The 44,816-nt window shown below is 39.0% G+C and carries 37 protein-coding genes, 1 tRNA gene and 1 pseudogene; 18 read left to right on the forward strand and 21 right to left on the reverse strand.

Annotated features, from left to right (window positions below; all coding sequences use genetic code 11):
• From G466_RS23940 to metG, 4 genes are all read right to left on the reverse strand, one after another.
• On the reverse strand, positions 1 to 205 hold a 205-nt coding region (locus tag G466_RS23940), incomplete at its 3' end, for a hypothetical protein (protein WP_157373812.1).
• A 242-nt stretch (positions 206 to 447) separates the two neighbouring features.
• Positions 448 to 675, reverse strand: a complete 228-nt coding sequence (locus G466_RS0115960) for a hypothetical protein (protein WP_229797245.1) — start codon at positions 673 to 675, stop codon at positions 448 to 450.
• 178 nt (positions 676 to 853) lie between these two features.
• Positions 854 to 2,980 (reverse strand): Tex family protein, encoded by a 2,127-nt coding sequence (locus tag G466_RS0115965; protein ID WP_026814556.1) that lies wholly within the window; start codon positions 2,978 to 2,980, stop codon positions 854 to 856.
• A gap of 138 nt (positions 2,981 to 3,118) precedes the next feature.
• The gene (metG, locus tag G466_RS0115970; protein ID WP_026814557.1) at positions 3,119 to 5,197 is read right to left on the reverse strand and encodes a methionine--tRNA ligase; all 2,079 of its coding nucleotides are present in this window, start codon (positions 5,195 to 5,197) and stop codon (positions 3,119 to 3,121) included.
• Positions 5,198 to 5,438: 241 nt separating this feature from the next.
• On the opposite strand from metG, the gene G466_RS0115975 reads away from it, so the two are divergent.
• Positions 5,439 to 5,798, forward strand: coding sequence for a YraN family protein (locus G466_RS0115975; protein ID WP_026814558.1), 360 nt, complete (start codon positions 5,439 to 5,441; stop codon positions 5,796 to 5,798).
• Between the two features lie 51 nt (positions 5,799 to 5,849).
• A complete protein-coding gene (locus G466_RS0115980; RefSeq protein WP_026814559.1) occupies positions 5,850 to 6,509 on the forward strand; it encodes an aspartate kinase in 660 nt (219 codons plus the stop codon).
• Between the two features lie 99 nt (positions 6,510 to 6,608).
• Here the strand turns inward: G466_RS0115980 and G466_RS0115985 are convergent, their stop codons facing one another.
• The 7 genes from G466_RS0115985 to G466_RS0116015 form a co-directional block, all read right to left on the reverse strand.
• Positions 6,609 to 7,940: a TlpA family protein disulfide reductase gene (locus G466_RS0115985; protein ID WP_034235962.1), complete on the reverse strand. Its 1,332-nt coding sequence runs from the start codon at positions 7,938 to 7,940 to the stop codon at positions 6,609 to 6,611.
• A gap of 16 nt (positions 7,941 to 7,956) precedes the next feature.
• Positions 7,957 to 11,352: a transcription-repair coupling factor gene (gene mfd, locus G466_RS0115990; RefSeq protein ID WP_026814561.1), complete on the reverse strand. Its 3,396-nt coding sequence runs from the start codon at positions 11,350 to 11,352 to the stop codon at positions 7,957 to 7,959.
• Positions 11,353 to 11,529: 177 nt separating this feature from the next.
• Entirely contained in the window at positions 11,530 to 12,234 is a 705-nt protein-coding gene (locus tag G466_RS0115995) for an SCO family protein (RefSeq protein WP_026814562.1), read from the reverse strand.
• Position 12,235: 1 nt separating this feature from the next.
• On the reverse strand, positions 12,236 to 13,015 hold the full coding sequence (locus G466_RS0116000; protein ID WP_026814563.1) for a formylglycine-generating enzyme family protein: 780 nt from the start codon (positions 13,013 to 13,015) through the stop codon (positions 12,236 to 12,238).
• Between the two features lie 35 nt (positions 13,016 to 13,050).
• Complete coding sequence (nirK, locus tag G466_RS0116005) at positions 13,051 to 14,517, reverse strand: copper-containing nitrite reductase (RefSeq protein WP_051315723.1); 1,467 nt, start codon at positions 14,515 to 14,517, stop codon at positions 13,051 to 13,053.
• 441 nt (positions 14,518 to 14,958) lie between these two features.
• A complete protein-coding gene (locus G466_RS0116010) occupies positions 14,959 to 16,221 on the reverse strand; it encodes an alginate export family protein (protein ID WP_026814565.1) in 1,263 nt (420 codons plus the stop codon).
• Between the two features lie 256 nt (positions 16,222 to 16,477).
• Positions 16,478 to 16,558, reverse strand: a tRNA-Leu gene (locus G466_RS0116015).
• A 202-nt stretch (positions 16,559 to 16,760) separates the two neighbouring features.
• Here G466_RS0116015 and G466_RS0116020 point away from each other — a divergent pair.
• The 3 genes from G466_RS0116020 to pth all read left to right on the forward strand — a co-directional run bounded on the left by G466_RS0116020 (position 16,761) and on the right by pth (position 19,083).
• Complete coding sequence (locus G466_RS0116020; protein ID WP_026814566.1) at positions 16,761 to 17,702, forward strand: ribose-phosphate pyrophosphokinase; 942 nt, start codon at positions 16,761 to 16,763, stop codon at positions 17,700 to 17,702.
• A 46-nt stretch (positions 17,703 to 17,748) separates the two neighbouring features.
• Positions 17,749 to 18,375: a 50S ribosomal protein L25/general stress protein Ctc gene (locus G466_RS0116025; RefSeq protein WP_026814567.1), complete on the forward strand. Its 627-nt coding sequence runs from the start codon at positions 17,749 to 17,751 to the stop codon at positions 18,373 to 18,375.
• 141 nt (positions 18,376 to 18,516) lie between these two features.
• The gene (gene pth / locus G466_RS0116030) at positions 18,517 to 19,083 is read left to right on the forward strand and encodes an aminoacyl-tRNA hydrolase (RefSeq protein ID WP_373296638.1); all 567 of its coding nucleotides are present in this window, start codon (positions 18,517 to 18,519) and stop codon (positions 19,081 to 19,083) included.
• A gap of 9 nt (positions 19,084 to 19,092) precedes the next feature.
• Here pth and G466_RS0116035 read toward each other — a convergent pair whose 3' ends face one another.
• Complete coding sequence (locus G466_RS0116035) at positions 19,093 to 19,776, reverse strand: hypothetical protein (protein ID WP_026814569.1); 684 nt, start codon at positions 19,774 to 19,776, stop codon at positions 19,093 to 19,095.
• 4 nt (positions 19,777 to 19,780) lie between these two features.
• Positions 19,781 to 23,554, reverse strand: a complete 3,774-nt coding sequence (locus G466_RS0116040; RefSeq protein ID WP_026814570.1) for a reprolysin-like metallopeptidase — start codon at positions 23,552 to 23,554, stop codon at positions 19,781 to 19,783.
• Between the two features lie 52 nt (positions 23,555 to 23,606).
• Here G466_RS0116040 and G466_RS0116045 point away from each other — a divergent pair, with 52 nt between their 5' ends.
• The 11 genes and pseudogenes from G466_RS0116045 to G466_RS0116095 all read left to right on the forward strand — a co-directional run bounded on the left by G466_RS0116045 (position 23,607) and on the right by G466_RS0116095 (position 34,611).
• Positions 23,607 to 24,530: a bifunctional riboflavin kinase/FAD synthetase gene (locus G466_RS0116045; RefSeq protein ID WP_026814571.1), complete on the forward strand. Its 924-nt coding sequence runs from the start codon at positions 23,607 to 23,609 to the stop codon at positions 24,528 to 24,530.
• A 2-nt stretch (positions 24,531 to 24,532) separates the two neighbouring features.
• A complete protein-coding gene (locus G466_RS0116050) occupies positions 24,533 to 25,867 on the forward strand; it encodes an HTTM domain-containing protein (protein WP_026814572.1) in 1,335 nt (444 codons plus the stop codon).
• A gap of 125 nt (positions 25,868 to 25,992) precedes the next feature.
• Complete coding sequence (gene serS / locus G466_RS0116055; protein WP_026814573.1) at positions 25,993 to 27,264, forward strand: serine--tRNA ligase; 1,272 nt, start codon at positions 25,993 to 25,995, stop codon at positions 27,262 to 27,264.
• 319 nt (positions 27,265 to 27,583) lie between these two features.
• On the forward strand, positions 27,584 to 29,368 hold the full coding sequence (locus G466_RS0116060) for a tetratricopeptide repeat protein (protein ID WP_026814574.1): 1,785 nt from the start codon (positions 27,584 to 27,586) through the stop codon (positions 29,366 to 29,368).
• 72 nt (positions 29,369 to 29,440) lie between these two features.
• The gene (locus G466_RS0116065) at positions 29,441 to 29,752 is read left to right on the forward strand and encodes a DUF4286 family protein (protein WP_026814575.1); all 312 of its coding nucleotides are present in this window, start codon (positions 29,441 to 29,443) and stop codon (positions 29,750 to 29,752) included.
• A 20-nt stretch (positions 29,753 to 29,772) separates the two neighbouring features.
• Positions 29,773 to 30,645 (forward strand): 16S rRNA (adenine(1518)-N(6)/adenine(1519)-N(6))-dimethyltransferase RsmA, encoded by an 873-nt coding sequence (rsmA, locus tag G466_RS0116070; RefSeq protein ID WP_026814576.1) that lies wholly within the window; start codon positions 29,773 to 29,775, stop codon positions 30,643 to 30,645.
• Positions 30,632 to 31,990, forward strand: a complete 1,359-nt coding sequence (mgtE, locus tag G466_RS0116075) for a magnesium transporter (RefSeq protein WP_026814577.1) — start codon at positions 30,632 to 30,634, stop codon at positions 31,988 to 31,990. Before rsmA ends, mgtE begins: the two co-directional genes overlap by 14 nt.
• A gap of 185 nt (positions 31,991 to 32,175) precedes the next feature.
• Positions 32,176 to 33,114: a 2-hydroxyacid dehydrogenase gene (locus G466_RS0116080; protein ID WP_026814578.1), complete on the forward strand. Its 939-nt coding sequence runs from the start codon at positions 32,176 to 32,178 to the stop codon at positions 33,112 to 33,114.
• Positions 33,115 to 33,142: 28 nt separating this feature from the next.
• Positions 33,143 to 33,604: pseudogene (locus G466_RS24520) on the forward strand (DUF1801 domain-containing protein).
• A gap of 125 nt (positions 33,605 to 33,729) precedes the next feature.
• Positions 33,730 to 34,116 (forward strand): VOC family protein, encoded by a 387-nt coding sequence (locus G466_RS0116090; protein WP_026814579.1) that lies wholly within the window; start codon positions 33,730 to 33,732, stop codon positions 34,114 to 34,116.
• A gap of 60 nt (positions 34,117 to 34,176) precedes the next feature.
• Positions 34,177 to 34,611 carry a TM2 domain-containing protein gene (locus tag G466_RS0116095; RefSeq protein ID WP_026814580.1) on the forward strand — a complete coding sequence of 145 codons (435 nt, stop codon included), beginning with the start codon at positions 34,177 to 34,179 and terminating at the stop codon, positions 34,609 to 34,611.
• A 163-nt stretch (positions 34,612 to 34,774) separates the two neighbouring features.
• Here the strand turns inward: G466_RS0116095 and G466_RS0116100 are convergent, their stop codons facing one another.
• From G466_RS0116100 to G466_RS0116110, 3 genes are all read right to left on the reverse strand, one after another.
• Positions 34,775 to 36,607, reverse strand: coding sequence for a GNAT family N-acyltransferase (locus tag G466_RS0116100; RefSeq protein WP_026814581.1), 1,833 nt, complete (start codon positions 36,605 to 36,607; stop codon positions 34,775 to 34,777).
• Between the two features lie 85 nt (positions 36,608 to 36,692).
• Positions 36,693 to 37,943, reverse strand: coding sequence for an aspartate kinase (locus G466_RS0116105; protein ID WP_026814582.1), 1,251 nt, complete (start codon positions 37,941 to 37,943; stop codon positions 36,693 to 36,695).
• Entirely contained in the window at positions 37,940 to 38,419 is a 480-nt protein-coding gene (locus tag G466_RS0116110) for a GNAT family N-acetyltransferase (RefSeq protein WP_026814583.1), read from the reverse strand. The genes G466_RS0116105 and G466_RS0116110 overlap by 4 nt, the downstream gene beginning before the upstream one ends.
• A 111-nt stretch (positions 38,420 to 38,530) precedes the next feature.
• On the opposite strand from G466_RS0116110, the gene fbp reads away from it, so the two are divergent.
• Positions 38,531 to 39,535 (forward strand): class 1 fructose-bisphosphatase, encoded by a 1,005-nt coding sequence (gene fbp, locus G466_RS0116115; RefSeq protein WP_026814584.1) that lies wholly within the window; start codon positions 38,531 to 38,533, stop codon positions 39,533 to 39,535.
• 52 nt (positions 39,536 to 39,587) lie between these two features.
• Here fbp and G466_RS0116120 read toward each other — a convergent pair whose 3' ends face one another.
• The 5 genes from G466_RS0116120 to G466_RS0116140 all read right to left on the reverse strand — a co-directional run bounded on the left by G466_RS0116120 (position 39,588) and on the right by G466_RS0116140 (position 44,412).
• Positions 39,588 to 40,010 carry a tellurite resistance TerB family protein gene (locus G466_RS0116120; RefSeq protein ID WP_026814585.1) on the reverse strand — a complete coding sequence of 141 codons (423 nt, stop codon included), beginning with the start codon at positions 40,008 to 40,010 and terminating at the stop codon, positions 39,588 to 39,590.
• A 246-nt stretch (positions 40,011 to 40,256) separates the two neighbouring features.
• A complete protein-coding gene (locus G466_RS0116125; protein ID WP_026814586.1) occupies positions 40,257 to 41,435 on the reverse strand; it encodes an acyl-CoA dehydrogenase family protein in 1,179 nt (392 codons plus the stop codon).
• A gap of 69 nt (positions 41,436 to 41,504) precedes the next feature.
• Positions 41,505 to 42,218 (reverse strand): tRNA1(Val) (adenine(37)-N6)-methyltransferase, encoded by a 714-nt coding sequence (locus G466_RS0116130; RefSeq protein WP_026814587.1) that lies wholly within the window; start codon positions 42,216 to 42,218, stop codon positions 41,505 to 41,507.
• Between the two features lie 72 nt (positions 42,219 to 42,290).
• The gene (locus tag G466_RS0116135) at positions 42,291 to 43,718 is read right to left on the reverse strand and encodes a sulfatase family protein (RefSeq protein ID WP_026814588.1); all 1,428 of its coding nucleotides are present in this window, start codon (positions 43,716 to 43,718) and stop codon (positions 42,291 to 42,293) included.
• A 106-nt stretch (positions 43,719 to 43,824) separates the two neighbouring features.
• The gene (locus tag G466_RS0116140) at positions 43,825 to 44,412 is read right to left on the reverse strand and encodes an SET domain-containing protein (protein WP_026814589.1); all 588 of its coding nucleotides are present in this window, start codon (positions 44,410 to 44,412) and stop codon (positions 43,825 to 43,827) included.
• 112 nt (positions 44,413 to 44,524) lie between these two features.
• Here G466_RS0116140 and G466_RS0116145 point away from each other — a divergent pair.
• Positions 44,525 to 44,816 (forward strand): ISAon1 family transposase N-terminal region protein (locus tag G466_RS0116145; RefSeq protein ID WP_026814590.1); only part of this gene is annotated, 292 nt, incomplete at its 3' end.

The raw sequence follows: 44,816 nt of genomic DNA on the forward strand, positions 1-44,816 counted from the left end.
TGCCCTTGGCGCAGAAGATGCACCTTGGGCCCTTTTTGGCTTCCTTCAGACCAAGGGCCGCTACCAGTTCGTCCCAAGGGATGGCGATATAGATCTTGCCAAGATCGCTTTCGAGAAACCGGGCGTAAAACGCATCGAACTCTTCGGTCTGGGAGGAAAATGTAAAACTGTGCTGGAAATCGTGGATTCTTCGTATCTTGGACATAGACATTAAGATAAAAACCCCGTTTTTTGAGCTAGAGACTCGTTTTCGGGGTTTTATTATATCTAAATATACGAATTAAATACCTGATAAACAAGCAGTTGCGTCAATTCTGAATGCGCCTAAATGAGTTGTTGATGTTGGGAAAGTAAACTAGGCGTTAACAATTAAGAAAGGTCTGGGTTATCGTGCGGCAGACCTTTTTTTATTCCCTTATGTGAGTATCCCGAAAAAGATCCAGAAATCTAAGCGACTTTCACCATCAAATCAAAACAAGGACAGCGTTTACAACGTTTGGACGCCGATTTTAGATACTTCTCACAACATTTGGTCTTACAACCAGGAGGAGCGAGGGCTTTAAGAAGCTTTTGCTGCTCCTTTTTCTCAGCCTTCATTAGCTTCTTATCCTTTTTCTTTTCCTCTTTTTTCTTTTTGCCCACAGTAGAGTAGATAGATACGTATTGACTGAGCAAAAGTATTTATTTTTAATGAATCTAAATAAGATATAATGTTAAAGTTAATTCCCTTGTATTTTTACTCGGTATATACACTAATTTATTGATCGCCAAAGCAAAAGTACTATGGTGAATCCTTCACTGGACACGCTAATATACGCGCTAATAATTGTCTGGGATTGGTAGTATTATGCTTCTACTGTTTATGCAAGGATAATTGAATACGTTTTCTGGGGATGTCTACCTCTAGAACTTTAACAATAATCTGTTGGTGAAGGTGAACATGTTCATTTACATCTTTTACAAAACTATCCGATAAATTAGAGATATGGATTAGACCGCTTTCTTTGATACCTATATCTACAAAACAGCCAAAATTGGTAATATTGTTTACAATTCCGGGTAGTAACTGCCCTTCTTTAAGATCAGAGATACTGCGTATATTTTGATTGAAGGTAAATACTTTCGCCTTTTCACGAACGTCCAACCCAGGTTTTTCCAACTCCTTTACAATATCTTCCAAAGTAGGTATACCCACAGTATCCGTACAATATTGTTGCAGGTTTATTTTTTTGATGACCTCTTTATTGCCAATGATTTCTGAAAGAGCAATACCTTGGTCTTTTACCATTTGCTTTACTATGGAATAACTTTCTGGGTGCACAGCAGAATCATCCAAGGGATTTTTTGCCTTTTTTATCCGTAAAAAGGCAGCCCCTTGTTCAAAGGCTTTTGGTCCTAAACGAGGGACTTTTTTTATTTCTGCTCGACTTGTAAATGCACCATTTTCATTTCTATAGGCCACAATATTTTCCGCTAATTTAGGCCCAATCCCCGAAACGTAACTCAATAGGGGAACACTAGCTGTATTAATGTTTACCCCAACAGTGTTTACACAACTTTCTACGACAGTATCTAAGGAATTTTTTAAAAGTGTTTGGTCCACATCGTGTTGGTACTGCCCTACACCTATAGATTTTGCGTCTATTTTCACCAATTCTGCCAATGGATCAGCCAAGCGTCTACCGATTGAAACAGCCCCACGAACAGTAACATCATAATTAGGAAATTCATCACGTGCTATTTTAGAAGCGGAATATATGGAAGCTCCTGCTTCGCTAACTACAAAAACCTCTATATTATTTTTAAACTGAATACGTTTTATAAGTTGTTCGGTTTCTCGGGAGGCGGTCCCATTACCAATGGCAATGGCCTCTATTTTATAAGCGTCTGCTAGCGAGCTTATTTTTTTAATTGCTCCTGTACTATCATTTTGGGGAGCATGTGGATAAATGGTCTCATTATGTTGCAATTCTCCTTGTGCACTAAGGCAAACCACTTTACATCCAGTCCTAAAACCAGGGTCTATAGCTAAGATTCTTTTTTCTCCCAAAGGAGACCCTAAAAGTAATTGCTTTAAGTTTTTAGAGAATACTGTTATAGCCGATTCATCTGCTTTTACTTTTGCCGCTTTTAAAGCCTCATTGGAAAGGGAAGGGAATAACAATCTTTTGTATGCGTCTTCTATTGCCAGTTGCAAATGTGGTGTGCAAGAATTGTTCGCTTTTATAATTCGGTAGGCTAAATTGGAAATGGCCTTATCATCATCTATAGCTATTTTCACACGAACATAACCCTCGTTTTCCGCACGGAGAATAGCTAATAATCTATGAGAAGGACATCGATTTAACGATTCGCTCCAATCAAAATAATCTCGATATTTCTGCGCTTTCTCATCATCTTTCTTAGCGGTGATGACCTTAGTAGTAACCTGCGCAAACTTTTCTAGTTGTAGCCTCAACTGATTTCTGATATCGGTACGTTCGTTAATCCATTCAGAAATAATATGGCGTGCCCCCTCTAAGGCATCATCTTCATTTGCTACATTTTCTGAAAGGTATTTAGACGCCTCAAACGCTATATCATTGGATTTCTGTGTCAGAATGATTTTTGCTAGGGGCTCCAATCCATTTTTTATGGCCGTTTCTGCTTTAGTCTTTCGCTTTTTCTTAAACGGTAAGTAAAGGTCTTCTAAAGTGGTAAGGTCTTCGGCTTTGGTTATCTTTTGTTCCAATTCCGGAGTTAGGGAATCTTGTTCCTCAATTGATTTTAGAATGGCCGCTTTTCGTTTTTCCAATGCATCATATTGCGCTTTATATTGCACAATATTACCTATTTGTACTTCATCCAAATTCCCTGTTCTTTCTTTCCGGTATCTGGAAATAAAAGGCACTGTACAATCTTCATTTAATAATTCAACTGTATTTTCTACACTTTTTATGGGTAATTGAGTGTATTTGGTAATGTAGGAAATCAGATTCATTGGTAATTGCAGTTTTTATGGTTAACGGTGGAAACTTTGTATTGGTTTATTTAATTAATTCAAGCTTTATGTCGGATGATACAGTCGAGGTTTGTTAGGTCGAGCGCAGTCGAGACCTCCACCCCTTATCTTATACACTTAATTAATAGTTTCCCCGTTGCCTACACCCTCTACGTCTGGGTTTATAAATACTAATTTGCCATCCCCATTTTCGGTCATTAAAATCATTCCTTCACTTTCAACGCCACGCAAAGCTCTAGGTGCCAAATTCACTAAAACGGTAACTTTTTTGCCAACGATTTCTTCTGGCTTAAAGTGCTCTGCAATTCCGGAAACAATGGTTCTTACATCTAGTCCTGTATCCACTTTTAAAACCAATAGCTTTTTGGCTTTTGGCATTTTTTCAGCTTCTATAATGGTACCTACCCTCATATCTAATTTAGAAAAATCCTCGAAAGTGATTAACTCCTTTTGAAGGGTAACTTCTTTGTTCATATTTTCATTTGCTTTTTTAGTAGCTTCCAATTTCTTTAATTGCTCTTCTATGGTCTTGTCCTCTATTTTGCTAAATAACAGTTCAGCCGGATTTATCTGATGTCCAGTAGGTAACAATATGGTGTTCTGTGAAACGACATCCCAGGTTAGCCCTGACTCCAGTTTCTGGGTGCCCAACATTGTATTTAGTTTTTCAGAGGTAAAGGGTAAGAAAGGTTCACTTAAAACTGCTAAGGCCGAAGAAATTTGTAATGCGACAAACATGATGGTCTTTACCCGATCCTCATCTTGCTTTATTACTTTCCATGGCTCTTCATCAGCTAGGTATTTATTACCTAAGCGTGCCAAATTCATAACTTCTTGACCAGCTTCACGGAATCGATATCTTTCTATGGAACTTGCTATGATCGCTGGATACTTCTTTAGCTCTTCCAAAGTGTTCAAATCCACCTCACTAAATTCTCCTGGGCTTGGAACAATACCGTTGTAGTATTTATTGGTAAGTACAACTACGCGGTTGATGAAATTTCCAAAAATGGCCACCAGTTCGTTGTTGTTCCTAGCTTGGAAATCTTTCCAAGTAAAATCATTATCCTTAGTTTCTGGGGCGTTTGCCGTTAAGCTGTATCTAAGAACATCTTGCATATTGGGGAAATCTTCCAAGTATTCATGAAGCCAAACTGCCCAGTTCTTGGAAGTGGATAACTTGTGACCTTCCAAATTGAGGAATTCATTTGCTGGCACGTTTTCAGGTAGTATAAAATCGCCATGCGCTTTTAACATGCTGGGGAATATAATACAGTGAAATACAATATTGTCCTTCCCTATAAAATGTACCATTTTCGTATCCTTGTCTTTCCAATACGGTTCCCAGTCTTTTCCTTCCCTTGCGGCCCATTCTTTGGTAGAGGAGATATATCCTATTGGCGCATCAAACCATACGTAAAGTACTTTACCTTCTCCGCCGGCAGCTGGAACAGGTATTCCCCAATCTAAATCCCTAGTAACTGCCCTTGGTTTAAGACCTTCATCTATCCATGACTTACACTGCCCATAAACATTAGGTTTCCAATCGTTTTTATGTCCTTTTAGGATCCATTCCCTTAGAAATTCTTCATACCTATCTAAAGGTAAGAACCAGTGTTTTGTTTTCCTGAGGGTAGGAACGGCACCGGAAATGGTGGATTTAGGGTTTATTAAATCGGTTGCATTTAAGGAAGATCCACAGTTTTCGCATTGGTCACCATAAGCTTCCTCATGTCCACATTTTGGGCAGGTACCCGTTACAAATCGGTCGGCCAAAAATTGTTTCGCCTCTTCATCGTATAATTGATCGGTAGCTTCTTCTATAAAATCACCTTTTTCATAGAGCTTTATGAAGAAGTCGGAGGCCGTTTCATGGTGTATTTTTGCCGATGTTCTTGAATAGTTGTCAAATGTAATTCCGAAATCGATGAAGGACTGTTTTATAATACCGTGGTATTTATCGATGATATTTTGCGGTGTTACCCCTTCTTTTTTTGCCTTCATGGAAATAGCTACTCCATGTTCATCACTACCACATACAAAAGCCACATCGTTTCCTGTGGATCTTAGGTATCTGGTATAGATGTCGGCAGGTACATAAACCCCAGCCAAATGCCCTATATGTATTGGACCATTCGTGTAGGGGAGTGCAGCGGTAATCGTATATCTTGCTGGCTTTTGTTGGTTTCGTGACATTACTGTAGAATTAGGGTGCAAAAATAAAGATTTTTGCGGGGAGGTAGGTCATTCTTCAGAAAAATAAGCCTCTGTTTATGCAAAGGAATTGAGGACAAGGGAGGTCAATGTTTTATTTCTCATTATTTCAACATGATAGACTTACTCACTAAGTGAGATTTGAATATCACAACACTTACCTGAGTTCTAAATGGGTAATTCGATAAGATGCGCACTATTTTTTAAGTATCTTTAGAATGGGATGGGAAAACACAACGAATTTGGGAAACAGGGAGAGAAATTGGCGGAGGCTTACCTTATAAAGAAGGGGTATCGAATTGTCCATAAAAATTACCGTTATCTAAAAGCGGAAATTGATATTATTGCACGAAAGAACGATATTTTGGCGGTGGTAGAAGTAAAGTCTAGAAGTTCTGATTATTGGCAGGACATCGCCGATAGTATTACCGAAAAAAAAATAAAATTATTGGTAAATGCAGCTAATCAATATGTGGTGAGTAGGGATTTGGACATTGAAGTTAGGTTTGATATCGTTACTGTTCTTAAAGACGGCACTAAATTTAAGATAGAACACTGGGAAAATGCATTTTATCATTTCTAAATATTTGTTTTATTTATAACAAATTGTTATTTTTACCAAAACTTTAAAATAATGAGAACTATTTCAGCGGTTGTAGAAGACTATATTAAGAAGAAGCCGTTTTTGCAAAGTGCACTAGCTCAAGGGATTATTAATCTTACATCCTTGTCTAGGATTGTAAAGCCCGAGATAGAAATGGAGTTGGGAAAGGACATAAGAAATGGTGCAATAGTAATGGCATTAAAGCGTCTTTCAGATGATTTGGAATTTCGTGCTACCCATAAGATTATTAAGGTTTTAAAAAATATTGGAGAGATAACCGTTCGCTCTTCCCTGACCGATTTTACCTTTTTAGTTTCCGATACCATATTGGAGAATCAGACTATTTTATTGAAAGAAATCAATAAGAACAAAGATGTTTTCTATACTTCTTCAAGAGGGGTAAACGAAATGAATATAGTGGTGAGCAACAGCCTGGATACAGCAGTGGAAGAGTTGTTTAAAAATGAAAAGTGTACTCAAAAAGCCGAACATCTTTCCTCCATTACAGTAAAGTTGCCTGCCGAAAATGTTTCCGTTCCCGGAATTTATTATTTCATTTTTCAGCGTTTGGCTTGGGAAGGTATTGTACTGTATGAAGTAATCTCTACCACTAATGAATTTACGATTATTGTGAATGATGAGCAGGTAGATATTGCCTTTAGAACAATTAAGGATTTAAAGACACTGTAAAACAGCAATTTGGGACTGAGATATTGCACCAATGCGTTAACTAGGTATTTTAATTTCTAGATGCTGGGCTTAATTTATTAGATTTCTGACAGTCATGAATTATTGCTTTCCATTTAAGAACGCTACAACCTCTTCGTAACTGTCTGGTTTGGCAACAAATCGTTTTTCCGAATCCAAAACAAAATAGGTTGGTGTATGTGTTACATGGTATGTTATTACGTAGGGGCTATTCCATTTCCCCAAAGAAATACCATGAATAAAGTTGGGTAATTTGGCAGCTTCCTTTTTCCAATTTTCCTTATCATCCTCTAGTCCTATAGCTACTACCTTGGTATTGGCAAATGCCTCTGTCGCTAGCTGAAGTTTTGGGAGTTGGTTTAGACAATGGGAACATTCACTGCTCCAAAATACCAATACATAATATTGATGTCCCGCAAAGTCACTTAGCTTTTGGGTAGTTCCTTCTGTTTCCCATGTTACTTCTGGGGCAACAGCTCCTATTTTCAATCGGTTGTGGGTATCTATTTTATGGATTAAATCGGTATTATTGGTGCTTAGAGCCAAATTGCGGAGATAATTTTCATAGATGAAAGTAGCTGTGCTGTGAAGGTTGCTTTTTATAGCCGCGTTCCATAAATCTTCCATTATGCGTGTTTTATACACGGCATTTAGAGGTTCATAGATTTCCGAAACAAATTTTATGTTTTCAATTAATTCCAAATCCACCATATCTCCAGCTAGTGATTTGGCAGGGAAGGAGTTAAATACAAAATTAATTATTTTCTTTGAAAGAAATCCGGACTCTTGTAAAATGGGGTCTTTGAAATCTACAGCATCAAAAAAGTGCTTCTTATGGTTAATCTGGTAGTTTTCAACATTCTCTTTGCTAGTAGGGATATATGACCTGCTTGCTTTAATGAAACGTTCGCTTATGAGGTCTTTGGCCTGTGACTCAAAGGATTTTTGCACTTCACTAAGTTGTTTGAATAGCTCGTTAATTATTTTAACGTCGGGGCTGTTGTTGGCGTATTGTTGTCTAATTTCCTGCTCTATTTCTTCTGTCTGCTTAAAGTAATTATGGTAAATTATATTTTCTTTCGAACTATGAATTTGCAACCCTTCTTCCATATCAAAGGAAAGCACTATATTTTCCTTCCCATTGTAAATAACATCAAAATAAAATTCCTCTTGGGGAATGGCATAAACTATGCGATACATTCCGGTAGGAGCGCTATTAGGGATTGTTAATTTAAAAGCCCCGTTTTTAATGGCGGCATCCGCAATGTAACTTTGATCGGTTGAGTTTAGTTTATACGCAATTAGCCATTTCAGGTCTTCTGCTGGTGTCATATTCCCTGAAATGCTGTGTTGGGCATTAAGGCTATGGACCAAAATTATTCCTATTAAGAGGAGTAAATTTTTAAGCGTCATAATAAATCTGCTATATTTAGGTAGATTCAATTTTAGCATTTAATAGCTCCGGACTAAGGTGTTGCATGGCTTTATAGGCCTTATCCAATGATTTAACATTGTCGAATACCAATAACAGTCGAAGTCCTTTTCGGGTTTCTTTCTCTTTCAGTTTTGCCAATTTAGGGTTGCTTTGGATAAATCGTAGAACAGTTGTGAACTGATTGCTTTGATAGAAATCTGACTGTTGATCGGCAATAAAATACCCTATCATTTTGCCTTTTTTCATCACTATTTTCTCTAAGCCGATACTATTGGCAATCCATTTAATACGAACAGAGTTTAAGAGATCTTCTGCTTGGGTAGGTAGTTCTCCAAACCGGTCTATTAATTGTGACTCGTATTTTTGCAAGGCTTCCTCGTCCTTTATTTGGTTAAGTTCGGTATACTGATTTAGGCGTTCCGTTATATTATTAATATAATCATCAGGGAATAGCAATTCAAAATCAGAATCAATTTGGGTTTCTTTTACATAAACTTTGGGTTTACCATCTGCCTCTTGATAGAGATCTTTAAATTCATTCTCTTTAAGTTCCTCAATAGCCTCGGATAATATCTTTTGGTAAGTATCAAATCCAATGTCATTGATAAATCCGCTCTGTTCTCCTCCTAAGAGGTCGCCAGCACCGCGTATTTCCAAATCTTTCATAGCGATATTAAAGCCACTTCCCAAATCTGTAAATTGCTCTAGGGCCTCAATTCTCTTTCGTGCGTCGTTGGTCATTACTTCATAAGGAGGGGTTATAAAGTAACAAAACGCTTTTTTATTGCTGCGTCCTACACGTCCTCGCATTTGATGCAAATCGCTCAACCCAAAATTATTGGCATTGTTTATAAAAATAGTATTGGCATTGGTTACGTCCAGGCCGCTTTCTACTATAGTGGTGGAAACAAGCACATCAAACTCCCCATTCATAAATGCCAACATAAGGGTTTCTAATTTTTTGCCATCCATTTGGCCATGGCCAATGCCTATTTTGGCGTCTGGAACCAATCGTTGGATCATTCCGGCTACCTCTTTTATGTTCTCCACTCTATTGTGGATAAAATAAATTTGTCCCCCTCGTTGTATCTCATAGGAAACGGCATCCCTTATAGTCTCCTCGTTAAAACGGATTACCTCGCTTTGGATGGGGTATCTATTTGGCGGTGCAGTATTGATAACAGAAAGATCTCTTGCCGCCATCAGGCTAAATTGAAGGGTCCTTGGAATAGGGGTTGCAGTTAGGGTGAGGACGTCTACATTCTCTTTGATGGATTTTAGTTTGTCCTTTACCGATACTCCAAATTTTTGCTCCTCATCTACAATCAACAGCCCTAAATCCTTAAACTTTACATTTTTGTTTACCAATTGATGGGTGCCAATGATAATATCAACCTTGCCGGCTTCCAAGTCTGCAAGGGTTTCCTTTTTTTCCTTTGCAGTCCTAAAACGGTTGAGATAGTTTATGGTTACTGGCATATCTTTCAATCGTTCAGTAAAAGTGCGGTGATGCTGGAATGCCAGTATAGTGGTGGGTACTAATACAGCCACTTGTTTGCCATTGTCCACTGCTTTGAAAGCAGCACGTATAGCCACCTCTGTTTTTCCAAAGCCCACATCCCCACAAACAAGTCGGTCCATAGGACGCTCACTCTCCATATCTTTTTTTATGTCTTCGGTAGATGTACTTTGGTCCGGAGTATCCTCATAGATAAAGGAAGCTTCCAGTTCGTGTTGTAGGTAGCTGTCCGGGCCGTATTGAAATCCTTTTTGAGATCGGCGTTTTGCATAGAGTTGTATAAGGTCAAAAGCAATTTTCTTTACTCGCGACTTGGCTTTGTCCTTAATTTTTTTCCATGCTCCTGAACCTAACTTGTATATTTTTGGAGGAGTGCCGTCCTTACCATTAAATTTGGATATTTTATGGAGGGAATGGATGCTTACATAGAGAATATCGCGTTCGCCATACATTAGTTTAATCGCCTCCTGCTTTTTACCTTCAACATCTATTTTCTGGAGTCCCCCAAATTTTCCTATGCCGTGGTCTATATGGGTGACATAATCCCCAATTTCCAGTTTGTTAAGATCCTTTATGGTAATCGCCTGTTTTTTGGCGTATCCGTTCTTTAGGTGGAACTTTAGATATCGATCAAAAATTTGATGATCGGTATAACAGGCAATTTTTAGATCGTTATCTACAAACCCCTGATAGATAGGGTAAACGATAGTTTTGTAATGTACTTGCTTGTCTACTTCTTCAAAAATATCATGAAATCGCTGGGCCTGTTGGTCCGTAGCGCAGAAAATATAATTTACATATCCCTTCTTGTGGTTATGGTTGAGGTTGTCTATTAAAAGATCAAACTTCTTATTAAATGAAGGCTGTGGTTGGGTATTAAAAAGGATGGTTTCGCCAGCGTTGGATTTTTGGTTTCCATCTATTTCCAATACCAAAAAATCCTCGAGCTGTGATTTAATTATCTCAGAATTGGCAAAAAGCTCTAAAGGTTGGGCGCGTTTTATTTCGTTAGATAGCTTACTAAATGCTTCTTCGGCCTTTTTAAAAAAATCATCTAGCCGATTATATAGATGATCCAAGTTCTTGCTAAACACAATGGTGTTAGGAGAAATATATTTGAAAATACTTTCCCTATTTTCATCAAGAAATTTATGCTCCACATTGGGGATAATGGTAATCTTTTTAATCTTTTGGTTGGAAAGTTGCGTTTCCACATCAAAGGTTCTGATACTGTCTACCTCGTCACCAAAAAACTCGATTCGATATGGTTCATCATTCGAAAATGAAAATACATCCATTATTCCCCCCCGAACGGAAAATTCCCCGGGTTCAGTAACAAAATCGACCCGTTTAAACTTGTATTCGAACAGCACCTCATTTAAAAAATCGAGAGAAAGAGTGTCTTCCAATTTGATTTTTAAAGTGTTTTTTTCCAATTCCCTCCTTGTGACAACTTTTTCAAATAGGGCATCCGGATAAGTCACAATAACGGCCGGTTTCTTCCTAGAGTTAATGCGGTTAAGGACTTCGGCACGTAAAAGTACATTGGCGTTGTCTGTTTCCTCAATTTGATAAGGCCTCCTATAACTTCCAGGATAAAATAGAACATCCTTGTCACCTATGAGTTGCTCTAGGTCGTTTAAATAATAGGCCGCTTCTTCTTTATCGGATAGTACAAAGAGAAAGGGCGCCGATGCCTTACTGAAAGCTTCAGAGATAACAAAGGACAAAGAGGACCCAGTTAGTCCTTTTATATTTGTTATAGATAATGCTTCTGAAGTAGAATTATTTTGATAATCGGCAATGATTGCCTGCAGTTTTCGCAGTTGCGGAGACTGTGCAAACAGTTGTGGCAAGATAGATTTTGTCAACTGAATTTTTTTTTACAAATATAACCCCAGATTTGGCTTTCCCCAAAAGATGAGGAAAGTTTTAATAAAGAGGCCCATTTTGAGATCTTTATGCTAAGCCTTTAGTAAATAGCGCATTACTGGTTTTTTATATAATATAGATGTCGAAGGCTGGGTTGTAAGTCAACGTATATGCGATTATTGTACCAACTCCAATAGTTTGGCAATAGTTTCTTTGTTATTGACGCCTAGACCTTCCTGTTGATGTGCTAGTTCGCCTCCTTGGTCAAAAACACTTATGATATTGCTATGGGAAAAATCTAATGGAGATATTTTTTTGTAGTTTACGGCTAGCACAGCTGCAAATTCTCGTGTATTTGCTTCGGAGCCTCTTAGCAATACCCATTTATCAGATTCCATTTTATTCTCTTTAGCAAAAGCGGTCAGGCGCTCAGGGGTATCTGTTTCAGGGTCGATGCTTACAAGGACTAGGGTTACGTTATCCTTTTTGTCTGCAGGAATCTGCTTTTCAATATTTCGCATGTCGGCGGCCAGTCTAGGACATGCCGATTGGCAAGAAGTGTATATCATCACCATAACCACAACGTCTCCATGTAATTCCTTTAGTTCTATTTCCTCATTGTTTTGAGTCGTCCACACGGAGGGTAAGTTGTAGATGGAAAGATCGGAGATTTCACCATTTAATTTTTCTTTTTCTGCCATTGTGGTTAATTCCATTTTACATACTGCGCAAGTTCCTGGTTTGTCATAGGTCTTTTCTCCTTCACAATGCATAGGACATTCATAAATAGCAGTAGCTATCTTATCCTTCTTAGTGAAATCACAGCTAGTAAGTGTGCCAATTAATATAAGGAGTAAGCTAATTTTAAAGGTGTTTTTCATCTTATCGACTTAGGTGTTTATTATTTTTATTAAGAGGTTCTACACATCTGAATCCTAGATTTCTCATAGAATAATTAGCTTTTAAACTACCTCTTAAAGCGTAGCGCATAAATGCAGCATAGTTCATTAGGTCTGTGGCTCCTACAGCGGCACTACCACAAAATAGATTACTGTCCTTATCTACATCCTTACGTGATTCGCCAGATATTAAAACAGAATTAAAATCTAAGGTCCATTCCCAGACCAAACCGTGAAGGTCATATATCCCCCAGTAATTTTTAAAGGTTGAACCAATCTCCTTTTTAAAAGTTTTTGGAGACTCATACCAATCCAGAATCTTCTGGTTATAGCTTTCTTTTCTTCGGGCGTCTGCCGTGGTTTCATCGGCCATGGCGGCGTATTCCCACTCATCCACAGTGGGCAAGCGTTTACCTTGGCATTCGCAATAATTTTTGGCGGCAAACCAAGAGATATTTGTTATTGGGGCATTTGGCTGTATGAGATCTCCAAATGAGGTGTCTCCTTCCCAGTTCGCAAGATAACTGCCGTCCGAAAACAAGCGTTTTATATTGCTGCGTTGCCATTGAGGGTGTTTTATGACGAAGTTGAGAAATTCTTTATTGGTTACCGGAAATACGTCCATTTTAAAGGAGGTAACGGTGACTGTAGAAGAATCAATTCCGTAAAGTGGAATATAAGTCCCTCCTTTTACTCCGGCCATTGCATTCTGTTGTGCAGAAGTAGTAAACACAATTATGTTAGATAAAAGGAAAAATGCCATTTTTAAAGAGGGACACATATTATTAATTGGTTAAATTATTTAATTGATTCATTTCTTCTGCTTTTCACCATAGCTGGAGTAACTTCCTTTTTAGAATTTCCCCAACTATTATAAACGTAGGTCAAAACATTGGCAACCTCTTCATCAGATAGGGTTTGAGCGGTCATTACACTGTTGTAATTCTTTCCATTCACGGTTATTTCCCCCGTTAACCCGTATAATACGATATCTATGGCGCGGTCAACATCGTCATTTAAATAATCCGAATTTGCTAGAGGAGGGAATGCCTCGGCAATACCTTGTCCTTCTCCTAAGTGACAGGCAAAACAGGTCTGCATATAAGTGGCTTTCCCGAATTCCATTTTCTCTGCCATTGATTTGGCTGGGATTTCGGACTCCGCTACTTCAGTTGTGCTTGGCATGGTTTGGATTCCTGGCCCTTCAGGCAAATAGATGCCTTCTCTTATTTCCCCGGAATAGATCTTTTTATTTTCTTCTCCTTCTACTTTTAACATTCCAAGAGCTCCTTTGTTAAAAGCCCTGAAAATAGAGTGATCCACAAGAATTAGCGTACCGGGGACATCAACTTTAAATTCTACTATGGCAGCCCCACCTGCTGGGATTAGGGTGGTTTGGATATTTTTATTGATCAGGTCGCCGCCTTCTACATATACCTTATCAAAAATCTCACCGATTACATGGAATGAAGAAACTAGATTTGGACCACCGTTACCTACGAATAAGCGTACGGTTTCGCCAACATTTGCAGTTATGGCTTTGTCTCCTGTAAGGGCTCCTACACTTCCATTGAATACCACATAATCTGCGTGTTCGTCTACCGCTTTTTGCATATCAAACGGTTGTAACCCACGCTGTCCATTGGCTCCTTTGGTATAGAAATCGCCCTGCATAATGTAATACTCTTTATCTACCTTAGGTAAGCCACCTTCTGGCTCCACTAATATAAGGCCGTACATTCCGTTGGCAATATGCATACCTACGGGTGCTGTAGCGCAATGGTATACGTACAAGCCAGGATTTAAGGTTTTAAAGGAAAACACCTTTTCCCGGCCAGGAGCCACAAAAGAGGACTCTGCACCTCCACCGGGTCCGGTAACTGCATGTAAATCTATATTATGTGGTAATTTATTATCTGGGTGATTTTTTAAACGGAATTCTACCTCATCACCAACCCGAGTTCTAATAAAACTACCAGGAACTGTTCCTCCAAAAGTCCAATATATATAGCGGACACCATTGGTTATTTCACCTTCTTGTTCTAAAATCTCCATATCTACGATCAGCTTTTTTGCTTTTCTTTTTCCTACTGGTGTGGGAACATATGGAGGAGAAGTTAATTCCGCGGTCATTTCCTGTATAGCAGGGATTTCGGATGTATTGGAATATGCTTTTTTATCCTTTTCTGCACAAGAAAAAAGGAGGGTGGCCATGCTGCTAAAAAGCACTGTTCTAAGTACTGCGGTATAGGTGATTTTTAACATCATAAGATATAGTTTTAAGGTTGTTTTATATTGGTGGTAATTGAATGCTACGCGTCATAATTCGAGGTAAAAGTAGTTGAGCAAGGTGTTTTAAAATATGAGCGTTATCATATATCGCGTTTTTTTAAAACAGGGATAAGTGGAAGTTGTTAATTATGAAGATTTGTAATTTTTAAATGAAATAGTATGCCGTTTTAATAGGGTAGATGCATAATGGAAGGTAGGATTTTGGTCGGTTTTGTATGCAAATTATTATTTTCCTGATAATTGTGCTTAAAACAAAGTGCGGGGTAAAGCGGTGATACTTTACTGTTCTATTTCTAGGTTTTAGGCCAGCGGTACTGTAACAACTATTGGCTTTTTTTTTGTTGAATTTATTACCTGCTCCTTTGAGGAATTAACATTAGAGGTTACGAAGTATCAAATTGGGTATCTAGCCATTTATTCTTTAGTGGTGAATAAGGTCGGATTGATAGTAAGCATTACCCACCCCCAATTATTGGTGTTGCCATCGTAATTTCCTTTTAATGCTTCCATTCCTTCAGAAGGGAATAAATGGGAATAACCGGCGTCCAAGGTAACATATTCCTGAATTTTATAGCTATATGTCAAGTCTAGCTCGTTTCCTAATCGTTTTCTGTTCGTGCCGGAAACAGGGGCTTCTGCGGAGAAACTATGTATTGCAATGCTGAGGTTGTCATTTGCGCCAAGCGCTAATTTTGATTTTAGGTAGATGTCTACCAAGCCGACATTGTTGATGTGGTTGCCCACATAAAAGTAATCCATATGGCCGTTAAATTTATGGTTGGTACCATAAAGGGGGGTAAAGGCCTTGTTTTTTCCATTCGCCCGAAGACCATTTTTGTTTCCGCTCAGTACTTCGCCACCAAGACCTACCTGCCACTTATTGGTTATATAATAATTGCCTTCTAAGGCGATAAGAAATGCGTTTAAGTTATTATTGGTGTTATCCTTCCCCATTTGGTAGAAAAGATTGGAGCTAACACTCCATCCTTCCTCTTGAAATTTTAGGTGGGTGCCCACGGTCTGACTATATCGTGTTTCATTGTTGTTGCTATTTATTGGGTCTATAAATTGCTCTCCGTTGTTCGAAAATAAAAGGCTGGCAGAAAACTGTTTCCACGTTTTATTTCCCCAGAGAAACTGTAGGCTCTTATAAGTGCCGGGGGTTGTTAAGGTGGTCCCGTTAAGGTTTTCTGAATCTTGATTGTATGCGAAGCCCAGATTCATTTTAAAGCCGGTGTTTTGGTATTTTAAAAGTAATGCATCGTGACTACGAGCTTGTTGTGCCCATCCTACATTTCCAAATATCCTATGGTCATCATAGCTAATTTCCTGTCTACCTACCCTAAAAGAAATTGCGTTATTCAAAGATACTTCTCCCCAAGCCTGGTGGATGCCAATTCCGTTTTTATCGGAAATGTTAAGTTGAGGGACATCTCCCCAAACCCTAACATCCTGCAGGCTTAGGTATAATGTTAAGCCCTCCATTTTATAATCTGCATTTAACCTAGTCCGTTGAGATACAAATAAGGCAGCATCTGCATTATCAGGGAAAAGTGTTTTAAACCCATGTCTATACTCGGTCCGCGGGCGCAACTGCGTGTCTAAGGTGAATTGTGCATGCCCATTAGAAAATATAAAAAAACACAGGAAGACTTTAATAAAATGGTGCGGTTTCATAATCGATACGTAATTAATTGGGTTAAGTTGAGCTAAAAAGCAACCTTTATCTAGCGCTATTTTTGATACGTGACTTGATTTGAAATGCAAAAATTTAACTTTTTAGATGATAAAACTATGACAATTGTCAGGTAGGTGGTTTGGGATGCAAAGCTATTTCATGTATAAAAATGTAAATAGTTAACTCCTTTTTTAATGGGAAAGTGTGTTTAAAATGAAAACCCTGAAAATCAGATGATTTTCAGGGTTTTTCTAGTACTCGAGGTGGGAATCGAACCCACACTCCAAAGGAACTGGATTTTGAATCCAGCGCGTCTACCAATTCCGCCACTCGAGCGTACTATTTATTAGGATTGTCAAGTGCTTTTTACGACTTCTGATCAATACTAATTTCAATTGCGACTGCAAAAGTAGAAAATATTTTCTTTAATACCACAAAAAAATATCAACATTTATACTTTAGCAACCCAAATAAATTTCTAAATTTGCACCTGCTTACAGAGATGTACTCCAATAATCTAAAAAACAATACGTTAACAATGCCATACCAAGTGCCGGATCCAAAAATTTTCACTTGTACTCAAAGTACAGAACTGTCCGAAAAAATAGCTAGATTTTTTGGAACAGAATTGGGGATTGTTGTTTTTTCCAGATATAGCGATGGAGAGTTTCAGCCTTCCTTTGAAGAGTCTGTAAGAGGAAGACGTGTCTTTATTATAGGGTCTACCAATCCGAGTTCTGAAAATTTAATGGAACTTTTGCTTATGTTAGATGCTGCCAAGCGCGCATCGGCTAGGCATATTACAGCGGTAATACCTTATTTTGGGTGGGCAAGGCAGGATAGAAAGGATAAGCCACGAGTGCCTATAGCGGCAAAATTGGTAGCGAAAATGTTGGAGGCTGCAGGAGCAACACGTATTATAACGATGGATTTGCACGCAGATCAGATTCAAGGATTCTTCGAAAAACCAGTAGATCATTTATTTGCCTCGACTTTATTTTTGCCCTACTTGGAAAGCCTAAAGCTACCCAACCTTACAATTGCATCCCCGGATATGGGGGGGTCTAAAAGAGCCTATGCATATTCAAAAGCATTGGATTGTGACGTGGTTATTTGTTACAAGCAAAGGGGAGGGGCCAACACTATCTCTCACATGGAGCTTATTGGCGATGTAAAAGGCAAGAACGTTGTTTTGGCAGATGACATGGTGGATACCGCAGGAACTTTGACCACAGCGGCTGATCTCATGATGGAAAGAGGAGCAGCAAGTGTAAGGGCTATAACAACCCATGCATTGCTATCTGGCAATGCCTATGAAAGAATAGAAAAATCCAAGTTGTCTGAGCTAATCGTGACAGATTCTATTCCTTTGCAAAAAGAAAGTAAAAAAATTAGAGTGATCAGTTGTGCAGAACTATTTGCAGATGTTATGCATAGAGTGCACCATAATACATCCATTAGTTCTAAGTTTTTAATGTAGGTATCTATAAAAAATAGAAAGTAAATTAATTAATATTTAATATATAATGAAGTCAATTACAATTAAAGGATCAGAAAGAGAAAGCGTGGGCAAAAAAGCAACAAAAGCCTTGCGTAATGCTGGAAAGGTACCTTGCGTTATTTACGGAGGGGAAAAACCATTACACTTTTCAGCAGATGAACTATCGTTCAAAGATTTAGTGTACACTCCTAACGCACATACTGTTGTGATTGATTTGGGGAATGGAAAGAAATTTGATGCGATTAAACAAGACATCCAATTTCACCCTGTAACCGACAGTATTCTTCATGTCGATTTTTACCAATTGTTCGCAGACAAAGAAGTTTCTATGGATATTCCAGTGAAATTAGTAGGAAATTCTCCTGGTGTGCGTAACGGTGGTAGATTGTTATTTAGAAAGAGAAAACTTAGTATTAAGGCGCTTCCAGGTGACTTGCCAGATTTCTTCGAAGTAGATATCTCTAAACTGAAGATAGGACAGCATATTTCTGTGGATTCTCTTAAAAAGGATGAATTTACTATTCTTCACCCAGATGCTACTGCAGTTGTACAGGTTATGTCTGCACGTAACGTAGTTATTGCGGATGAAGAAGATGAAGAAGGAGTAGAAGGAGAAGCTACTGAGGAAGGGGCTGAAGAGGCTGCTAACTAAAAGAGCTTATTGAATTATTATAAAAGCATCTGCGAAAGTAGATGCTTTTGTATTTTTATGAATTCCATACATAAGTCTATGTTCCACTATTTAAGAACGCTTTTTAAGGTGAACGGACTACAACTTGATGAAACTGACGCAATGAAAAAATTTTTAATAGTTGGTCTTGGTAATATTGGTGACGAATATGCAGCAACCAGACATAATATAGGTTTTAAAATATTAGATGCTTTGGCGGAAAAGGAGGATTTCTCCTTTGAAACCAAAAAATTAGGAGATGTTGGTGTATTTAAAGTAAAGGGGAGGAGTATCATCTGCTTAAAACCGTCTACCTATATGAACCGTAGCGGTAAGTCAGTAAAATATTGGATGGAGAAAGAAAATATCCCCTTGGAGAATGTGCTTGTATTGACCGATGATATTCATCTTTCCTTTGGTACATTAAGGTTGAAGACAAAAGGCAGTGATGGTGGTCATAATGGACTAAAAGATATCCAGACTTATTTAAACACGACCAATTATAATAGGATGAGATTTGGAGTTGGGGCTAATTTTGGTCAAGGTAGTCAAGTGAATTATGTGCTTGGAGAATGGAGCGAAGAGGAAAAAGAAGCACTCAAAGAGCGGTATGTGAGAACTACAGAATTAGTGCGTTCCTTTGTTCTTGCCGGGGTAAACAGGACTATGAACCTGTTTAATAATACCTAATTCTGCCTGCTAGCGAACTTTAAATTCTGAAATTGCATTGGCTGCACTATTGCCTTCCAAGTCAAATGTGACAACGCGCCAGTAGTACGTATTGTTAGTGATTACGGTTACCTTTAAATCCGTTTGACCTGCAGATAATGTTCCAATTAGGGTGGTAGGCGGATTGGTCGTAGAAAAGTACACTTCATAACCGGCCAAATCATTGTCTAGGTCTGCACTTTCCCAATTCAATAGCACTTCGTTATTGATATCCTTTGATACGGTACTTCCCATTCTTGGTGCAATTAACCCTGCAGGAAATGGTGCGTAAGAGGTTTGCGAACCCGAATTGTAAAAGAACCAAGTCTCGCTTTTTGTCGTTTCCACAACTTTATTGTTTTTAGAGATAACAACCCATGAGTAGGGGCTTCCTTTTTCTAAGGGTAATTTCGCCGAAGTGCCTTTTACCTCTACGGATTGAGTAGTATTGGTATTTAAATTGGTGGTTCTTAGTTGATACGATTCGGTATCATTAGAAGCAATCCAATTAAATTCTACTATTGAGGTGTTGGTGCCATTTACATTCTGGCCTGTAGTGCATTCAGAGTTTTTTTCTGGGAATGCCAATTGCGCGGAACCAGGTGCTTTTGGGGAATCTTTTCCTCCGCATGCCATGAGGGTTAAAAAAAATAAAAGTAGTGAAAGGGGTCTCATGGGGTTATTTTTTTATTACTCGAATTGTAGTATTTATATTTTCACCCTTTAATTTTAAAATATAAGTTCCGGAGGGTAAACCAGAAAAACTGACGGTAAGCTTATCACTATTGGGGCGGTACGTTTTTTCAACAATAAACTGCCCTGTAAAAGCATATATCGCCACGTTTACGGATTCCACTATCTCATCTAGATTTATATGTACTTCTTCCCAAAATGGGTTGGGAAACGCCTGTGGTTCATCTAACCACAAATATTGCTCCTCATATACTCCTTGGCAAGGGGTTTGGGTCAGTACCTTTAGATGGTTAATTCCTTTATTTAGTGCTAGTAATACTTCTGGCGAGATAGTTGTAGTTAAGATCCCGTTTAGCTCAATGATATATTCCTCGGCGCCTTCAAGAGACAATAAAACCTGATTTCTATCAGCGGTCAGCTTAGTACTCACATTTAAGGGGTGGGGCTCATTTACTATAGCTTCAAAGCAATATTCCTCGTAGGTTTTGTCGCCGTCCGTGCCCAAAATACATATTTCATAAGTGCCCGCAAGTAGGTCCTGTAAAAGATAAGAGTTGGTGAAATCTGTATTGATATTAACCTCTGGGCCAGTAATATTGATCTGGTAAGCTAAGTTCATGGCAGCATTGATGGCAATAGAGCCATTATTTTTTCCACGGCAAGACGAACTGTTTATTTCTACTTCAAAGTTGTCTGTTGGGAATAGATAGACTGGACAGCCCTTTAAATCCACTAAAGTGCCTGGGGGAGTGCCCAAGCAGAGGTCATCCCCATCATCAAAGACGCCGTCATTGTCGTTATCTATCCGTAGGGTACCCTCTACACAGAAGTTAATGGAGAATGCATTTAAAGAGCCGCCATCAGAGGGAGCTATATCTTTTATTTCCAACGTCCAATCCCCAAAGCTAGATTCTCCGTTAAACGCACTAAGAGAGCCCAATGGTTTCACGGATCCTTGTATTGCAGGAATCGTTCCGCAGATAAATCGTTCTGCATTGTCATCAAAGGTAGCTTGGATATTCTGACTTCCACCACAAGAATTGGAAAGCAGGGTAACTCTAGTGCCAGATGGGGAGATAAGATTAATTTCCAAATCGGCGAGGAACGTATGTGTGAGATTTATATTCACGTTCATATCTGCAATGGTAAGGTCATTTTGAATTGTGATTGTAGATGTTGTGGTAGAAGATCTGGATGGTGGTATTGTTATAGGTAGTCCTGTAGCATTCTTGTTGCCGCAATCCAAATCAATTGTGGAAAAGCTAAAAGGAGCGCTAAAACTACCTTCTCCACAATTGTTTTTAGGTTTTACACGCCAAAAATAGGTTTTCCCTTCGGTTAGATTGTCGGTGAGGTAGGAGTTGAAAATAGTACTGTCGGTTTTAATTATAGTGCTAAATCCTGGGTCTTCGGCAATTTGAAGGTCATAAGAGGTGTGCATCGGATCAGCTGCCCATTCTAGCTTTGCTCCTATACTGGTATTTGTAGCACCATTAACCGGTAGTTGGAGTGCAACATCTGAAAAATTAGTATCTAGAATCTTTAAATCTATCTCAATGGACTTCGTAAGACTGGGGGTCGTGGCCAAAATAGTGATAGGGTAGATGCCTGGACTTACTGTTTCGGTGTTAGAAAATGTCACGCTAACTGGCGTATCGTTCATAGCAGTGGACACAGGGGAAAACTCGACGCCTAATCCCGTTGGTATTCCAGTGGCCGAAAAAGTAGCTTCCTCAGAAAATCCCTCAAAAGTACTATAGGTAAATGAGGTGATTAGGTCGTTTTCTTGGCATACCTCATATTGCAATTTCGGGAAATCCAAAACTATTTCAGAAGAGGTAATATTAAAGTCGGAGTTGTTTACCGCTAAAAATATGTTATCGTGAGCACGTACCATTATTCTAGCGGTAGAAGTGGCAAATCCAGGGATTAGTATATCATGCTTGCCATTATTTGGTACGCCGTCCGCTAACTTTAGTGGGAAGGAAACACCTCCGTTGGCGGAGAAATAAATATCCACCTTTTGTGCATTTACGGGGAGTTGATCGGTATTGGCCACATCCCAAGTGATCTCTTGTCTAGTGCCAGCATTATAGGTTTCATTGGAGGCTTGTGAGGTGATAATAAATGGGCCAGCCTTCTCGGTGACCTGTACTGTTATTATATCGGAGTCCAATTGTCCCCCACCTAGGGCATTGTCCCTTACGGTTAGTGCAAAATGAAGATCTCGCTCTACGTCGGATATGGTTTCCCAAGTACTATTAGTGTTCGGGTTGGTCTGGGTGAGGTTGCCACTTACAATACTGCTTAGGCGTGGGAAGTATCTGGAGGAGGTTACCGTGGGCTTTATAGATCTAAAATTGGCTCCGCTAATATTGGTCGGTCCAAAGCTCTTATAGGTGACAATACCATCATTAATTTGTTCCCAATTATAGGTGAGAATATCGGTGGTGTCCATATCCATAGCATTTCCTGTTAAGATAAAGGGTGTGGATTTTGGAATGGTATAATCGCCAGAAGGTGTAATTTGAGGCGGATTATTAAGAATAGGTATAACTTGTCCACAACTGGCAGACTTTACGTAATCCATTATTTGTAGGATGCTAAGATAGTGGAAGTAATCATCTCCGTTTAGCGCCACATTGTTTAAGCCCGAAATGCCTGCGTATCCCATAATAGTACTTCCACTGCCTGGTTCGGCCTGCACCATGGTCCCTTCAGATTCATAGGACCAAGTGTGATTTGCTCCAAACTGATGCCCCAATTCGTGGGCAACAAAATCCAAGTCAAAAACATCCCCTTGAGGAGTGATGGCCGATGAATAGGCACTTCCTTTTTGTGAATCTATGCAGGCGGATCCTATAAATCCGGCATTGCCCCCATTATAATCTTTATGGAAAAGATGACCTACATCGTAATTCTCTGGATTTACTTCTGTATTTAACGTATTCTGCACTTCGGAATTTAAATTAATACCATAAGGGTCGGTATCCTTATTCGTATAGATTACCTGCTCCGATTCCGCTACCACTTCTAGGGTAATTCCCAGATCGCGCTCAAAGACTTCGTTAATGCGTGTGACCGTAGCATTTATTGCCGCTAAGGCATCCGCTACTGTTCCCCCATGAAAGGCGGTGTATTCCCCCGTAGCAGAAATGGCGAGTCTATATTTCCGCAGTACTTGTTCGTCTACCAATTTATAGATAGGCATCCCTTTTTGCGTATCTATAGCTGATTTGGTTTCGCAGATAAAATTGGTGTTCATTCTATATGCATCCTCCCGATTGTACACCATATACTCATTATTGGAACGAGGCGTTTTTTGCATAAAAGTAGGGCTCTGGCCATTGGCATGAACTATCATGCTTTGAATGCCGTTATGGGATACGCTAAAGCGGATTCGGTCTCCCGACCCGTTAATGCTTCGGCCTACGTATGATTTTATGTTAGGGTATTTTTGTGAAAGTGTAGGGGAAAGTACGGTAGCCTCTTTTATTTCAAAAGAGGTAAGCTTGCCCTCCGAATCAGGGAAAACTAAGGTTCTTCTACCTTTATTAGATACGCTGCTCCTCAATTCATTATTAAAAATGCTCGGTTCCAATGTAAATACCTTGGCATTTTTTATTTCTAATTGAGATAAATGTTGTTGGGTGCTAAGGCCATAAGAGTCCCTCTTTTTCCAGTAGGAAGATTGTGCCGCTCCGTAAAAGCTTAGAAAAAATATGGATATTGTTAAAACAAGGCGTAATTTTACAACCATCAGCAAGATATTAGTGCATTCTCAAAGATAAGTTTTTTTATTATTTCAATTTGTGATAACAGTTCAAAGCATCTCTAGATACGATAAAGTTCATTCCACGGCCATTACTATTGGTACTTTTGATGGTATTCATGTTGGTCATCGAAAAATCTTGGAGCGATTAATTAATAATGCCAAAGTTTTAGGGTTAAAATCCACTGTCCTTACTTTCTTTCCGCATCCAAGAATGGTTTTGCAACAAGATGTGTCTATACAGCTTTTAAATACCATTGAGGAAAAGGTTCAAATAATGAAATCTTTAGGATTGGACTACCTCATAATTCACCCCTTCACAAAAGATTTTTCCCGACTGTCCGCCACGGAATTTGTTAGGGATATTTTAGTGAATGAATTAAAGGTTAAGAAAATAATCATCGGATATGACCATCGCTTTGGGAGAAATAGGAATGCTGATATTAATGATTTAATTGCTTTTGGAAGTACCTTGGATTTTCAGGTAGAGGAAATATCTGCCCAAGAGATTAATGAGGTTTCCGTTAGTTCTACCAAAATAAGAAAAGCTTTGGAAAAAGGAGATGTCCGCAAGGCCAATAAATACTTGGGATATCGTTATATGCTTACCGGTGCAGTGGTAAAAGGGAAAGGCCTAGGGCGAAAGCTAGATTTCCCTACCGCAAATCTGTCGATAGTGGAAGATTATAAGTTGATTCCAAAAAACGGCGTGTATGTGGTGAGTAGTAATATAGATGGAAATACAGTGTATGGAATGATGAATATTGGAATGAATCCTACCGTAGCAGGAACAAAGCAGACCATAGAAATAAATTTCTTCGATTTTAACCAAGATCTTTACGGGAAGAAACTTCAAATAGATATCATAGATCGTATTAGGGACGAATACAAATTTGATTCCTTGGAGGCCCTTAAGGAACAGTTGGGAAAGGATAGGGAGACCTCCCTCTCGCTAATTCCTTAATAATGCTAGATCGATTTCTTTTTACGAAGATCGATAATAGTGCGCTGCTGGTTTTTCGCATGTTTTTTGGAGTGCTCATTAGCCTCGAATGCTATGGGGCAATCCTCACTGGATGGGTAAAGCGCAATTTAATAAATCCACAGTTTACCTTTTCTTTTATTGGTTTTGAATGGTTGCAGCCCTTGCCAGGAGCGGGTATGTATTACTATTTTTTCCTTATGGGTACCTTAGGTGTCTGTATTGCGCTAGGGTATAAATACAGATTTAGCATGCTTGCTTTTACTGTCCTGTGGGCGGGCGTGTATCTAATGCAAAAAACGGCCTATAACAACCATTACTATCTGTTGCTGTTATTGTCTGGGATGATGTTCTTCTTACCAGCGAACAAAAATTACGCCATAGATGCAAGGCTAGATCCCCGTATTAGAGAGAATACTATGTTCGCTTATGTAAAGTGGGTAATTGTACTGCAACTACTAATTGTGTATACCTACGCAGCTATAGCAAAAATGTATGGGGACTGGTTAGATTTTAGTTTTTTAAAGATTCTCTTTCAAGGAAAGGCCCATTACCCCTTGGTAGGCGATCTTTTGCAGTATACTACCTTACACAAGTTTATTGGATTGTCGGGTATTTTGTTCGATTTACTGATAGTACCCGCCCTACTTTGGAAGCCTACTAGGAAGTGGGCGTTTCTAGCATCAATCTTTTTTCATCTTTTTAATTCTATTGTTTTTCAAATTGGAATCTTCCCATATCTAGCTTTAGCATTTACCATATTTTTCTATCCGCCAGAATTGATACGGAGGATATTTCTAAAGAATAAATCGACATTCATAGAAGTCGACTTTCAATCCCCGTCCAATAAAAAGTGGATTATTGGGCTTATAACGCTCTATTTTTCCGTACAATTAGTGCTTCCTATCAGGCATTATTTTATTGAAGATGATGTGCTATGGACTGAAGAAGGACATAGGATGAGCTGGAGAATGATGTTGCGCAGTAGGCAGGGAATAGCAACCTATAAGGTGGTAAGTAAAACCACGGGAGATGTTTATATGGTAGATCTAGACTCCTATATGACGAAAGCTCAACAGAGGAAAGCGGCGTGTTATCCGGATTTTATTTGGCAATTTGCCCAGCATTTAAAGCGAGAATATAAAGCAAACGGGGAAGAAGTGTCCGTCTTTGTAGATTCTAGAGTAGGGGTCAATGGAAAACCCTTCCGACCTTTTATAGATCCAAATGTAGATCTAGCCAATGAACGATGGAATTATTTTTGGCACAACCCATGGATATTGCCTTCTAAAATGAAAGATTTTCCCCTTGAAAAATAGGAGAGCGCAGAGCTCATTTTAGGCTGATTTTTGTGTTGGGTGTGGGGAAGTGGAAATTGTTCCAGTAATAAAATTGATTCCTTCTCCAATTAACCTTAAATTTGACCTCCAAAAAAATAGAATACATGCTACAGTTACAGGCGATACGTGAAGATAAAGAACAGGTGATAGCGGCGCTGGCAAAGCGAAATATAGACGCGCTTCCACTTTTGGATAAGGTGCTTCAGTTAGATGAAGAAAGAAGGGCAACACAAGCCCGTCTAGATAGCACCTTAGCAGAGTCTAATAAATTATCCAAAGAGATTGGAATTCTTTATAAAAGTGGTAAAGCCCAAGAGGCTAATGCCTTAAAGGAGCGTACCGGAAATTTAAAGGAAGAGTCCAAGACCTTGCAGGAAGCCCTAACGGCTACAGCCCAAGAATTACAGAACATCCTGTACCAAATTCCCAATGTACCCCATTTTTCCGTGCCAGCGGGCAGTAGCGAGGAGGATAATGAGGAGATATTTAAAGAGGGAGAAGTTCCTGATCTGGTGGAGAATGCACTTCCTCACTGGGAACTTGCAAAAAAATACGACATTATAGATTTTGAGCTGGGCGTTAAAATTGCCGGAGCAGGCTTCCCAGTTTATAAAGGTAAGGGCGCTAAGCTTCAAAGAGCATTGATCTCTTACTTTTTAGATAAAAATACCGAAGCGGGTTATTCAGAAATTCAGGTTCCACACTTAGTAAACGAATCTTCAGGTTTCGGAACCGGTCAATTGCCAGACAAGGAAGGTCAAATGTATCACATAGGGGCAGATGATCTTTATTTGATCCCTACAGCAGAAGTTCCTGTAACTAATATCTTCCGAGATGAGATTGTATCGGAATCCGATCTGCCATATCGCTTTACTGCATATACCCCTTGTTTTAGGAGGGAGGCAGGTAGTTACGGTGCCCATGTTAGGGGATTAAACAGATTGCATCAATTTGATAAGGTAGAATTGGTACGTGTAGAGCACCCAGACAAATCTTATGAAGCTTTGGATGGAATGGTAGAGCACGTAAAAGGTATTCTTAGAGAGCTGAAACTTCCCTATAGAATATTACGACTTTGTGGAGGAGACCTCGGTTTTACTTCTGCATTGACTTATGATTTTGAAGTGTTCTCCACAGCACAGGATCGCTGGTTGGAAATTAGTTCGGTATCCAATTTTGAAACCTTCCAGTCTAATCGTTTAAAACTTCGATTTAGGGACGAAAGTGGTAAAATGCAATTGGCCCATACGCTTAATGGTAGTTCTTTGGCCCTGCCAAGAGTTTTAGCTGGGATTTTAGAAAATTATCAGACGGAAAACGGCATAGAGATTCCAGAAGTGCTAAGACCTTATACTGGTTTCGATAGAATAGATTAATTTTCATTCTGCATAAAAGCCTTTGTATTGCAGTCTTTTTAAAAAGTTGTAATTGTAAATCCTTTCCTTAGGGGAAGGTTGTTGAGGTAGGTCTTTATAGCTAGACCCTCAACTAGAAGCTGATAATCTTTATATCTCCCCCGAATTTAATTCGAGGGAGATATAAGCTTCATTTCTCACTGGATTTTAGCTACATCCGAACAGATTTTTTAAAGGCTTCATCTTGGCTTAGACTATTAATTGGGGATTGTGTTAAAAATGCACACAATAGCAGCTACGCACTCTAATGATTCTACGTATCTTTGATTAAAAAGTAATTTTGAGACTCATTTTCCTCATTTTTCTCTGTTTTAGCTCCCAATTAGTGCTTTCCCAAGAAGACTTCCTGGCAAAGCAATATTTTGAGGATGGGGAATTTGAAAAAGCAAAGGTGTTTTTAGAAAAACTGGTCGACAAGAATCCTAGGCGGACAGATTTTACTGAGCGACTTATAGCATGTTACCAGGAGTTAGAGCAATATGATAAAGCAGAAGAGTTATTGCACAAAATCATGGGTCAGGGAATTGTCTATCCTACCGGCTATATAGAACTCGGACGTAATTACGCACTCCAGGGAATGGAGGATAAGGCGATAGAGAATTATAATCTTGCTATTTCGCAGATAGAGAAACACCCAAATTACGGGTATGGTGTTGGCTATAAGTTTCAACAATATGTTTTATTAGATTATGCCCTTAAAGCGTTCTCACGCGCAATGGAGTTAAACCCGGCCCAGAATTATGATTATCAAATTGCAAGAATTTATGGAGAGCAAGGCAACATAGAAGAAATGTTTGGGTCTTACCTTAAGATGATTAGTGATGGAACAGTATCTACGGCAAATGTACTTCGTAATATCAATGATTTTATTACTTCTGATGCGTCAAATCCCAACAATTTAAAGTTTAAACGTATCCTTTTGCAAAAGGCACAAAAAACCCCGGACGTTATTTGGAACGAATTATTGAGTTGGCTGTTTGTGCAACAAGAGGAATATACTAGTGCATTTGGCCAGGAAAGGGCAATTTACAGAAGGAGCGAGGAGCGATCCCTACAGAGGTTGCAAGGCTTAGGGAAACTTGCACTGGATAAACGAGAAGCAAAGGTGGCATCGGATATTTATAATTTTATTGTAGAGAACAGCAGTTACAAAAGGGAAGTGTTAGACGCACAGCTAAACCTTATAGGGATAAGTTTATTGGATGCAGGAGATAAGGAGCTATTATCCGTTGAAAAAACATTTTCGGAATTAATACAGGAATATGGTTTTCAAATGGAAACCCTACAATTGCAGATCGCCTATGCCAAATTTCTAACTTTTAATAGAAATAATCCTGGGCCGGCTATAGAGATAATGGAGAAATGTTTAGAATTGCCCTTAAATAACTATGGAGCTGCCTATATTAAAAACACCTTAGGTGATATTTTAGTATTCGATCAAAAGTTTAATCGCGCATTAATCTATTATTCCCAAATTCAAAAAAATTTAAAAAATGATGTTTTAGGTCAAGAAGCGCGATTTAAAGTGGCACAGACCAGCTTTTATAAAGGGGATTTTGATTGGGCTTTAACACAGCTAAAGGTATTGCGTTCTGCAACATCCCAACTAATCGCCAATGATGCCATGCAGTTAAGCTTGTTAATTTCGGATAATTCATTGGAAGACTCCACTCAAGTTGCATTAAAAAAATATGCCCGAGCAAGCTTTCTGAACTATCAAAATAATAAGGCCCAGGCGGTAGCTTTATTAAATGATATTTTAGATAATCATAAAGGTGAGAAAATTGAGGATGAGGCTTTGCTAAAACAAGGGCAAATATTAACTGAACTAAAACAATATGGGCAAGCAGAATTTAATTATCTTAAAATAGTGGAATTCCATGGTCAGGATATTCTGGCAGATGATGCCCATTTTGCCTTAGCAGAGTTGTATAACACTGTTTTAAAAAATCCAGAAAAGGCCAAATTCCACTACGAGCAGATTGTTTTTAACCATCAGGATAGTTATTATTTTCCACAGGCTAGGAAAAGATATAGGGCGTTGAGAGGAGATAGTATTAAGTAATACCTAAAGAAAGGACACGCTCATTTTAAAAACGAATAATAATACGCTTTTAAAGAAGCACAAAACAGTATTATGTACATATATAACGTTACCATAAATATTGAAGAATCTTTTGAGCAAGACTGGTTGGAGTGGATGAAGAATACCCATATTCCGGAGATGCTGGCAACGGGAAAATTTTCTAAAGCTCTAATGACCAAGGTGATGGTGGAGGAAGAAATGGGCGGACTTACATTTTCTGTTCAGTATACAACGGACTCCAAAGAAACATTAAAAAAGTATTACGAAGAAGATGCGGAAAGGCTACGCGGCCAACAATCTTCGCTTTTTGCGGGGAAATTTGTTGCTTTTAGGACAGAATTGGCCATCGTAGGTGAACATTAAATAAATCCATCAAATACTACATGAGCAAGAAGGAGAAAAAATCATATCGATCCTACCAAGGCAAACCATTTAAATCCCCAAAAGATCATGGTCCCGTAAAGGCAAAGAAATTTTTGGGTCAGCACTTTCTAAAAGATGAGGGAATTGCACAAAAAATTGGAGAGACGCTTAGTTTGGAAGGGTATAGGAACGTAATTGAAATTGGTCCTGGAACCGGAGTGCTCACAAAATACCTGATTGAGAAGGATATACACTTGGTAGCTATGGATTTGGATTCGGAATCCATTGATTATCTAAACGAAAGCTTTTCTTTGGAGCACCAAAAATCTAAGCACCCTAAAGGTAGCTTTAAGGTATTGGAAGCCGATTTTCTAAAATATGATCTTAAAGACCTATTTGGGGAGGAGCAATTCGCCATTATTGGAAATTTTCCCTATAATATCTCTACTCAGATCGTTTTTAAAATGTTGGAATACAAGGAGTATATCCCGGAATTTTCGGGGATGTTCCAAAAAGAGGTGGCAGAAAGGATCTGTGAGAGCAATGGAAGCAAGGCTTATGGGATACTTTCAGTTTTGGTGCAGGCATTTTATGATGCGGAATATTTGTTTACCGTGCCACCACATGTATTTAATCCCCCGCCTAAAGTAGAATCGGGTGTTTTGCGGCTGACCAGAAAATTTGACCTAGATTTAGGAGTAGAGGAAAAGCTATTTAAAAAAGTGGTTAAAGCTGCTTTTAACCATCGTAGAAAAACACTTTGGAACAGTCTAAAGATCTTTAATCTCTCCGATGTTCTTAAAGAAGATGTTATATTTGGACTCCGACCCGAACAATTGACCGTTTCAGACTTCATTACGTTGACACAGAAAATACAGAATGACACCGTTTAAACTCACCGAAGAATTTATAGCTGAAATAGAACAGCTAATAGACAACCGACAAGACGCCTCCATAACCTCCATGTTGGCAGAGGTGCATTATGCGGATGTGGCAGAATTGATGAATGATCTGGATGAGGATCATGCTACCTACCTTATTAAATTACTGGATACCGAAAAAACTTCGGAAACTCTTACTGAGTTGGATGAGGATGTACGGGAAGCCATATTAGGGAACCTTTCTGCCAAGGAAATCGCCGGAGAGTTAAATGAATTGGATACGGATGATGCCGCCGATATCATTGGAGAACTTCCAAAAGGAATGGTGCAGGAGGTGATTTCCGAATTGGAGGATAGGGAGCACGCAAAGGATATTGTAGACCTACTGCGCTATGATGAGAATTCTGCAGGGGGGTTAATGGCTAAGGAGCTGGTTAAGGTAAATGAGAATTGGAACGTGCTTACCTGTGTTAAAGAAATGCGGGCCCAGGCAGAAAATGTTACCCGTGTACATTCTATCTACGTGGTAGATGATGAGGGGAAACTTAAAGGAAGGCTCTCGTTAAAAGACTTGCTGACTACTTCTACCAAGGCCAATATTAAGGATGTGTACATCCCTAAGGTAGATTATGTAAATGTAAATGAAAGACCAGATGAGGTAGCGCGAATCATGACCAAATATGATTTGGAAGCTATTCCGGTAATAGATGAAATAGGTAGATTGGTAGGTAGGATAACCATTGATGATATTGTAGATGTAATAAGGGAGGAAGCAGAGAAAGACTACCAATTAGCGGCAGGTATCTCACAAGATGTAGAAGCAGATGATAGTATCTGGCAGCTTACGCGTGCCCGTCTGCCATGGCTGTTTATCGGAATGATGGGTGGTATAGGGGCTGCAAGTATCATAAATGTATACGAAGGCGCATTCGTAAAATTTCCCATCCTTTTGGCATTTATTCCCCTTATGCAGGCAACTGCGGGGAATGTGGGCGTACAATCCTCCGCAATTGTGGTGCAAGGATTAGCTAATGATACTATAAAAAAAGGAGAAATTCTGGGGCGTCTAGGTAAAGAGCTTCTTTTGGGTTTGGTGAATGGAGTGGCATTGGCCGCAATATTTATTTTAATCAGTCACTTTGGGTTCAATACCACCTATATGGTATCGTTTACCATTGGGATCGCCCTAGTTACTGTAGTTGTAAATGCGGCTGTGATAGGTACTTTTATCCCTATATTTTTGCACAAAAGAGGGATAGATCCAGCTATTGCCACGGGTCCGTTTATTACCACGAGTAATGACGTGTTGGGAATATTGATCTATTTTACTATTGCCAAGCATATTTTAAATTTTTAGGGCACTCCACCGCCTAAAGCGGTGTCGGGCTTTCCGCGCTACACGGTAGCTTGCTGCAATCCCTAGTGCAAAAAAGATATATTTATACCAAGTTTAACCCTTTAATAGATTGGGAAAAAGCAATTTAACCCGGATAAGGGCAGTAGCCTACAAAAACTAAAAAAACCAATAATCATATACAAATTATGAAAATACTTCACCTAGATGTTAACCACCCATTGGTAATAGAGCAATTTGCCGCCCAAGGCTTTCAAAATGATGAAGATTATACCTCCACTAAAGAAGAAGTGGAGAATAACATTGCCACTTATGACGGAATTATTATCAGGAGTAGGTTTACGCTAGACCAAAAGTTTTTGGAACGTGCCACTAATTTAAAATTTATTGGCCGTTTAGGAGCTGGACTAGAAAATATAGATACCCAATTTGCAAAAGATAGAGGTATATTTTTAGCCGCTGCCCCAGAAGGAAACCGTAATGCGGTAGGAGAACATACCCTAGGAATGATTTTGTCTCTCTTTAATAAATTAAACAAAGCAGATAGAGAAGTTCGGGAAGGAAAATGGGACCGAGAAGGCAATAGGGGGCTGGAATTAGACGGAAAGACAGTCGGTATTATCGGATATGGTAATATGGGAAAGGCATTCGCCAAAAAATTAAGAGGTTTTGATGTAGATGTTATATGTTACGATATAGACGGTGGTGTGGGGGATGCTAATGCAAGACAAGTGGGCATAATGGAGTTTAAACAACGATCCCAGATTGTTAGTTTGCACGTGCCGCAGACACAATCCACAGTAAATATGGTGGATGCCGATTTTCTAAATGGTTTTAAGCACCCTATATGGCTTTTTAATACGGCTAGGGGGAAATGTGTGGTTACCGAGGATCTGGTGGCCGCAATGGAAGAAGGTAAGGTTTTGGGAGCAGGATTGGATGTGTTGGAGTATGAAAAAAAATCTTTCGAGAATATGTTCGACGAGCGCCAACTACCATCGGCATTTAATTATCTAATACAATCAGAAAACATACTACTATCACCTCATGTGGCAGGTTGGACGGTAGAGAGTAAGATAAAATTGGCGCAGACCGTAGTAGATAAGATTTTAAAGAGATTTTGCTAATTCTATAAGACTACTTTAATAACTAAACGTGGAGGCTAAAGCAGATTCTCCAGCAGGATATTTAGAGCAGCCTCCCGAAGAACGCAAACTAGTGGTTGAAAAATTAAGGGAGATAATTCTAAAAAATCTCCCGGTCGGATTCCAAGAACAGATAATTATGGGTTGTTAGGCTACGTGGTTCCCCATTCCTTTTATCCAAATGGGTATCATTGCAATCCCAAGCTGCCGCTTCCCTTTATCAATCTTGCATCTCAAAAGAATTTCGTGGCCATTTATCATGCAGGTATTTATGCAAGAAAGGAGTTGTTAGATTGGTTGGTTGGTGAATATGCAAAACACATGTCCACAAAATTGGATATGGGGTAGAGCTGTATCAGATTCAAAAAAAATGGAAACTATCCCCTATAATCTTATTGGTGAACTTTGCTCAAAAGTGACGGTGGAGGAGTGGATTACACGGTATGAGCGTAACATAGTGTATAAAAAATAAGCGCCCCAAAATGGTGTTTTCCTAAGAAACCCAACAATTTACTGGTGCAGTTGTTGCAGAATTGTTTAACTTCCCTTAGCCCGTAATCGCTGCTAACCGTCAGTAGTGATTGTTACAACTAATTTATGAAAAAAAGAGTGACCGGTCTCGGTGGATTTTTCTTTAAAACAAAGGAACCAGATAAAGTGAAATCTTGGTATAACAAACATCTTGGTTTAAATACCGATCAATACGGGTGTACCTTCTGGTGGAAGGATAAGGAAGGTAATGATTGTAGTACGCAGTGGAGTCCTATGCATGAGGATACGGCTTATTTTAACCCAAGTAAGTCTACCTTTATGATGAATTTTAGGGTGGAAAATTTAGAGGAACTCTTGCAGGTTTTAAAGGAGGAAGGCGTTACTGTAGTAGGAAAGATGGAAACCTACGATTATGGTAAATTTGGGTGGATATTAGATCCGGATGGGAATAAACTGGAGCTTTGGGAGCCAATAGACAAAGCATTTCTTTGATTCCAAAATAATTGCTAAATTTAGAAGAAATAATAAATAAACTAAACCACAACCACAATTATGAGTGAAGACAACAAAGATCTTGGAGATAAAGCCGAAAATGCTTTTGACAAAGCAAAAGAATCGGCAAATGAGTTTGCAGAGGACAGTAAGAAATCTGCGAACGATTTTGGAGGTGAAGCCAAAAAAACTGCGAATGAGTTTAAAGAAGGGCTAGCCAGCGCAGGAGGAGAAAATAAAAAAGTATTAGTAGGTATCCTAGCCATTGTTTTTGGACAATTGGGAGTACATAAATTTATGCTTGGTTATCAAAAAGAAGGTATTATTCTTTTAGTGAGTACCATAATAGGTTACGTTACCATGTGTTTTATAATTGGGAGCTTTATTGTTATGGCAACTGCTATTATTGGTATTATAGAAGGAATTATCTATCTTACTAAGACGGATGAAGAGTTTTATGCCACTTACCAAGCAGGTAAGAAACCTTGGTTCTAATCTAAATTAACTTTAATTAAAAAAAGCCAGTATTTATTATAATACTGGCTTTTTTTATGATGCTATTGTCTGTAATTCTACTAATTTAGGTAGGAGCGCAGCCGTGTATTACATTTAATTTTAAATTCTGCACACAGCACAGGCTGCACTACCAATAGTGTAGTTACAGAGATTTAGAGTATCCCTCATCTTCTTCTTGACTCTCTGCTAACTTACGTTCCAGTTCGGCTTGGAATTCTTCCATCACAGGCTTTACTGTTCCTTCTGGTAAATCTGCTATCTTAATGTACATTAATCCATCTACCGAGTTATTAAAAAGGGGATCCACGTTAAAAGCCACTACTTTGGCATTTTGCTTAATGTATTTCTTTATGAGTACCGGTAGTCGAAGGCTTCCTGGTTCTACTTCCTCAATCAATTTGTCAAATTTGTTTAGATCCGCCTCGGTTTCATCAAATATAAAATCCTTGTCCGCATCTTTTAATTTAACCTTAAATTCCTTTTTAGGTCTAATGTATTGGGCCACATAAGGGTCCCAATAATTGCTTTTCATAAATTCTATCATTAAGGACTTGGAGAAATTGGAGAACTGGTTGCTGATACTAACCCCTCCAATTAAGTATTTGTGTTCTGGGAACCGTAGGGTAGTGTGTACAATGCCTTTCCATAATAGAAATAAGGGCATCGGCTTCTGCTGATACTCTTTAATAATATAGGCCCTACCCATTTCTATGGATTGTTGCATCATCCCATAAAGCTCGGGCTCAAATCGAAACAAATCTTGAAGATAAAAACCGTCTATGCCGTGTTCCTTAAAAATTTCCGAACCCATTCCCATTCTATAGGCACCCACTATTACTTGCGCATCATCATCCCAAAGGAATAGGTGACGGTAATAATTGTCAAATTCGTCCAGGTCAATAGATTTATTGGTGCCCTCGCCAATAGCTCTAAAGGTCACTTCTCGCTGCCGCCCAATTTCGTTTAATATAAAGGGCATGTCCGAGGCTTTGGCCAAGAACACTTCATAATTTTTACTTTGTAGCAGCTTACAGTCCTTCTCCCGTAATTTAGCTATTTCCTCCTGTATAAGCTCCGTTCTAACTGCAGTGGCAATTTTCCTAGGCGCTTTAGGTATTTTTAAGCTTGTTGGAATTTGATTCAATAGACTCTCCTTTTCATAGGCGTTAGAGAGCATATAAGTCTTCCTGCGAAGCAGGTCTGTGAAGTCCGCTAATGTTTCCTGATCATTTTGGGTTTGCACAGAAATAGGTTGACCTATCCTTACTTTTATCACCCTATTCTTTTGTGTGGTAACTTCAGAAGGGAGCTTTGCAGTCCTAAACACGTCGCTTATCCTAGACAGGGTGTAAAATAGTCTACTGTTCTTTGCATGAAAGTAAATAGGTACTACCGGTACTTCTGCCCGTCTTATCAATTTTAAGGCGGCTTCCTCCCAGGGGCGGTCTACAATTAATTTTCCGTCCTTATAGGTAGAAACTTCTCCAGCAGGGAATATTCCCAAAGGATGCCCGTCTTGCAAATGCTTCATTGCATTTTTAAACCCAGCTATACTGCTTTTGGCATCTTTATGGGTTTCAAATGGGTTTACAGGGAGAATATAGGGTGAAATAGGCTCTATCCGATTTAAAAGAAAATTAGCTATAATCTTAAAATCCGATCGTTGATTCAATAATAATTTTAATAACAACACCCCATCTATCCCTCCCAAAGGATGATTGGAAATGGTGATATAGCTCCCTTGTTTTGGCAAGCGTTTAAAATCTTCCTCTGGAATTTCGAACTTTATTTTGTAATGGTCCAATATGGCATCTAGAAAGTCTACTCCGTCCAAATGCTTATTGCGATCATAGAAGCGATTAATGCTTGATATTTTGGTCACTCGCATTAACAACCAGCCTACAAACGTCCCAAGAAAGCCATAATTTTGAAGATGAATAGCCTTTGCTACCTCTTTTGCGGTTACTAACCCCATGTATTAATGTGATTTGGTCGCCGCTAAGATAGGGAAAAACCTTTTAGCCAAACTTCTTTAATTCTTGTCACTGGTCTAATTGCCCTTATTTGGTTACCAATTGTATGGTTTCTTTACCTCTTTGTTCTAATAAAACCTCTCTTCCGTTCTGTAAGGAATCCAATACTTCCCCATTGAAATGCCTTACTGTGTATAAAGAAACCCCTTCGTGGCAAGTCACTTTAAATCTACCTTCCAAGTGATTCAACAGGCTTTCTAACTTCCCGAATTTATTATCTACACAAACAGAGAAGCTAATAGCAGAACTCTGAATCAGGTCTACTTTCATCTTGTGATCATGTAGCATTTTAAATAATTCGCTAATACTATCCTCTACGATAAAGGAGAAGTCTAAGGAGGATAATTTCATTAATACCTGATTCTTTTTCACAATATAACAAGGGACCTTAGGCTCTATTCCTACACCTTTCCCTACAGTAGTACCTTTATCCAATGGATTGATAAAGGATTTTACGTGAAGCGGTATTTTTTTGCGCTGTAATGGTTGTAAGGTTTTGGGATGTATTACAGAAGCACCGTAAAATGCAAGTTCTATGGCTTCTCGGTAAGAAATGCTGTTCAAAAGTTGGGCGTCTTCAAAATACCTAGGATCGGCATTTAGTACTCCGGGAACATCTTTCCAAATGGTAACATCGGTTGCATTAAGACAGTATGCTAAAATAGCTGCGGTATAATCTGATCCTTCCCTACCTAGCGTGGTGGTAAAATTATTTTCGTCACTACCTAGAAAGCCTTGGGTAATATTCAACTGTCGTTGATCTATGTTCCTATTTACATTTTCTTGGGTCTGTTCCCAATTCACTACTGCATCCCTATACTGGTCATTGGTTTTAATAAGATTCCGTACATCTAACCAATTATTGGTAATACCTACCTCATTAAAATATGCACTTAGAATAGTAGATGATATTAACTCACCGTACCCTACTACTTGGTCATAAACGAAGCCGTGTTTTGGTGATTTATTCCAAGCCAAAAATCCTTGAACTTCATCAAAAAGAACTTTAACATCCTTGTAAACTGGATGGTTGGCATTTGGAAAGAGGTCATTTAAAATCTTGGTGTGATAATCATATACCTCCTGCACACTAGCTTGTATCGCGTTCTTATCTGAGAAGTAAGCGTTAACAACCACCTCCATGGCATTGGTCGTCTTTCCCATGGCAGATACCACCACAAGTGTATTTTTATGTCCTACCTGTTGCAAAACGTTTACAACGTTCTTTACTGCTTCGGCATCTTTAATAGATGCTCCTCCAAACTTAAAAACCCTCATATCCTTTCTAAAAATGTTTCAATTCCTTTTTCGTCTAAATGAACTACGTTCCAATCTCGCTTAACGTGGGCGCCCTTACTTTCATATAAGGCTATTGCAGGCTCGTTCCAATCTATCACCTCCCAATTAATACGTTTTACACCTAGCTTCTTTCCATGTTCTACCACCTTTCTTAATAAGGCTGTTCCCAGACCACTACCTCTCATTTTTTCTGTAACTATTAAGTCTTCTAAATGAATGATTGGGCCTTTCCAAGTGGAATATCTTGGGAATAACAGTGCCATTCCTACAACACTGCCTTCGGATTCCGCTACATAACAATGAAATAGTTTCTTAGGGCCAAAACCATCCCGCTTTAGGTCTTCAACGGTGACTTCTACCGCATCATCTTCCTTTTCATATACCGCCAATTCCTTTATAAGCTGATGAACTTCAGCCATATCACTGGTTTGTGCGTCTCGAATACTATATTTCATAATTGTTACAAATAAAACACAAAGTTATAAATATAAAAAAACAATATTTAACGAAAACGTTGTAGTGTCACAAATTAACCGATATTTGTGCTTAAATAAACAACCTTACCCATGTTTCATAAAAACACTACGCTTGGAGAGTTTATTATCGAAAACCAATCGTCATTCCCATACTCTTCGGGAGAACTTTCCAAACTAATAAACGCTATTCGATTAGCTGCAAAAGTAGTAAACCATGAGGTGAATAAGGCCGGACTCGTAGATATTATTGGTAATGCAGGAGATATTAATATTCAAGGGGAAGACCAACAGAAGTTAGATGTTCTGGCAAATGAAAAATTTATTCAAACCTTAAAAAATCGAGAAATTGTCTGTGGTATTGCTTCAGAAGAGGAAGACCATTTTATTAGTGTCAATAGCAGTGATAATAAACACCAAAATAAATATATCGTATTGATCGACCCCTTGGACGGGTCTTCTAATATTGATGTTAATGTTTCTGTGGGTACTATCTTTTCTATTTATAGAAGGGTTACCCCTCTTGGAACTCCGGTCACCATGGAAGATTTCTTACAGCCTGGGCGAGACCAGATTGCTGCTGGTTATATCGTTTATGGTACTTCTACCATGTTGGTCTATACCACTGGGGATGGAGTAAATGGCTTTACACTAAATCCAGCATTGGGGACTTTTTATCTTTCGCATCCGAATATGGAATTTCCGGAGACCGGGAAAATCTATTCGGTAAATGAGGGTAATTATGTGCATTTTCCACAGGGAGTAAAGGATTATATTAAGTATTGCCAAAAAGAGGAGGGAGATAGGCCTTACACTTCCAGATATATTGGTTCTTTGGTTTCCGATTTTCATAGGAATATGATAAAGGGAGGAATTTACATTTATCCTAAAAGCAGTGTTGCTACCGAGGGTAAATTACGGTTGTTGTACGAGTGTAATCCTATGGCTTTTATTGCTGAACAGGCCAAAGGGAAGGCCAGTAATGGGTTTAAAGCTATCATGGATATAGTGCCTACAGAATTGCATCAACGGGTACCGTTCTTTTGCGGAAGTAGGAGAATGGTGGAGAAGGCAGAAGAATTTATGAAGGTAAAATAAATGACAAAAGGAGCTCTGAGGCTCCTTTTGTATTATTCGTTAAGTTGATTATCTATTTTTTCAGAAGATAAACGTAGTCTTCAAATGCTATCCTTCCGCTAAATATTTCGATAGATTTTTTTATTATAACCTCGGCAGCTTCCGATTTATAACCTAAACCTATAGCGTATTTAGTAATTAAAATGCGCTCTTGATCCTCTATAAAGTGATCTGCAAATATTATCCTGAAAAGGTCATATAGTCTTTCCAAACGATCTTCCGAACCAGTAGGTGGATTAATTGGGTATTTATTTTCCGATTTCATCACCTCTTTGTATTCTTCCTCAGTGATATCTAATTTATTGGCAAAACGGTCCAATAATTCTTTTTCCTCGGGATTAACTTCCCCGTCAACAGCAGCCAAAGTTGCAATAGCCGCAAAATGAGCTAAATTTCTTCTATGGGTACCACTACTGTATAGATCTACAAAAGACATATTTTATGAATTTATTATTTAAAAACAAAGATATAGGTTTTAGAAAAAGTTTGCCTTAAAACCCAATAATTATTTTGTAGTGGGTCTTAAGGTAAGGACTAGCATAATCTAAAACCTATTTTTCGTTATATCGTATTTCTAATATAATTTTCTAACTAAGGGTGTCTGTGGATTTGTGACTAGGCGCACTGAAAATTGCCTATTTCTAATTCCTGGATTAACCTAATCCATCATGGGCCAAATTGTCTACTGAAATGCTTGCATCCCGGTAATATCGGCGCCTGTGATTAACAGATGGATGTCGTGCGTACCCTCATAGGTGATTACACTTTCTAAATTCATCATATGTCTCATTATACTATATTCCCCAGATATTCCCATGCCGCCCAATACTTGTCGGGCTTCTCGGGCAATTTTTAGGGCCATATCCACATTATTTCTTTTAGCCATAGAAATTTGTGCGGTAGTTGCTCTTCCTTCATTTTTTAGTTGACCCAATCGAAAGGCTAATAATTGTGCCTTGGTAATTTCGGTAATCATTTCGGCCAATTTCTTTTGCTGTAATTGAGTTGCGCCAATTGGTTTCCCAAATTGGATACGCTCCTTGGAATATCGCAATGCAGTGTCGTAACAATCCATTGCAGCACCTATAGCTCCCCAGGCAATTCCATATCTGGCAGAATCTAGGCAGCCAAGAGGAGCGCCTAATCCATTTTTCCCGGGTAAGAGATTCTCTTTGGGTACTTTTACATTGTCAAAAATTAACTCTCCAGTTGCGGAGGCTCGTAAAGACCATTTGTTATGGGTCTCTGGCGTGGTAAAGCCGTCCATGCCTCGCTCAACTATAAGGCCATGGATTCTGCCTTCTTCATTTTTTGCCCATACTACCGCAATGTCTGCGAAAGGAGAATTGGAAATCCAAAGTTTGGCTCCGTTTAAAAGGTAATGGTCTCCCATATCCTTAAACTTGGTTTCCATACCACCGGGATTGGAACCGTGGTTAGGTTCGGTAAGACCAAAACAGCCCATTAATTCTCCGGTCGCCAATTTAGGAAGGTATTTTTTTCGTTGCTCTTCTGTTCCATAGGTGAAAATGGGATACATGACTAAAGAAGATTGAACCGAAGCTGTGGATCTTACGCCGCTATCTCCTCGTTCTATTTCTTGCATAATTAATCCATAACTTATGTGATCTAGACCAGCGCCGCCATATTCCGCGGGAATGTAAGGGCCAAAAGCCCCAATTTCTGCCAGTCCAGCAATAATTTGGGTTGGGAATTCCGCCTTTTGGGCATACTCTTCTATAATGGGAGAAATATCACGTTTCACCCAAGTCCTGGCTGCGTCACGTACCAAGATATGTTCTTCGGACAGTAGGTCGTCCATATTGTAATAATCGGGGGCTTCAAATAAGTCGGGTCGCATAGGATAGTTTTTAAATCAAAATAAGATAACAATAGTATAGTAAAAATATAACAATATTACATCTCCGCGTTACATTTTTAAGTAAAAATCCTTAGTCAAGGTTATGTAATCTTCAGTATAGCGATGGCGTTCCACTTCTATTATGAGGCTGTCTATTGCAGTTTCTGTTTTTTTAAACTGCATTTCTATTAAGCTACGTTTTATTTGTGCATCGGGAGTACCTTGTACATGGGTGATTCTTGCAGGAAAAAGATGGTGTGGGGCGGCCAATGAAAGAAATTCCTTTTCGTCCTTATACGGGATAATGGTTGAAAATCTACCCGTATCAGATAGCAGTTTTGATACACCCTCCAAAAGCTCCGTAAATGGCAGAGATGCCCTTTGCCGGGCCATGTCGCGTGATTCATTTCCGCTAGAAACCATTTCAGAATAGAATGGGGGATTAGAAATTAGTAAATCATATTTATCTTCTATCTCTTTGGCAAACTCATCTAGTCCGGCATGATAACAGAATAATCGATCGGCCCATGACGAGGCTTCAAAATTATCTACACATTGTTCATAAGCATCTTCGTCTATTTCAATGGCATCTATAGTATCGGCATCGCTTCTTTGTGCTAACATTAATGCAATAATCCCTGTGCCGGCACCTATATCCAAAATGGTGGTAGGGTGGTGTTCTATAGAAGTCCATGCGCCCAAAAGGACACCATCGGTTCCGATTTTCATCGCACATTGATCTTGATGAATTTCAAATTCTTTAAACTTAAAGGGTTTACTCATTCCAATTCGGGGTTTGCTCTGCTAATGCTATTTTTAAAATCAAATATAGGGATTCACTTCAGTGTTTCTTGCTTAATCTACTCTTCCAACCTCCCTATTTTCTGTTCCCTCCAATTCTAACAGTGAGTCGCCTAGTTTTTGACGCATATTGTTAGCTAGTATTCTTATTTTTTCTACCACCTCGGGGTATTCTTTAGCTACGTTGTGGGTTTCACTTTTGTCATTTAATACATTATACAGGGCTATCTCTTCCAAATTAATCATTTTGTACTCTCCGGGAATTCCGTCTTTTCCTAGTGTTTGACCCTCCATTGTTCTATAGGTGTGTGGGAAGTACATTTTCCACTTCCCATAGCGCACCCCATGTAGCTCATTTACTCTATAGTAAAAGAAATAGGCTTCTTGAGGGCTCTCCGTGCTTTCGCCGATAAGTATTGGCCAAACACTTTTTCCGTCTATCGGTAATTTTGGCAACGGGGCTCCAGTAATTTCCGCTATGGTCGGTAATATATCTATGGCCATGACCGGAGTATCCAAAGTTCTGCCAGGAGTTAGTTTTTTTGGGTACTTTATAATAAATGGTTCTCGTTGACCGCCTTCCCAAGCGGTTCCTTTTCCTTCGCTAAATGGCAATGCGCTTCCTGCGTGATTGCCATAAGCCAACCATGGGCCGTTGTCTGAGGTGAATATAACTACGGTGTTATCTTCTAGTCCGTTCTTTTTTAAGGTTGCTAAAATCTGCCCTACAGACCAGTCAATTTCCATAATTACATCGCCATAGTGTCCGCGTTCCGATTTTCCCTTAAACTTATCGGATACAAATAATGGGACATGGGGTTGCGGATGTGCCACATATAAAAAGAAGGGTTGTTCTTTGTTACTTTCAATAAAAGCTACACTCCTCTCGGTAATCTGGGTTGTAAGGTCCGATTGGTCTGTTAAGGTATCCAGTATTTTTTCATTTTCGTAAAGAGGTAACGGGCCAAAATTGAAAACGGAGCCTTGTTGTGGGTGTAAAGGCCACATATCATTGGAGTAGGGGATTCCAAAATAATCATCAAATCCATGATTGTTGGGCATAAACTTTTTATCGTCGCCTAAATGCCATTTTCCATACATTGCGGTGCGGTATCCAATGGATTTTAGCATTTTAGCGATGGTAGTTTCCTTGGTATTCAATCCTGTTTTGGCGTTGGGCATATAGGCATTATGGATGCCGACCCTGTTGGGGTAGCACCCGGTTAGGATTCCGGCTCTGGAAGCCGAGCATACTGCCTGGGCAACATAAAAACTAGTTAGTTTAACCCCGTTTAGCGCCATATTATCTAGGTGCGGAGTGGCGATATCTGGCGCTCCAAAAGTCCCCAGATCCTGATATCCTTGATCATCCGTAAAAATCAAAATTACGTTTGGTGGGGTGTCTTGGATTTTCTTTTCTTTATTTTCGCTACAAGACAATAATAGGAGTATTATGGAGGGGAATAGTAGTATTCGGAACATGGTGTTGGTTTTAGGATGTTAAGTTTTAGATCCTGTTTTTAGATCTTAGCTAAAATAAGGAATTGTTAGTGGAATCTTGATTTTAGTACTGATACTAGTTGTTCAGTTATTGTTCCCCGTAGTAGTTGTTTATAATGGAATCCATTTTTATTGTGCCTTGAGCAATGTGGCTGATTTTAGTCCAAAGAGAAGGAGATACTAAGGGTTTAAGGGGCTGTGGCAACTGTGGGATGGTTGGGAATACGTTCTGGAGCTTTTTGTCCCAAAGTTTATAATATTTTAAGAGGTCGTCCGGATAAACCACTTTTCTTTTGGTGCCTTCATCTATTCCCCTGAAGGGTGTAGGTATGTTTAGGTATCCATAATCATCGGTCAGTTGTTCGCCAATCTGGATGTCTCTTATCGCAATTTCAAAATCATAGGCTGTAGTTAGGCAATTGGAGTTAAAGCTGTGGTTTACATAACGGGCATTATCCCAGCAAAGGATATACCTGCCTTTATTATCCCTAAAAGCATAGGTATCCAATATGTTCTGATAAATGGGATCTAGGGCTTCTAATTCCTCTTTTGAGAATTCCCTGTCCAGCTTATCCAATACCCATGTGATGGTCCCAGCGGGAATAATTGAGTTGGCTACAACGCCATAGCCAATTTCCTTATTTATAAATTGTAGTTCTGTATTTGGATGGATCATGGAACAATCATAATAGATATAAATTAGCTAAAAAGAGAATAAGAGGGATCAAGCTCAAAAGTTGTGTGTGAATTGAAATAGGAGTTCGATATTTGCAGTAAAACGAACAGCATTGGAATTATCTATCGACCTATTAAAGCTTATACTGCCGGAACTTTTAATAACCCACTTTAATCTTGTCTCCCATAAAACAGAAGAGGGTACCCTTCATTTATATTTTGAAGAAAAAGAGGATAGCCCTAAAGAGGAAAAACACCGCATTTTAATAGGCCATGGCTTTCATAAGGAGATCGTCGTCCAGGATTTCCCATTACGGGGAAAATCAGTCTTTCTCCACATTAAGCGCCGCCGTTGGCTGGACAAGGCCACGGGGCAAGCCGTGCAAAGAGATTGGGAGCTGGTGG

It is taken from the genome of Arenibacter certesii DSM 19833, from assembly GCF_000429545.1.
Taxonomy (GTDB): domain Bacteria; phylum Bacteroidota; class Bacteroidia; order Flavobacteriales; family Flavobacteriaceae; genus Arenibacter; species Arenibacter certesii.

Excerpts from the sequence above, each read along its gene's own strand:
- G466_RS0115965 (WP_026814556.1), bottom strand. The coding sequence starts at position 2,980 with ATGAATCTGATTTCCTACATTACCAAATACACTCAATTACCCATAAAA.
- metG (WP_026814557.1), bottom strand. The coding sequence starts at position 5,197 with ATGTCACGAAACCAACAAAAGCCAGCAAGATATACGATTACCGCTGCA.
- G466_RS0115975 (WP_026814558.1), top strand. The coding sequence starts at position 5,439 with ATGGGAAAACACAACGAATTTGGGAAACAGGGAGAGAAATTGGCGGAG.
- G466_RS0115980 (WP_026814559.1), top strand. The coding sequence starts at position 5,850 with ATGAGAACTATTTCAGCGGTTGTAGAAGACTATATTAAGAAGAAGCCG.
- G466_RS0115985 (WP_034235962.1), bottom strand. The coding sequence starts at position 7,940 with ATGACGCTTAAAAATTTACTCCTCTTAATAGGAATAATTTTGGTCCAT.
- G466_RS0115995 (WP_026814562.1), bottom strand. The coding sequence starts at position 12,234 with ATGAAAAACACCTTTAAAATTAGCTTACTCCTTATATTAATTGGCACA.
- G466_RS0116000 (WP_026814563.1), bottom strand. The coding sequence starts at position 13,015 with ATGGCATTTTTCCTTTTATCTAACATAATTGTGTTTACTACTTCTGCA.
- nirK (WP_051315723.1), bottom strand. The coding sequence starts at position 14,517 with ATGTTAAAAATCACCTATACCGCAGTACTTAGAACAGTGCTTTTTAGC.
- G466_RS0116010 (WP_026814565.1), bottom strand. The coding sequence starts at position 16,221 with ATGAAACCGCACCATTTTATTAAAGTCTTCCTGTGTTTTTTTATATTT.
- G466_RS0116020 (WP_026814566.1), top strand. The coding sequence starts at position 16,761 with ATGCCATACCAAGTGCCGGATCCAAAAATTTTCACTTGTACTCAAAGT.
- G466_RS0116025 (WP_026814567.1), top strand. The coding sequence starts at position 17,749 with ATGAAGTCAATTACAATTAAAGGATCAGAAAGAGAAAGCGTGGGCAAA.
- pth (WP_373296638.1), top strand. The coding sequence starts at position 18,517 with ATGAAAAAATTTTTAATAGTTGGTCTTGGTAATATTGGTGACGAATAT.
- G466_RS0116035 (WP_026814569.1), bottom strand. The coding sequence starts at position 19,776 with ATGAGACCCCTTTCACTACTTTTATTTTTTTTAACCCTCATGGCATGC.
- G466_RS0116040 (WP_026814570.1), bottom strand. The coding sequence starts at position 23,554 with ATGGTTGTAAAATTACGCCTTGTTTTAACAATATCCATATTTTTTCTA.
- G466_RS0116050 (WP_026814572.1), top strand. The coding sequence starts at position 24,533 with ATGCTAGATCGATTTCTTTTTACGAAGATCGATAATAGTGCGCTGCTG.
- serS (WP_026814573.1), top strand. The coding sequence starts at position 25,993 with ATGCTACAGTTACAGGCGATACGTGAAGATAAAGAACAGGTGATAGCG.
- G466_RS0116065 (WP_026814575.1), top strand. The coding sequence starts at position 29,441 with ATGTACATATATAACGTTACCATAAATATTGAAGAATCTTTTGAGCAA.
- rsmA (WP_026814576.1), top strand. The coding sequence starts at position 29,773 with ATGAGCAAGAAGGAGAAAAAATCATATCGATCCTACCAAGGCAAACCA.
- mgtE (WP_026814577.1), top strand. The coding sequence starts at position 30,632 with ATGACACCGTTTAAACTCACCGAAGAATTTATAGCTGAAATAGAACAG.
- G466_RS0116080 (WP_026814578.1), top strand. The coding sequence starts at position 32,176 with ATGAAAATACTTCACCTAGATGTTAACCACCCATTGGTAATAGAGCAA.
- G466_RS0116090 (WP_026814579.1), top strand. The coding sequence starts at position 33,730 with ATGAAAAAAAGAGTGACCGGTCTCGGTGGATTTTTCTTTAAAACAAAG.
- G466_RS0116095 (WP_026814580.1), top strand. The coding sequence starts at position 34,177 with ATGAGTGAAGACAACAAAGATCTTGGAGATAAAGCCGAAAATGCTTTT.
- G466_RS0116100 (WP_026814581.1), bottom strand. The coding sequence starts at position 36,607 with ATGGGGTTAGTAACCGCAAAAGAGGTAGCAAAGGCTATTCATCTTCAA.
- G466_RS0116105 (WP_026814582.1), bottom strand. The coding sequence starts at position 37,943 with ATGAGGGTTTTTAAGTTTGGAGGAGCATCTATTAAAGATGCCGAAGCA.
- G466_RS0116110 (WP_026814583.1), bottom strand. The coding sequence starts at position 38,419 with ATGAAATATAGTATTCGAGACGCACAAACCAGTGATATGGCTGAAGTT.
- fbp (WP_026814584.1), top strand. The coding sequence starts at position 38,531 with ATGTTTCATAAAAACACTACGCTTGGAGAGTTTATTATCGAAAACCAA.
- G466_RS0116120 (WP_026814585.1), bottom strand. The coding sequence starts at position 40,010 with ATGTCTTTTGTAGATCTATACAGTAGTGGTACCCATAGAAGAAATTTA.
- G466_RS0116125 (WP_026814586.1), bottom strand. The coding sequence starts at position 41,435 with ATGCGACCCGACTTATTTGAAGCCCCCGATTATTACAATATGGACGAC.
- G466_RS0116130 (WP_026814587.1), bottom strand. The coding sequence starts at position 42,218 with ATGAGTAAACCCTTTAAGTTTAAAGAATTTGAAATTCATCAAGATCAA.
- G466_RS0116135 (WP_026814588.1), bottom strand. The coding sequence starts at position 43,718 with ATGTTCCGAATACTACTATTCCCCTCCATAATACTCCTATTATTGTCT.
- G466_RS0116140 (WP_026814589.1), bottom strand. The coding sequence starts at position 44,412 with ATGATCCATCCAAATACAGAACTACAATTTATAAATAAGGAAATTGGC.